The sequence below is a fragment of the Pseudozobellia sp. WGM2 genome, from assembly GCF_017810075.1.
In the GTDB taxonomy this organism is placed as follows: domain Bacteria; phylum Bacteroidota; class Bacteroidia; order Flavobacteriales; family Flavobacteriaceae; genus JADNYK01.
The window spans coordinates 57,672-115,342 of sequence record NZ_JADNYK010000001.1 but is presented as its reverse complement, the minus strand read 5'-3'; the positions used below and the strand labels follow the sequence as shown (position 1 = coordinate 115,342).

Genomic DNA, 57,671 nt, shown 5'->3' with positions numbered 1-57,671 from the left:
TGGGCTACATTAGGGTATTTGGTATATCGAACATTATAACCCATACTTTTTAGCTTACTAACCATTTCGTTGGATTCAGAGATAGGAATGGACTCATCTTTCTCACCATGAAAAACCCAAATGGCCATTTTTTTATCTAACCATGAAGCATAGGGCACTGGTGTCATGCCACAAACCACGGCCAGAGCAGCGAATTTTTCAGGATACTGAACCGCCATTTCCCAGGCCGCTCCTCCACCCCTGCTCAAACCTGTTAAATACAACCTATCTTTATCTACACGGTTATTTTCTACAATGGTATCTAGAAGTTGAACAAGAGCCCTCGTATTCCACCATTTCTTTTTGTGAGGATTTTGTGGAGCTAAAATGAGAAAAGGAAATTTCTTTCCCCGGGCTATTAACTTCGGGGGGCCATTTCTTTTTACGGTCACAAGACTATCGCCCGATTCTCCACCGCCATGTAAGAATAATAATAGAGGATATTTTTTATCACCTTCGGCATCATAGTCTTCGGGATAGTATAGGTAATAGTTAAAGTTTTCTCTGGTAACGGTTTCCTGTTCTGCATCGACCAAACGAGGTTTCGATTGTGATGCGCAGCTTTGAAAGGCTGCGATTAAAACCATAAGTAGGTATTTGGGCATATTCGTAGTGAATCTCATTATGGAAAAATACGAATAAAAGAAAGTAGACCAAAAAGAAACGGATGCTCAAATGAGCATCCGATTTATATTATTAAAAAGAAAGTTTACATTTTTTAGCGATATAGGGTAAAATGCCCTACATAACGTATGTCTCTATCATCATTTTGATTTACAACGTACCAATAATCACCTGTTGGAAGTTCTTTACCCTCATACGTTCCATCCCATTTGCTCACCTGATCCAGCTCTGCCACTACCCTACCATAACGGTCGTAAATAATGACTTCAATATTGGGGAAGAAATCTCTATTGCCAGGAGCCCAATAGTCATTCTCATTATCACCGTTAGGAGAGAAGAAATTTGGTATTTCAAGCATTCCGGTAAATTCGAAAGGTATAGCTGCTACAGCTTCACAACCGTTTTGGTCTACTACACGAATCTCCACCGTTCCACTATCTGTAGTAGTGTAAATACCTTCGCTGCCAAAAGACGTGCCGTCAAAGAAAAATTCATAACCTCCATAACCTCCTTCTGCGGTGGCCGTTATTTCATTCGGTCCGGTCTTTTCGGCAATCAAGGTCAATGGATCATAACCATCGATACTAAACTCGACCATATTGGTACAACCATTTTCATGATAGATATACACATCATAATCACCAGCTGGCAAATCGCCCCAAGTATTTTCTGTTGTCGCCATTGATGTAATTGCGTCGGTTGGGTCAATAGGGTTTAAGGCGAACATTAATTGTGGCATCAAACTTGAATCTTGCATTTCGACCCGAGCTGTACTGTTCGGGAAAATACCTTCACAACCATATTGTACAATGGGCTCTGCCGTTAAGTCTACTCCAATTTCTATCGGTATCAGAACGTCGGTATCACAAAGATTCGCATCTTGTATGAAAACAAAGTAGGTTTCACCTCCCACTAGGTTATCAAAATATAAATTATCGTTTCTGACAAAAACTTCCGTACCATCTGAATTAGGGCCTACCAGCCTTGTTTCATAGTACGTTGCTGACGTTACCGTGTCTATAAAGGGAGTTCCTCCGGTTATAGTTAGCTGTGCAGTACCGTCGGCAAAACCGATACAGGTTTCAGGGGATGTCACCACTTCGGTCACTTCCAACTCTAACGGTTCAGTAACTACGATTTCAAAAGTTTGCGGACAACCTTCTGCATCTTGGGCCAATACCGTGTATGTCGGATTACTTGGAGTATTTGCAGCTAAGCCTGTAAAGGTATAGGTCAGTGGATCGTCAGGGTCTGAGAAAAATTCGCTTAAATTTGGTTCAATGGCAAATTTCACCAAACCAGAAGCACCGCCGGTAACTTCCATGGTAATGGTTCCATCAGACTCCCCAAAACAAGATACAGGTGTACTACTATCATCAATGGTAACCGGTGCAGGTTCAGCAATCGTAAACGGACCTTGTACTACCCCACAATTTGCACGGCTGATAACGGATATCCAATAGTTCCCAGACTCCAAATTCTCGAAAGTACCGAAATCTTGCATAGGTAGATTATTGTAGGTCGGTAGCGTTTCTGCAACAAATGCATCTGTGCCGGGATCAGCATTGTAAATTCTAAATTCATAAATACCTGTTCCGCCATTGGCAACAGCTTCTATTCTACCATCGACTTCATATGCACAAGAAACGTCATAAGTTGGTGAAGCAGGATCCAAACTCAATGGCTCGGCGTCTGTTATCGTAATTCCGTTTGTATTACGAGCCAAACATGAACTTAAGCCACCAACTTTTCGCACCTCGAATCGGTATGAATCTCCAATAACACCTGGAATATTTGTTTTTACAGGCAAACCATTTGCATCGACTTCATCAACAGGAAACCAAGGTCCGCCAGAATTATAAACACTATACTCATAAGTTCCACCCTGTGGGTTATTCACCCGAATCATCATTGTAGCTGCATTGCCACACGCCGGTACAGATGTCTGAATCAATGCAGGATTGATCGGCGGTGGTGGAATCACTTGAATAGGCGCCGAAACTACCCCACAATTTAATGTAGATACAACCTCAACAGCATACCAACCACCTGGTATAACCCCTGTTGTACCCGTAAACTCAGGACTACTCTGAAAACCGGTCATAGATGCTATATCTGTATTATCATTGCCATTTAAGTGCAATAATCGGTATTGATAACCACCGCCCGGCACGCCGCCAACGGCCCCCGGTGTAGAGGTTCCCGGTTCAACGGCAACAATAACCGCATCGTTACCTTGAGGACATTCAAGTTCCCTAGTTATACTAGCTTCCGCTTCTATTTGAGGTACAGGTAACAGTTCTATATCTTCAAAATGTATACAGCCTTCGATATCTCTTACATATACCCGGTAATTACCACTTGAAAGGCCCTCGAAGCGATCATTATCACCATTCGCCGCAAAAGTTGCATATGAAGCATTACTATGTGCTGCGAAACCACTGCCTACTGGGTTTTCGTATTCTAATCTATATTCATACGGTGAGTTATCCCAGCCACCAACAGTATTGGCTACAATCTCTCCTAAATCATTGCTACAACCCACCCTTCCTACTTCATCAAGTGAAGTTATACGCAACTGTTCACCAGGTCGTTCAATAGTACTTACATTACTGAACACCTCACAAGACGTCACAGTCTTACCATTTTCACGAATAACAACACGCAGGTTACCACTTGCAATACCTGTTATCATAGTGGGGTTACCATCAAGGGAGACATCCAAAGTACCTGTTGAATTTCCGCCAACTGGGGTACCAAAAGAACCACCGGAGAAACCGGGATCCGATGCATTATAGACCCAATAATCATAAACGCCGGAAAAGTTGGTCATACTTGGTAAATTGGTTATTTCGATGTTTAAAATTCCATCGGTTGCACCAAAACAACCAATCGGTTGATTTTGGCTAATTGAGACCGTGGGCAGTACCGGTGTATCAACCACGTATGCGGTTATAGGGTAGGTACAACCATTTTGATCGTTTACCTGTAGATTGTATTCGCCAGCTACCATGGGTAGATCGAACTCCACGAAGCTTCCACTTGGTTGTGACACATCTGCCACTGGCGCTACCGAGAACCCCTGGTCTTCAATAATGAAGTTGGTAGTGCCCGATACATCGATACGAATTCGCTCAGGATTTTCGCAATCCATTGGAGATAGTTGAGTAATCGTTGCCGTGACCGTATTAGGGGGAAGAACAGTTACAGAATCATTGAATTCACAACCATTAGCGTCGATAGCATAAACAGTAATCGTTTGATCAAAACCTGTATCTACTATTTCGAACGTTGGACTTGTTTGGTAACTATCGGCCAAATCAATTTTGTAACCGTAAGGTCCTCCGTTTCCGATATTCGCCCCAACAATATTTGCAGTTACATTTGTAGTGCTATATTGATTAGCTGCAGGGTTACAAACCAAAGTACCTGACGTAACATCGATCTCAAATGGTGGTGGCTCATTTATAATTACTTCCTCCCTATCAAAACAACTTCTATCGGTCACTACCTCTATCACATAAGTACCCGGAGTTAAGTTTGAAAATGCCCCAGAAAGATTGTCATCAATTCTACTAGAATTATCTAGACCACTAGGCATTGCTGCCAATGTACTGGAATACAAATTATATTCTCTTATTCCGTCAATATCCGTACCTCCTTGCACAGAGACAGCAATACTTCCATCTCCCAACCCGTTACAACTCACATCAGTAGCGCCGGTATCATCAATAACTGGAGATGTAGGTGCTGTTCGAAGGATATTATCAACGGTAACCGAACAATTAGTACCTGAGCCATCAACAACCTGATTGTCCGTAACTTCAACCTGATAGTCACCAGGGGGAATATCTGGAAAAATCCCGTCATTATTAGAATCAGTGATATCAAGGGCTGGACCAGAAATTGGTAGACCCGTCAATCGATACGTAAAATCACCACTACCACCATCGGCAGTAATTGTTACAATACCATCATCATTCTCACAATTCGGTTCTGTACTAAAGCCTCCAGATGCCGAAAGCACTTGAAATACCTCAGCAATGCCTACTACACTACATCCATTTGCATCAATAATTTCGAAAGGGTAGTTACCAACATTATTGACCGTAAAGGTCACAGTGGTAGGTGTACCTGCAGATCCTGAGTTAGCCACGGTTTGACTTACACCGTTTAAGGTAAATGTAGGCGTATCAAAATCTCCGGGCAAACTAAGTTCTATATTAAATCCAGTGGCAGCTGTAGTAACCACATCACATGCGTTGTTCACCACAGGTGGAGTCAATGGTAAATCAGGATTTAACTGAATAACCGCCGCTGAAACGCGATAAGAGCAATTGTTCGCATCCCTTACCCAAATATCGTAATCGGTACCGGGTGCCGTTGACCCGGGAAGTGCCACTGTTGAGGCATCGGTGAAATCATCAGATGGGTCTGCAGGTGTTAGGGTACCGTCAGCATCAACTGGAGTACCAGCGGGAACGTAAGCATATAAGTATGGACTACCGGTCGCAAATGGTGTTCCACCACTACCCCTTACCGTTAATTGACCTAAAGCATTACAATTGGCATTTTGATTATCAATAATATCAACACGTGGGGTCAACAATATCGCTTCATCTTCCGCGCCATCTGAACAGTTAGTTGTAGTATCTTCTACCGAAATACCATAATGACCCGAAGGAACAGGAATTATATCATTGGTTATCAAAGAACCGGTCAAGTTCTGTACAATATCGCCTGTATCTAAATTGGTTATTACAACATTGTACGGTCCGGTGCCTGAAGTTATGGTATATTCCAAACCTACATCCCCGTTGTAACAATTGGCGTTATCTATTGTAAGACTAACGTTCAATCCCCCGTTGCCCGGTACTGTAATTACTTCTTCGTAAATACAACCCGTAGCCGTATCCCTAACTTCTACAGTATAAGAAACACCCCACAATAAATTACTGAAACAATGTCTCGTAGCTGTATTATTTGGAGCAGTCCACCCTACTAGTGGGTCTGGGTCTGCCAATCTGATTTCGTATGGACCCGTACCGTTCAAAATATCCACACAAACCGTAGTTCCCCCTGGACTACAGAAACCGGTAGGAGTTGGGTAGTCAGGAGCAATGTCCAGACCTGCCGTATCAATAGTCAAAGATTCTTGATCATTACAGCCTCTAGAATCGAGCACGATAACCTGATAATTTCCAGGAATAAGGCTGGGGTCTGTAATTGTTAGTGAAAAATCAGTATCGGCTATATCGTTTTGAGTATAAATAGCATTACCAAAATTATCCTCAATGATAACCGTATAGTTTTCTACTCCTGCTGTAGGAAGGTCAATTATTACTCCTCCTGATAAATCCCCTGTAGAACACGTGGCATCAATAGGTGTCACTGTTGCATCTGGAGCAGGATCAGGGTCGGGCACTACATTGACTGTAGTTACAGCAGTTATACAATTTCTAGAATCTTTAACCAAATATTCATAGGTGCCTACTGCTAGACCCGAGTAAATGGTCTGATCAGAAAAACTGTATGTCGATGATGGATCAGGATTGTTCGGATCAGGCACTAATGTACCTGCAGGTGCAAAAACGACTTCGAAAGGAGGTACCCCTGATGATACCGTTGGGATCACCTCAACGAAACCACTGTTGGCATCACCACAACTGGGGCCGACAATACGATCAGTAGAGGCAATATTGGTAGGCTGAGCAAAAGTTAACGCTTCAGAGGTATTAGAACAGGTATTGTTATCACTTATTTCAACAGTATAATCACCATGCTGACCGAATGGCACCGTATACGTAAACGGGTTTGAAGGAATTGGGTTTCCAGTGTGACCTGCTACCGCAGCACCGTCTAAAAATATTGTATATGAAGTAGATGCAAGGTTAGAAATATCACCTCCTGTAATGGTAATTTCCATTTCACCATCTCCCCCACAAGGTATTTCACTCACCATAGCCAAATTTGCCTGTATCTGTGGTGGAATCCTTACTGTCGAGGTTGAAGCTATACAATTGTTTCCATCAACGACTTCAATAGTATAATTACCCGGTACTAAATTATTAAAGGTATAAGTTCCCGGGGTTCCTGACACGTTCAATGGTCCTCCGTTAATTCTATACCTATGACTGGTTAATGGAGCCGAACCGGCTGTAGATGTCACCGTAATTTCCGAGCTATTGGTTGACGAATAACAAAAATCTGCACTGTCAAGTGCTATGCTCGGTGCCGAAACACTAGTAAGCGTAAATGTTGTTGAAGCCGTACAACCCTCTGTATCTATTACAGTTAAGGTATATGTACCCTCTTCCGTCAAATTACCAAACGTACGTCCCGTTTTTGGGCCCTGCGTTCTACCGTCCGTAGCCGGCCATTCTAATTCATACCTATAGCCGCCGAAGCCACCGGTCGCATCGGCCCTTACTCTACCAATATTGTTGTTCTGGCAACTCATATCGGTTACAGTTGGAGTGATACTCAATGGGGTAGCTGCTTCCTCCACATCGAAAGAAGCGGTAGAAGTACAATTGGTATCATTATCGGTTACCGTGATTTCATAAGTACCAGCTCCCAAGCCCGAAATAGGAATATTTAAACTAGTGCTGTTGGTACCACTTGTAACCACAGCTGCTGAAGGTGCAGTTCTATTCACTACATAATCATAATCGGTCGCGTAACCATCAACTAAGAAACCTCCGTTGCCATCAGTGGCTCCGGGACATACCCGCAAGTCACCTCCAGCTTGAATGCGGGCTCTGATAGTACTAAAACCACCGGTCGTAAAACTGGACGTATAGGTACACCCATCAGTATCGGTTATTTCGAACTGATAAGAAGTATCTAAACTAAGCCCGTTAAACACATTGCTTGCTTGGGCAGGTGGTAAGGTCGTAGTTGGATTGGATGAAATAATTTCATACTGAGCTACGGGGAAACCTGATGGCTGTACGTCAACGGTTACCCGGCTCGTTCCTGATGCGCAATCTAAATTATCTTGGGCAAAATCAATCGAAGTCGGGGGTACCGGTTCAGAAACCGTGATGGGGCCCAGTGCCTGATAGCAACCTGCATCATCCCGTACATAAGGTATATATGTACCGGGAGCTAAACCTGTGAAAGTGGTGCCAGATTGATAATTCGTATTATCTACGCTATATTCATAACCTGACCCAGAACCTCCACTTGCAGATGTAAAATCAATTGTAGCACCTCCGTTGGCACAGGTATAATCTTGCGTCAAACCAGCAGAACTGCTCAAGCCGCCGGCAGAAGTAACGGTTACAGATGGGAGTGACAAGACACAGCTAAATGCACCCTGTGAGTAACGTACTTCAACAATACTATAAGTACCATCGGCCACAGGAATAGTAGAAGATGTAGTAAACGGGTCCCCGGCATTATTGGTGGCTCTATATTCTAAATTGAAACCTCTTGGGTCATTTATGGTAAAATCAACCTTTCCGCCCCCATTTGTACAGGTTCCGACTATATCCGATGCCGTAATATCCGGCGGGTCTAGTTCAGCAACATATTCCGATTTTTCGGCGGTACAACCTTGGTCATCCGTAATGAAAAAGGTGTAAGTACCTGGGCTGGTTACCGTATAAGAGCTGGTTCCGGTGAACGTTCCTCCTGAATTGCCACCATCACTTACCGTATAACTATAAGTACCAGAACCCCCGGAAGGAGTTACGTCAATATCAACACTTGTGATGTCAGAACAACCAAAGCTCATACCATTAGTATCGGTAACCACTGAAATAGGACTTAAACCTACCCCCACAGTGATCGGGTCACCATTGGTATCGGTGTATTGAATAGGAGCAGGAATTCCGTTTGGTATATCTTCCTTACAATCATTGGTTTCAACCTTAACGGCATAAGTGCCTTCACTTACTGCACCAAAAGTGTAGGTATTGCTCGAAATGGTCGAAGTAAATTCTATTTCTGCTCCGTTCTCGTCCAATAAAGTATAGACATATGGACCGGGCACTTCAGGATTAACAGTAACATCGATACTTCCGGTTTCTCCGCTACAAACCGGATTGGTAAAAGTTACATCAATCTCAATATCTACTTGCTCAATTTCAATTACTTCATATAAGTATTCACAAACTTGGCCAGAAATATTCAATCGGGCCTGAACCTGGTATGAACCTGGATCAAGATTATCGAAAATAGAAGAGGATTGGTAAGGCCCAAAAGCATTTGCCCCTTCACGAATTCTAAACTGATAACTATTAGGTAGACCGGTAACTTCAATACGTCCTGGATTGTTACAAACAAAATCTTTTTTAGTATACGTCTGGGTTATCGTACTCTTGACTACTTCAATATAATAATATTGCCCCCCATTCACCTGAACCCTAAATTCCGCACCGTTAGCAGCTGAAATGCTGCTTGCATCAAGGTTAAAGGTAGGAGTATCTGCAACCTCGGTATAAGTTGATGTGTAATCAGGACATTCTAAATTTGTGTTGGGAGTGGCACCCGTTAACTGCTGCCAAGAGACACCACTGGTTGGTGAACCTGATAAAGAGATAGTTCGATCGTCAGAATCACCACAAAGAATGAATCGAGCAATCGTGGCGCCATCATTTGTACAGTTGACCGTCTCGTCGGCTCCTTGAACAATAGTCATGAACATAGGGGCAATAGCCACTTTATTCTTCTGGCTATTTTTGAATGTATTCTTCAGAAAAACCGAGTTGCTCTTTGCAGTTTCCACTTTCTCTATTGAGACAGCGTCTTTTACCGCTTCGGCAACCTCACTTATAAAAGTGTGTACTTTAGCATTAGCTATTGATGTTGCGCATACTACTGAGAAACATAAGAACAGTAGGGCAACAAGAACATGCCGCATTTTTTTTGGGAACATAGGTTAAGTCTTAGTTGATAAGAATAGATGCGATTTGGGAGCATTTTATTCTTAAGTGTAATTATTTAAACTTATAAATTCTCTTTATATTTATCCGCTAGGCATACATTAATATTACTTTTAACGTGAAACCATGAAAAATAGTGTACTTCTTGTCTTTTTAACCATTGGCATTTTCAATTCGTCTTGCGCTCAAGATGCTGAAAACCAAGTAAAAGACCCTAAAAACACCCCCTTTACCCAACAGCTTATAATCGATGAAATGCAGATTCCGTGGGGAATGGCTTTTTTACCAGATGGAAGTATGCTCGTAACAGAAAAATCGGGAGAGATAATCCATTTCAAAGAAGGAGTTAAGACAAAAATCTCAAACGTTCCAGAAGTATATACGAGAGGTCAGGGTGGATTATTGGATATCGAGGTACATCCCGATTACGAAAACAATGGATGGATCTATATTTCTTACGCTTCTGAAGAAGGGGAAGAAAAAGGTGGGCATACAGCATTGATGCGTGCTAAATTAAAAGACAACTCACTAACTGATAACGAGTTACTATACAAAGCCACACCCAACACTACCAAAGGTCAACACTTTGGCTCTCGAATAGTATTTGATAATGATGGCTACTTATTCTTATCGATAGGAGAACGTGGTGCACGTGATGAAAACCCACAAGATATTACACGAGACGGAGGTAAAATCTATCGATTTCATGAGGATGGTAAAATACCCGATGACAATCCTTTCGTTGGGCAAGATGGTGCAAAGACCGCAATTTACAGTTACGGACACAGAAACCCTCAAGGCCTAGCCAAGCATCCGGAAACAGGCGAAATATGGGATAACGAACACGGACCAAGAGGTGGCGATGAAATAAATGTTATCAAACCCGGAGCAAATTACGGGTGGCCCGTAATCACTTACGGCATTAATTACAGTGGAACAATCATTACTGACGAAACAGAAAAAGAAGGTATGGAACAACCCCTACACTATTGGGTGCCTAGTATAGCCCCAAGTGGTATGGCTTTTATTTCTTCTGATAAGTATGGCGATTGGCAAGGTAGCGTTTTAGTAGGTTCCTTAAAATTTCAATATTTGGAGCGTCTAGAACTTGAGGGCAACAAAGTAGTAAACCGAGAAAAGCTTATGGCCGATATAGGTCGTGTACGCGATGTAAAAGAAGGTCCTGATGGTTTAATTTATGTTGCGGTAGAAGGCAAAGGAATTTATAAGTTAGTTCCGAAAAGTTAAATCTTACTACGAAAATTACGTTCCCCTAAATTATTATTTATGAAGTTTTTACTCGTTTTGGTCTTTTTAGCTACCACCACGAATTCCTTATATGCACAAGAGGCGGATTTGGAGGAAAGTATGTTAAGGGGAAAAGAAATTTACATGGATTTCTGCGTTACCTGTCATATGGAAAATGGCGAAGGGGTGCCCAACACCTTTCCCCCACTAGCACAGTCTGACTATCTTGCCAAAAACAGGGAAGCTAGTATCAAGGGTGTCAAATACGGTCAACAGGGGGAAATAGTAGTCAATGGTGTAATTTATAACAATACAATGGCCCCTATGGGTCTTGAACCCGAAGAAATTGCCGATGTTATGAACTATATTATGAATTCTTGGGGCAACTGGTCAGATAAATTAGTTACGACCGATGAAGTTGATGCCATCACCAAATAAGAGTTAAATATCTGCACCCGCGTCAATAGCCGCCTTTACTGAACCGTATTTTTTCAACAGCTTTTCAGCGTCATTGTATGGTATTCCCAAGCCTTCGGCCACGTAGCGCGCTCCCCTATCAACTAGCTTGACGTTACTCAACTGCATATTAACCATCTTGTTACCTTTTACCCTGCCTATTTTAATCATTAAAGCGGTTGAAATCATGTTCAATGCCAATTTTTGTGAAGTGCCACTTTTCATTCGGGTACTACCAGTAACAAACTCTGGCCCAACATTCATTTCTATAGGTATATCGGCTGTCGTAGCCAAGGGAGAGCCAGGGTTATTTGTGACTCCAGCAGTCAAAAGTCCATTTTTCTTTGCTTGGTCTATTCCTCCCAGAACATAAGGGGTCGTACCCGAGGCGGCTATACCAACAACAACGTCCAATTCATTAATATCGTGAAGCATCATATCTTTCCAGGCCTGTTCAGTATCATCTTCGGCGTTTTCTACCGATTTTCTAATAGCCTTATCTCCACCTGCGATAATACCGATTACACGAGTGTGAGGTAAACCATAGGTCGGCGGTATTTCAGAAGCGTCCAAAACTCCTAATCGACCACTGGTGCCCGCACCAATATAAAAGAGCCTGCCTCCTTTTTCAAATCTTTCCGCCAAAGCATCGACCAGTTTTGTAATATTAGGTATAGCATCGGCAACAGCTTGGGCAACTTTCTGGTCTTCTTCATTCATCTTTTGAAGAATAGAAACCGTATCAAGTGACTCAAGATTATCGTGGTTTGAAGGTTTTTCGGTTATTTTGGTATAGTCCATAGTAATTATAAAATTCTGATATCGTGGTTTCTGAATGAATTTAAAAGTTCGTTTTCCGGATCAAGTTCCGTAATCATGGTATTTATGGCATTGATATCACATGTTTTGTATCGATGCTGAGAGTTCAGTTTTTCTGAAATTGATAAAAGTACCGTTTTTTTCGAGCATTTTATGACTGCTTTTTTCACCTGTACAATATCCCAATCGAACTCGGTAAGCCCATAGAACGAATCTACATACCCCGTACCGATAAAACTATAATCAACCTTTATTTCTGAAAGATTATGTATAGCATTGGCACCAATTGTGGTCTGAGATTCACTGGAGACCTGACCTCCAACGATTATAACGTTAACATTCGGTTTGGTCAATAATTCAGAAGCCACTGGCAAGCTATGTGTGAAACAAGTAATATCTAGATTTTGGGGTATCAGGCGGGCCAGTTCGGAGCAAGTAGTTCCTCCATCGATAAAAATAACAGAACCAGGTTTTAATAAAGTCAGCGCTTTCTCCGCTATTTTGTTTTTCTCCTCTAACTTGTAAATATTTTGATTTCTGGTGCTATTCATGGTAAAACCTAATGAAACGGCACCTCCGTGAACTTTTCTCAACTTATTTTCTGCATCGAGTTCCTTTACATCACGACGTATGGTATCTATCGAAACATCGAGGGTCTCGGCAATATCGGTCAGTAAAATACGATTGTGAAGCTCTACTTCGCTTAAAATCGTTTGTTGTCGTTCTTCCTTTAGCATGGTATCAACTAATTCATAAATATCCGGCAGCAAATATAGCCAATATTATCGAATGCTGTTTTTTACTGCTTTAAAGTTAAGAAATCTTTAAAAAAGCAAAAAACAGCATAATTAAAAGCAAAAAACAGCATTTAAAACCAATCCTTGCCTATATTTGCATGATTCTAAACCTCTACCTAAAGAACAAAATTGAAATGAAAACAATCTTAGAAAGAAACGGTTCAAACATTGAGTACAGACCTGTAGGACAATTCGAAGAAACAAGATTCGAGAAAATACATAATGTGATTTTTTCCGACTCTAATGAAGCTTCCATTAAGGTGGCCGAAGAAATTGCTGGTCTTATCAGAAAAAAACAAGAAGCCAACAAAACATGTGTTCTTGGTCTGGCCACGGGGTCTTCACCTATTAAAGTATATGAAGAGCTGGTTCGCATGCACCAAGAAGATGGGTTGAGCTTCTACAATGTAATTACGTTCAATCTTGACGAATACCTACCGATGGAGAAAGATAACCGTCAGAGTTACTGGTATTTCATGCACGAACATTTGTTCAATCATATTGATATTCCTGAAGAGAATATCCACATTCCCGATGGCACTATTTTAGGTGGAAATGTTATTGACTACTGTTTGGCTTACGAAAAGGAAATAAAAAAGGCCGGAGGATTAGATTTTCAATTATTGGGTATTGGTAGAACTGGCCATATCGGTTTCAACGAACCTGGATCTCATTACAATTCAGGAACTCGTGTAATTACCTTAGACCATATTACCCGTGTAGATGCTGCTCCGTCTTTCTTAGGTATAGACAATGTACCAAGAAAAGCGATTACGATGGGTATAGCAACAGTTAGAAGTGCGAAAAGAATAGTGCTACTCGGTTGGGGTCAAAACAAGGCGGATATCATAAAAAAAACGGTAGAAGGTGAAGTTTCACCACAAGTACCAGCTACCTATTTACAGCAACACGGCAACTGTACATTTGTTCTAGATACTGGTGCAGGTAGTGAGCTTACCAGAAATAAAACACCATGGTTGGTCGATGAATCGTTGGACTGGACGGAAAGCTTGACTGCGAAGGCTATCGTATGGCTCTGCGACAAGACCGATAAATCAATTCTTAGCCTTACCGATAAAGATTACAATGACAATGGAATGTCAGGTTTATTGACTACACAAGATTCTTATGACCTGAACATTCAAATGTTCAATAAACTTCAGCATACAATTACAGGTTGGCCAGGTGGCAAACCTAATGCCGATGATACCAACAGACCGGAGAGAGCCGAGCCGGCAAAGAAAAGAGTAATTATATTCAGCCCTCACCCTGATGATGATGTTATTTCTATGGGGGGTACTTTCGACCGATTGGTAGAGCAGGGTCATGAAGTGCATATAGTTTATCAAACCTCTGGTAATATTGCAGTGTCCGATGCCGATGCCCTGCGCTATGCCGGTATTGCCAAGAGAATTAAACCCTCAGATGAGGCACAACAGCTTATAGATGATATCAAAGCTAAAAAAGAAAGCAGCTTCGATACTCTAAATGTTAGAAAACTTAAAGGAAATATAAGACGTGGAGAATCATATGCTGCTACACGTTATTTGGGTTTATCTGATGAAAATGTTCATTTTTTAGATTTGCCATTTTATGAGACTGGTGCTATCAAGAAAAATAATCTTTCTGATGCCGATATTGAGATTATGATGAATATCATCACAGAAATAAAACCACATCAAATTTATGCCGCAGGTGACCTTGCAGATCCGCACGGCACTCATAAAGTTTGTTTAGATGCTGTTTTCGAGTCTATGAAACGTTTGAAGTCTGAGCCTTTTATGGAAGACTGCTGGTTGTGGCTTTACAGAGGCGCGTGGCACGAGTGGGATATTCATGAAATCGAAATGGCCGTACCTATGAGTCCGGATCAGGTGTTGAAAAAGCGCTATGCCATATTCTGTCACCAATCGCAGAAAGATGGGGTTATGTTTCAAGGTGATGATGCTAGGGAATTCTGGATGCGGGCCGAGGAACGCAACAGAGGTACCGCCCAAAAATACAGGGCATTGGGCTTGTCAGACTATGCTGCAATTGAAGCGTTTGTTCGTTATAAATTCGATTAATTTTTAATGGATTATTTTAAAGGCCTATTATTTTCAATGATAGGCCTTCTTTTGTTCATGACTAAAAACTTACTTTTCATATTTGTATTGCTCTTTAGTTTAAATTCTTGCTCGGTATTTCAACCGGTGCCTGAACCTAGAAGAGAGTTCCGTGGCTTTTGGATGGCAACAGTCGTAAATATTGACTGGCCCAAAAGCGGTCATGATTCCATAGCAAAGCAAAAAGCGGACTACCTCAAAATACTTGATTTTTATCAAAACCTAAATTTTAACGCCGCTATAGTTCAAGTGCGCACTGCGGGCGATGCATTTTACGACTCAAATTATGCACCTTGGTCACGATATTTAACGGGTGAAGAAGGAAAAGCTCCTGATTCAACTCAATCAAACCACAAGACAGGAATGTTGGGTTGGATGATTGATGAAGCTCACAATCGTGGTATGGAGTTTCATGCATGGTTAAATCCATATCGTGCTACTTTTGACCTGAAAACAGAGACTTTAAGTACCAATCATGATTACCATAGACATCCCGATTGGATGGTGAAATATGGGAAGAAATATTATTACAATCCAGGTTTGCCGGCTGTTCAAGACCACATGGTTTCAATTATTAAAGAACTCATCAATAACTACCCTATAGATGCCATACATTATGATGATTATTTCTACCCCTACACGATAAAAGGCGAAACATTTAAAGATTCCACTACCTTCAACAACTATAGACTTGCCAATCAGAATCTGGAAGATTGGCGAAGAAGCAATATGGATTCACTTATTAAAAAAAGTTACCATGCCATTCAAGAAGTTAGACCCTCGGTTCAATTTGGGGTAAGCCCGTTCGGTGTATGGAAAAACAAAAGCACCGACCCGAAAGGATCTGATACCCGGGCAGGTCAGACTACTTTCGAAAATTTATATGCCGACCCCTTACTGTGGATGCAAGAAGGTTGGCTCGACTATATAGTTCCTCAAATTTATTGGAGTATGGATTTAGAGGTAGCTTCTCACAGAAAATTACTGGATTGGTGGGCAGATAACACTCAAACAACCAATCTCTATATTGGTAATGGTCCATACAAAATCAAGAATAATAGTGACAAAGCATGGAATAAAAACCGAGAGCTACCTGACCAACTCACATATGCTCGAAAAAATAAAACCGTTAACGGCAATGTCTTTTTTAGTGCTAAAAGTCTTATGCAGCAGAAGAAAGGTTATATCAAACGATTAAAGAAAAAATTTTATAAAAACCCTGCTTTGCCACCATTAGTAAATGTGGGCGACTTTATCCCCTTTAAAATTCCGACTCTAATAAAAGTTGAGAAAAGTAGCGGTAAAGTAATCTTGCATTTTGATAATCTTCAAGATGTACAACAAATAATTTTTTATTCCTCCGGAAATGAGGCCCAACTCTACTATCAAAATAAAAGAATTCTTTCCAAAATTTTTGTCGAAGAAGAGAATATGATTGTATTTCAGTCCGACGATGTAATTAACAAAAAAAATATAGCATATACATTTATCGACAAGTATGGTAAGGAAAGTGAGCCTAAAATCATACATTTAAAGCAAACCGAACTTTATGATTAAAAAAGATAAACGGGCGTGGGCTTGGGTTCCCCCGCTTTATTTTGCAGAAGGCCTACCCAATGTAATCATCGCTTCGGTCTCGGTAATCATGTACAAGAAATTGGGTATCAGCAATACCGATATTACCCTTTACACCGGCCTATTGTATTTGCCGTGGGTACTAAAACCTATCTGGAGCCCTATTGTAGACCTTAAAAGCACCAAAAGAAATTGGTTCTTGATCATGCAACTTTTAATATCGGTCATGTTTTTGGCCGTTGGCCTTACCTTACCCACACAAATGTTTTTTGTGACTACCTTGGCCTGTTTTTGGGTAGCGGCATTCGCTTCGGCGACCAATGATATTGCTTCAGATGGATATTATATGATTGGGCTTTCCGAAAAAAAACAATCTTTTTTTGTAGGTATTAGAAGCACCTTTTATAGGCTCGCCATGGTTACTGGTAGTGGTCTCATAGTTGTTTTCGGTGGATATCTCGAAAGAATCTACGGAGACAATACAAAAGCTTGGAGCATAACCATGATAGCCACGGGCGCGTTAATGCTGTTACTTACCATCATAAACTTCTTTACAACTCCCAAATTCGAAAGCTCTTTGGCTATTAAAACACAAAGGCCGAAAGCATTTTTAGAAGTGTTTACATCCTTTTTTAAAAAGCCGAACATCGCCGTAGCATTGGCCTTCATTTTGACGTATCGGCTTGGTGAATCTCAACTGGCTAAAGTTGCTCAATTATTCATGCTCGACGAACGTACCAAAGGGGGGCTGGCCATTTCAACTGAAAACGTCGGTATTATTTACGGAGTGGTCGGTCTGATCACGCTTTCTGCTGGTGGTATTTTAGGCGGAATTTTAATTTCGAGGGATGGACTAAAAAAATGGATGCTACCCATGATGTTGTTTCTTAACGTACCCAACGTACTTTATGCAATTCTGGCAGTATCAAAAACTTCAAATTTGGCATTTGTTATTGGCACTGTAGCTTTCGAACAATTTGGCTATGGTTTTGGTTTTGCAGCCTTCCTCATGTACCTCATCTACATAGCCGAAGGGCAATCAAAAACATCTCATTACGCCATAGCCACCGGTTTTATGGCCTTGGGGGCCATGCTTCCGGGAATGATAAGCGGAGCTGTTCAAAAATGGTTGGGTTACGATGGATTTTTCATTTGGGTCGTTATATCGGCCCTACCCGCATTCTTTCTATTAAAATTTTTAAAATACCCCCCGGAATTCGGAAAAAAATCGGCACAGACAGATGCTTAAAGTAAACACCTACACTATGCAGAGTGATAAATTGAACCTTGCGGAAAAAGTCGGACAACTCTTTATGCCAGCTGCTTTTATCAATGATTCAGAAGAGGAAATTAAACAGCTCGAACAATTGATAAGGAAACACCATGTCGGTGGTATATGCTTTTTTCATAGTCGAGCCAGTGCGGCCACTAATTTTGAGGGCAAAAAGCTGGTTGTCAAAAATGAGAATAGTTATGATACCCTAAAGAATTTAATCCAACGTTACCAAAATGCGGCAAAATACCCTTTATTGGTGGCGATTGATGCAGAGTGGGGTTTGGCCATGCGTATCGAAAACACGCCGCAATACCCTTATGCCATTACTTTGGGTGCGCTTCAAGATAATAACGAACTTATTTTTCAGGTAGGGAAAAATATTGCCCAAGATTGTATTTCCGCAGGTATTCATTGGAATCTTTCTCCAGTGGTCGATATTAACAATAATGCGCACAACCCCGTTATCGGGTATAGATCTTTTGGGGAAGATAGAGATTTGGTGACCGAAAAGGCTCTACATTACATCAAGGGTACACTAAGCGAAGGTGTATTGACCAGCATCAAGCATTTTCCGGGTCATGGTGACACGGCCACAGATTCCCATTTAGGACTACCCGTAATCGAAAAATCGAAAGACGAACTTATAGAAAATGAACTTTATCCTTTTAAAAAACTGATTGCCGAAGGTGTTGAAGCGGTTATGGTCGGGCACCTATCCGTTCCGGCATTGGCAAAAGGAAAAAATACACCTTCAAGTATATCTAAAGATATTATCAAAGGTATTTTAAGAAAAGATATGCAATTTGATGGGGTCGTTATTTCCGACGCTCTAAATATGCATGCAGTCTCTAAGAATTACCCCGAAAAAGGTGAATTGGAATGGTCCGCTTTCGACGCTGGAAACGATATTTTATGCTTTGCAGAAAATACCTCTGAAGGGATTCAAAAAATTATCGAAAATGCTTCGGAAGGACAAATTGAAGAAAGCTTCAAAAGAGTATGGCGATTAAAAGAAAAGGTCTATCGGCAAGTTGAAAAAGAAACCACCCTTTCTAATGCTTCCAATTTAAATAAAAAAATTGCGCAGAAAAGCATTACCCTTTTAAAGGGAGATGAGAAAACGATAGCTAATTTTAGAAACCAAAATTTTACTGCTGTTAGCAACAACCTAGAAAAAGGGAAGTCTTTCTTGAATAGTCTCAAAAGTAATGCCTTCATTAACCTAGAAGAGGCTGAAGATTTAAATAAGACGAACCTTGTTTTAGCCTTATTTCCACCACAAATTAAACCGAACAATAATTTCGGACTCCCCTTAGGGCAACTGGAATCTATAAGTCGAATAATTAAAAATAATCGAGTAGTTCTTTATCTGTTCGGTAATCCTTATGTTCTAAACCATCTGAATATTGATACAGCTGAGGCGGTCATCGTTGCTTATCAAGATTTTGAAGAATTTCAACATGTAGCACAGCAGCATTTTTTAGGCAAACAAGAGGCGGTTGGCAAACTGCCTGTAACTATTGAAAAGAGATGAAAAGTCAAAATATTATCGGTTTAATGTCCGGCACTTCGTTAGACGGTCTAGATTTGGCCTACTGCAAAATAGATCAGCAAGACGGTAACTACAATTTCGAAATTGCGCAGACGAAAAGTGTTTCCTATTCCGAAGAAATGAAAAACCGCCTTAAAAATTCCATCTATTTGGCTGCGGACGAATTGCTTATATTTCATAATTCATACGGAACTTGGCTGGGCGAACAGGTAAGAGATTTTGTCACCGAGCATAACTTGAAAGTCGATAGTATTGCAAGCCACGGTCATACCACACATCATCAGCCCGAGAACGGGCTCACCTTTCAAATAGGTTCTGGCCAACATATAGCCAATGCCTGTGGTCAAAAAGTTATTTGTGATTTTCGCACCAATGATGTTGCGCTGCATGGGCAAGGAGCCCCCCTTGTACCCATCGGTGATAGACTTTTCTTTAACCAATATGACTTCTGCTTGAATTTGGGCGGTATCAGTAATGTATCATTTGAGAAAAATGGAAAGCGATTGGCTTATGATATAGGGTTGGCCAATATGATTCTGAACCATATCACGCAAAAAGAAGGCCTAGCATATGATAAAGGCGGCCAATTGGCACGAAGTGGAGAGGTAAATGTTGATATGCTACAAAAACTTAATGCCTTGAAGTTTTATAAGCTCCCCTTTCCAAAATCAATTGGTTTTGAATGGTTTGTAGACAAAGTAGCCCCCATAGTCGATGGCACCAATGACCATATGAACAATCTATTGTGCACCAGTATTCATCATATATGTGAACAAGTAGCCATACAAATAAAGAACAATGCTCAAACTGATAGTCAAAGTCTCTTTGTTACAGGTGGGGGAGCTCTAAATGATTTTTTGGTGGAAACACTTCAAGACAAACTTGGTGATTCGGTTAAAGTTGTCGTGCCAGAAAAAAAGCTTATCGAATTTAAAGAAGCTTTGGTTTTTGCGCTAATGGGAGTTTTACGATTGCAAGAAAAAACCAACGTTCTTTGCTCGGTTACCGGTGCAAAATCAGATTCATCGAGCGGTATCATTTATTTACCAAATTAAATCTGCAACAAATTGTTATATTAGTAAATTCAACAACTTAAATTTAAAATCCACCATGTCCGAAAAGCAAGAAAAAGCCAGTGCTTACTGGAAAGAAAACGTCAGATACTTGTTCATTCTTCTTGCCATATGGTTTGCGGTATCGTATGGTGCCGGAATTTTATTTAGGGATGCGTTGAACCAAATCAGAATCGGAGGTTTTGAACTAGGCTTTTGGTTCGCCCAACAAGGTTCTATTTATGTATTTGTAATCCTCATATTCGTTTATGTACGGTTGATGAATACCTTGGATAAAAAATACGGCTACAACGAATAAACCCAATACCAACCAACAATTTCCCTGTTCTGGGAATAACCAAAATCAAAACCTATGGATGTTCAAACGTGGACGTATCTTTTAGTCGGAATTACTTTTACGCTCTATATCGGCATTGCCATTTGGTCGAGGGCCGGATCTACCAACGATTTTTACGTGGCCGGTGGTGGCGTTTCTCCGCTCGCAAATGGCATGGCTACGGCCGCCGATTGGATGTCCGCCGCCTCTTTTATCTCTATGGCGGGCATAATTTCCTTTGCAGGATACGACGGCTCGGTCTACCTTATGGGGTGGACAGGTGGTTATGTGCTGCTAGCCCTACTCTTGGCGCCCTATCTTAGAAAATTCGGAAAGTTCACCGTACCCGATTTCATAGGCGATAGGTACTATTCAAAAACAGCTCGTATCGTAGCCGTAATTTGTGCCCTAATTGTCTCCTTTACCTATGTGGCAGGTCAAATGCGCGGTGTGGGCGTAGTTTTCTCCCGTTTTCTTGAGGTTGACATCAATACTGGCGTTATTATCGGTATGGTCATTGTTCTTTTCTATGCCGTTTTAGGGGGCATGAAAGGCATCACCTATACCCAGGTGGCCCAATACTGTGTACTTATTTTTGCCTTTATGGTCCCGGCTATCTTTATTTCCATACAAATGACCGGAAATCCTATTCCGCAGTTGGGTATGGGGTCACAACTAAACGATGGCTCTGGAGTATATTTGCTGGACAAACTCAACGGACTCTCTACTGAGCTTGGTTTTGCCGAATATACCGACGGTAAAAAATCTACCATTGATGTCTTCATGATAACGTTGGCACTTATGGTGGGTACTGCGGGTCTACCGCATGTAATCGTTCGTTTCTTTACGGTAAAGCGTGTAAAAGATGCTAGAAAATCAGCGGGCTTGGCTCTTTTATTAATAGCCATATTGTATACTACGGCACCAGCGGTATCGGTTTTCGCCCGCACCAATATGATCAATACGGTGAGTAATAAAGAATATAGCACAATGCCCGAATGGTTCAAAAACTGGGAAACTACGGGCTTATTGATTTTTGACGATAAAAATAAAGATGGTAAAATTCAATATGTTGCCGATACCTCTAAGAACGAGTTAACGGTAGACCGTGATATTATGGTATTGGCGAATCCTGAGATTGCAGACCTTCCAGCTTGGGTAATCGCTCTTGTGGCTGCAGGTAGTTTAGCGGCCGCTTTATCTACCGCTGCCGGTCTTCTTTTAGTAATTTCTGCTTCGGTCTCTCACGATTTAATCAAAAAAATATTGGCCCCGGGCATTTCAGAGAAAGGAGAGCTCTGGGCAGCCCGTGGTGCCGCCACCGTAGCAGTCGTTATTGCCGGGTATTTTGGAATAAACCCGCCAGGCTTTGTCGCTGCAGTTGTGGCATTGGCTTTTGGTCTCGCAGCCGCTTCTTTTTTCCCCGCAATCGTTTTAGGCATTTTTTATAAAAAAATGAATAAAGAGGGTGCCATTGCCGGAATGGTCATCGGTATATCGTTGATGCTCTTTTATATGTTGAAATTCAAGTTCGGAATTTTTGATGGTGGTAAAGAGGCAGTGCCAACTTTGGAAAAAGATTGGTGGTTCGGCATATCACCCGAAGGGTTCGGCAGTGTAGCGATGATTGTCAACTTTCTTGTATCGATAGTCATTATGAAATTCACTCCCCCGCCTCCTGAAGACGTACAAGAAATCGTAGAAGATATTAGAATCCCCAGTGGTGCCGGAGAGGCCACTGGACATTAATAATTTTTTTAACTTTAAAGAAACACAGTACACTAATGAGCAATTACCACATTAAGCATTTAGAAGAATATTTTCAAGTCTATAGAAAGTCAGTTCGCAATCCCGAAGCGTTTTGGGAAGAGATTGCCGAAGAGCATTTCGTATGGCGAAAAAAATGGGACAATGTTCTAAGTTGGGATTTCTCAAAACCGGAAATAAAGTGGTTCGAAGGAGCCAAATTGAATATTACCGAAAATTGTATCGATAGGCATTTACCTACACGTGGAGATAAGACAGCAATTTTATTCGAGCCCAATGACCCCAATGAAGAAGCACAACACATAACGTACCGCGACCTTCATGAAAAAGTGTGTCGCATGGCGAACGTTTTGCTTGATCAGGGTGTGAAAAAGGGGGATCGGGTATGCATCTATCTACCTATGATTCCTGAGTTGGCCGTATCGGTTCTCGCATGTGCTCGAATCGGTGCCATTCATTCCGTGGTTTTTGCAGGTTTCTCTTCCAGTGCCTTGGCCGCCAGAGTTAATGATTCCGATTGTAAATTGGTAATTACTTCCGATGGTTCATATCGAGGAGCAAAAACCATTGACCTGAAGAGTATTGTTGATAAGGCGCTTGAAAGTTGCCCTGGGGTTAAAAATGTTTTGGTGGCCAAGCGAATCAATACTGATATCGATATGAAAGAGGGTAGAGATAAATGGCTACAACCTCTTTTAGACGAGGCTTATGCCGATTGTGTCGCTGAAATCATGGATGCCGAAGACCCTTTATTTATTCTTTATACCTCAGGTTCTACAGGTAAGCCTAAGGGCATGGTACATACAATTGGTGGCTACATGGTCTATACGGCATATACCTTTAAAAATGTATTTCAGTACCGCGAAGAAGATGTCTACTGGTGTACCGCCGATATCGGTTGGATTACCGGACACTCTTACATTGTGTACGGACCGTTGGCCAATGGTGCCACGACCGTAATGTTCGAAGGCGTTCCCTCTTACCCAGATTATGGGCGTTTCTGGGAAATTGTTGAAAAGCACAAAGTAAATCAATTCTATACCGCACCAACAGCTATTCGTGCCTTGGCAAAAGAAAATTTAGAATTCTTAGATAAACATGACCTTTCTTCTTTAAAAGTACTTGGTTCGGTTGGTGAACCTATCAATGAAGAAGCATGGCATTGGTACAATAACAATGTGGGCAAAAAGAATAGCCCAATCGTAGATACGTGGTGGCAAACCGAAACCGGGGGTATTATGATTACCCCAATACCTTATGTCACCCCCACCACTCCCACTTATGCTACTTTGCCATTTATTGGTATTCAACCCGCTCTGATAGATGAAGAGGGAAAAGAAATTAAGGGGAAACAGGTTTCTGGAAGGTTGTGTATCAAATTTCCGTGGCCAGCGATTGCCCGAACCATTTGGGGAAATCATGATAGATACAGAGACACCTACTTTTCCGCATTTAAAGACATGTATTTTTCAGGTGATGGTGCGCTTAGAGATGCCGTGGGGTACTATCGCATCACCGGCCGTGTAGATGATGTGGTTATCGTATCTGGTCACAATCTGGGAACAGCACCCATCGAAGATTCTATAAACGAACATCCAGCGGTAGCTGAAAGTGCCATTGTTGGCTTCCCACATGATATCAAAGGAAATGCGCTCTACGGATTCGTAATTCTCAAGGAGTTTGGAGAGACCCGAAACCGTGAGAATCTGGCAAAGGAAATCAACCAACAGATTACGGAACATATCGGGCCCATTGCAAAACTCGATAAGATTCAGTTTGTTTCCGGATTGCCAAAAACAAGAAGTGGTAAAATAATGCGACGAATACTACGAAAAATCGCATCTAACGATACGAGCAATATGGGTGATACCTCTACCCTACTGAACCCTGAAATAGTCAAAGAGATTATGGATAAATCATTGTAAAAAACAACGCCGGGAACATTTAACATGTTCCCGGCGTTGTTTTTATCTCTTACTCAGGTAGTCAATTTATTAAGCCCTGGCCAAGGCATGTTTCTTTCTTACCATAAGCATTATGCCTAAAGAAAGTAATCCGCAAATGGCTAAACCTACGAACATGGGCCAAACCGTGTCCGTAACGAAGCCACCGATATAACTTGCAATAGGCACTGCAATTACGGTAGAAACGAATCCGTTTATAGCAGCGCCGATACCGGCAATATGACCTATGGGTTCCATAGCAATAGAACGAAAATTTCCCCATAGAAAGCCCAAACAGAAAAATTGAACCGATAGAAAACCGACCAAAACGATTACGCTTGGGTTGGGTTGGTTCCAGAAAAGCAAAACGTATAGTAAAGCAATACTACAAAATGCGGTCAATGCCATCAAAGCCAGTCTTCGCATACCAAAACGCATGACCAAGGTACCGTTCAACAAGGTTGACAATCCGATAGAAACTGCCAGACCGGCAAAAATATAGGGGAACGAATCTACCAAACCATATTGGTCTTCAAAAACATGCTGCGAGGCACTAAGGTACACAAGAAAAGCTCCCGTTATGAACCCAGAAGTAAATGTGAAGGCCACAGATTCCCTGTGTTTTAAAAATTCTTTAAGGCCACTCATAAAAACACCCATTGAAAAAGGTACTTTATATTGGGGCTTAAGAGTTTCTTGTTGACGTTTCCAAAACCAAATACCAACGACCAGAGCAAAAAAGAGCTGCACGTAGAATATAGCTTGCCAACTAAAGGCATCCATTATCCATTTTCCGGTGGCTGGTGCAATAACAGGTATCAAAATAAAAAATGCCGTTACGAAAGACATCATTCTTGCCATATAATCTCCGCTGTAGGTGTCTCGAATAATAGAAATCGCTATGCTTCGAGGTGCGGAAAGGCCGACCCCTTGAAGCATTCTACCGGCAACCATTATTTCTAATGAATTGGCCATTAGGCATATGGCGCTACCCACCCCAAAAGTCAGAAAACCGGCATAAACCATGGGCTTTCTGCCGTAACTATCCGACAAGGGGCCGAAAAACAATTGACCGATACCCAGACCCAAAAAAATCATGGTAATCATCATTTGATTGGCCGTGGGGTCAAAGCTGTTGACCGCCTCCCCGATATGTGAAAGTGCAGGCAACAGTGCATCTAAAGCCAAGGCGACGATTGACATCAGGGAGGCCATCAAAGCTATAAATTCAAAATTCGGCTTTACATTTTCATTTTGCATTGTGCAAAATTAGGCATATAAGCTGTAAGCCTTGTTATCAAAACTTCATTTTACCGATATACTGGGTATTGCATTGCAAATATGTATTTTTGTCAAAAATTTATCAGGAATGTTGATTATAGGGATTGCCGGTGGAACAGGCTGCGGAAAAACGACAGTTGTGAATCAGATTATTGATGAACTTCCGGAAGGTGAAGTAGGTGTAATTTCTCAAGACTCGTACTACAACGACCTCTCTCATCTTCCTTTAGAACAGCGAAGAAAAACCAATTTTGATCATCCACAGTCCATTGATTTTCAGCTTTTAGAAGAACATCTTATAACATTAAAAGAAGGGCATTCCATCAAACAACCGGTCTATTCATTTTTAGAGTGTAACCGTACTGATAAGACTCTTCCCGTTCACCCAACCAAAGTATTGATAGTTGAGGGAATACTGATATTGACCAACTCTAGACTTCGCAATATGATGGACATTAAGATTTTCGTTCATGCAGATTCAGACGAACGCCTGATACGAAGACTCAAACGTGATGTTAATGAACGTGGATGGAATTTGGACGAAACTTTAGAAAAGTACCAATCGAACATCAAACCGATGCATTTGCAGTTTATAGAACCCAGTAAAGAATATGCAGATATCATTATACCCAACAATAAATACAACACTGTTGCAGTTGATATTGTGAAGACGATCATCAACGAAAAATTGACATAGGCACGATGGGGTTAAAAGACTTGCGAAAGAAAAAATGGTTCAGTGTGCTTACCAATGTATATATTTTGGTACTTACTGTGTTTGTTATTTGGATGCTCTTCTTCGACACCAACTCATTATTGATTCATTTAGAACTAAAAAAAGAAATCAATAAACTTGAGAAACAACAAGAATTTTTAAAAGAGGAAATAGCCAACGATAAGATAATTCTAGAAAGGCTTTCCGATCCTGAAGAGTTGGAAAAATTTGCCCGCGAAAAGTACTACCTTAAGAAGAAGAATGAAGAAATTTATCTAATCGAGTACGAAGACAGCTTAAAGCTCAAACCCAAAGATTAGTTCACTTACCGATTTGCCTATAGTTATTGCTGCTGATAAACGATTTTAATTTACTGTTAACCAACTTTAACGCAAAACACCATAGTTATTCACCTTGTGTTAACAAAATGGTTTCAATAGCATCATAAATAATCGTATTTTTACCCCCTAACACAGACGGATAATGGGCAAGATAATTGCTATTGCGAACCAGAAGGGAGGGGTAGGAAAAACTACTACTACCGTAAATTTAGCGGCCTCTTTAGGGGTTTTGGAAAAGAAGGTATTATTAATCGATGCCGACCCGCAGGCAAATGCTACTTCTGGCTTGGGTATTGAAGTCGAAAACGTCGAACTCGGCACCTATCAATTACTAGAACTGACGACAGATGCCAAGGAAACGATTGTTGAGACCGACTCACCGAACGTAGATTTAATTCCCGCACATATAGATTTGGTCGCCATCGAAATTGAATTGGTCGACAAAGATGAACGGGAGTATATGATGAAGAAAGCCATATCTGATTTGCGAGATACTTACGATTACATCTTAATCGACTGCGCACCTTCGTTAGGGTTATTGACATTGAATGCCTTAACAGCGGCAGATTCCGTAATTATCCCTATTCAATGTGAATATTTTGCTTTGGAGGGTCTTGGTAAATTATTGAACACTATCAAGAGTGTTCAAAAAGTGCATAACCCGAACCTTGATATCGAAGGTATGCTATTGACCATGTACGATTCTCGTTTACGCCTTTCAAATCAGGTAGTGGAAGAAGTTCGTAAGCATTTTGCCGATATGGTTTTCGATACCATCATTCAACGTAATGTGCGCTTGAGTGAAGCACCAAGTTATGGGGAGAGCATTATTAAATATGATGCAAGCAGCAAAGGAGCCACCAATTATTTGAATTTGGCAAACGAGGTGGTGAAGAAAAATAAAGAAATAGCTTAATGGCGAAAGCAACTAAAAAACAGGCTTTAGGGCGTGGACTTTCAGCTCTATTGAAAGACCCGGAAAACGATATACAAACTGCAAGTGACAAAAATGCCGATAAGGTAGTCGGTAGTATTGTTGAGTTAGATATTGATTCCATCGAGGTCAACCCTTTTCAGCCACGTTCGAACTTTAATGATGATGCTTTAAAAGAATTGGCAACTTCCATTAGAGAACTAGGTGTTATTCAACCTATTACCGTCAGAAAGCTGGAGTTCAACAAATTTCAATTGGTTTCGGGCGAGCGCCGTTATAGAGCTTCAAAACTAATCGGTCTCGAAACCATACCGGCATACATTCGAATTGCCAACGACCAAGAATCTTTGGAAATGGCTTTGGTCGAAAACATTCAACGCCAAGACCTTGACCCTATCGAAATTGCCCTTTCATACCAACGTTTGATGGATGAGATTGAACTCACCCAAGAGAAATTAAGTGAACGTGTGGGTAAAAAGCGATCGACCATTACCAATTATCTTCGGCTATTACGCTTGGATCCAATAATTCAAACAGGAATGCGCGATGGTTTTCTCAGTATGGGCCATGGCCGCGCTTTGGTCAATATCGAAAAGAAATCGGACCAGATTTCTTTGTATGAAAAAATAATTGGACAAAACCTGTCGGTACGAGATACCGAACGTGAAGTTAAAGCCTATCATGCAGGGCCAGACCAAGCTACAAGTAAAAAATCATCTACTGCGGTTCCTGACTTTGCCAAAAAAAATATCGATAAATTCACCGACCATCTATCAGTTAAAGTAGCTATTTCAGCTTCCGACAAGGGAAAAGGGAAAATTACCATTCCATTTCATTCCCAAGAAGAATTCAAGCGAATTAAAAAATTGATTCTAGGTGATTAAATACCTATTTACATTATTCTTTTTAGGCATATGTGTATTCGGTGTACAGGCCCAAGAAGATACTCCTAAGAATAATGAAGTCGACTCTCTTCAAACCGATTTGAAAGAAGAGGGTATCGTGGTGGTCGACACCTTAGTGAAAAAAAAGAAAGCCATCAATCCGTTAGCACCAAGTAAAGCCGCCTTTTATTCCGCTGTTTTTCCTGGTCTGGGCCAAATCTACAATAAACGTTATTGGAAGGTACCGATCGTCTACGGAGCTATTGGTGCGGCTATTTATGGCTACACATTTAACGACAAACAATACACCAGGGTTCGTACAGCATTTAAAAGAAGACAGGCTGGTTTTACAGATGATGAATTTTACGACTTGAACGGAGACGGTTCAGGGCCTGATTTGGGGGTAGATGATTTACAGAACGAACAAGAGCGTTATCAAAGAGATCGAGACTTGCTACTTTTAGTCTCTGTTGCACTTTATGCCTTAAATATTGTAGATGCCAATGTCGACGCTCATTTGAAACAGTTTAATGTAGATGACGACCTTAGTTTCGATATGCAACCCTATATGGATCTGGACCCTGTAGCGAATAGTCCGCATTACGGCATGTCCATGATTATCAAATTCTGATAGAACAAACCCATAACAATTCAAGCGGAAACGGTTATAAAAGTGGGTAATTCACCCTTAAACTCATCATCAAGCCTTATTTTTGGCAATATTTATTGAAAATTTAATCAAACAACTCGTGAACATAGCACTTTTCGGATACGGCAAGATGGGAAAAATGATAGAGCAAATCGCTCTAGACAGAGGTCATAAAATTGTGGCAAAGGTCGATGTAGATACAGAAAACATCGATTTTTCAAGTATGGACGTTGCCATAGACTTTAGTATGCCCAATGCTGCCTTTGACAATATAAGCTCATGCTTTAAAAATAATGTTCCTGTAATTTCAGGTACAACTGGCTGGTTGGATCGTTTCGATGAAGCCAAGAAAATTTGCAAAGAGAATAAAGGTGCTTTCATCTATGCCTCTAATTTTAGTTTGGGGGTGAATATTTTCTTTGAGCTGAACAAGTATTTGGCCAAGATGATGAGCAACTTAGAGCAATATAAGGTATCTATGGAAGAAATTCATCACACACAAAAACTAGATGCCCCTAGTGGAACCGCAATTACCTTGGCCGAAGGTGTTATTGAAAATAGCAATTACGAAGGCTGGAAATTGGAAAATGCCAGCGAAAACGAAATACAAATCGAAGCCAAACGAATAGGTAACACACCGGGGACCCATACCGTAGACTATGCCAGTAAAGTAGACTCGATAGAAATAAAGCATAATGCCCATAATAGAGAAGGTTTCGCCCTGGGCGCGGTAATTGCAGCAGAATGGATTGTTGGCAAAACCGGGGTCTTCACCATGAAAGATGTGTTAAACCTAGGTTAACCTATCTTCAATATTGAAGATAATAAACTTATTTGCATTGAACCAACCTCAATAAAATATATAGAATGAGCGCAACACAGTGGTTACTTTTTATTCTGATCGTTCAGGTAATCCATTTTTTAGGCACTTGGAAACTTTACGTAAAAGCAGGTAGACAGGCTTGGGAAGCAGCGGTACCGATTTATAACGCAATAGTTTTGATGAAAATCATCAATCGGCCAACCTGGTGGACCGTTCTCTTGTTCATACCCATCATCAATCTTTTGATGTTTCCTATTATATGGATAGAGACCATTCGAAGCTTTGGTCGAAATAGCCTAGGGGAAACTTGGCTGGTTATTTTAACACTGGGTTTTTACATCTATTATGTCAATTATGCTTTAGATGTAAAATATATCGAGAATCGTAGCCTCCACCCCACTACAGCGGCTGGTGAATGGGTAAGTTCAATTGCGTTTGCGGTAATTGCAGCCACCTTGGTACACACTTATTTTATTCAACCCTATGTGATTCCTACACCTTCCTTGGAACGTACCTTAAGGGTCGGTGACTTGCTCTTTGTCAGTAAATTTCATTACGGGGCAAGAACCCCGATGACGACAGTTGCGGCACCCATGGTTCATGATACTTTGCCATTGGTAAGAACGAAGTCTTACCTAAAAAAACCTCAACTCCCTTATTTTAGATTACCCGGTTTTACCAAGGTTGATCGTAACGACATAGTTGTATTTAGTTGGCCTGCAGATACGGTACGTCAATTTTACAAGGTCGAAGCCGGTGTAAAAAAACCCATCGACAAAAAATCGAACTATGTCAAACGATGTGTTGGTATACCAGGTGATTCACTTGAAATAATCGACGGCTACGTCTACATTGATGGCAAACAGTTAGAATTACCTGACAGGGCAAAACCGCAATACGATTATACCATCTATTCCAATAAAGGTGTATCCTCAAAACTGTTGAATGAAATTGGGGTAATGGATTTTCAAAGAAAATATATATCGGGTCAAATCAGTCAAGCCCAATTCGATGCTATCAGAAAGTATCTAATATATACGGAAAGGGTCGAAGGTAACAAAGTTGCCCTATACACCAAAGCAAGCGGAATACCTATCAACGTTATTAGAACTCAGCGTTTAGCATTGACCGAAGAAACTTCACGTGCTCGCATCGGTGCCCTGACAGACGAGATGGTAGCCCAGTTGAAAAAAGAAGCTTCTATTGATTCGGTCATACGTCAAGTAGATGAAAAAGGAGTGGCTGGGCGCAACAACTTTCCACAAAACCCAATGTACCCGTGGAACTATGACCAAATGGGCGCTATTTATATTCCAGAAGCGGGTGCGACTGTTCCTTTGAATTTAAAATCTTTGCCTCTCTATAAAAAAATCATAACCGAATATGAAGGCAATACTGTAAGTGTCTCGGGTAATCAAATCAAAGTCAATGGCGAAGTAGCCGATTCGTATACTTTCAAACAAGATTACTATTGGATGATGGGTGATAACCGTGATCATTCTGAAGATAGTCGTGCTTGGGGCTACGTTCCTGAGAACCACATCGTAGGTACTCCCATATTCATTTGGTTAAGTGTTGATAATTTTAATGAAGGTATTTTCAATTGGAAACCTCGATGGGACCGAATATTTACCACGGTAAATGGAGAAGGCGAACCTGTATCGTACTTTAAATATTTCTTGATTGCCCTGGTCGCCTATTTTGTAGGTAGCTGGTTATGGAAGAAAAAGAAAGCCAAAGAATAACGATCTTTTACCCTTTCAATTTTAATCGATGTAGTAGGATGATTGCTTTTGAAGAAGCTTATAAACTGGTAATGAAACATTCGCTCGAACTGGGCGATGAAAAAGTTACGCTACTAAAAAGCACCGGAAGAATTTTAGCCGAGGATATAAAGGCAGATAGAGACTTCCCTCCTTTCAATCGTTCAACAAAAGACGGAATAGCCATTCACTTTTCTGCGATAGAAAACGGACTTAAATCTTTTAAAATTGAGGGTGTTCTTGGTGCCGGAATGCCAAAAGGAACACTCTCCTCCTCAAGTAATTGCTTAGAAATTATGACCGGTGCCGTTTTGCCGGCCAATGCAGATACCATCATCATGTACGAGCAGGTGGAGCTAAAGAACGGCAGGGCAAAACTTCTAAAAGAACCGATTAAGGGACAAAACATTCATGGCCAAGGAAGCGATATTCAGGCGAAGGAAATCCTATTAAAAAAAGGAACCGTGATTACCACCGCTGTTATCGGTATTTTGGCCTCGGTCGGAAAAACTGAGGTTTTGGTCAAAAAACTACCCAAAGTCTGTGTGATTTCCACCGGAAACGAACTTGTGGAGATTTCCGAAACACCCCTGCCCCATCAAATCAGGAAATCTAACGTGCTTTCACTCTCCGCCGAACTTGAAAAAAAAGGCATTGAACACCATCTTCTACACTTGACCGATGAGAAGAAATTAATTGCGAAAGAACTTAAAAAAGCTCTCGAGACCCACGATGTGCTAATGCTAAGCGGTGGTGTATCTAAAGGTAAGTTCGATTACATACCCGAAGTTTTAGATGGCTTAGGAATTAAAAAGGTATTTCACCGCGTAGCTCAGCGCCCCGGCAAGCCTTTTTGGTTTGGTATTCAAGAAGAACTGAATAAAGTGGTGTTTTCTTTTCCTGGGAATCCAGTGTCCACTTTTGCCAATTACCATGTTTATTTTATGCCTTGGCTAGACCTGCTTTTAGGTTTAAGAACTAATACGAAAACCGTAATTCTTGATGAGCCTGTTCAACCCCATGTGTCGCTCACTTTATTCTTACAAGTTGCAACCTATTGGAAAAAAGGGCAACTACGAGCAAAATTAGTTCAAGGTAATGGTTCCGGAGACTTGGTAAGTCTTGCTCAAGCAGATGGTTTTATTCAAGTAGCAGCTGCTGAAGAACCTATTAAAAAAGGTTCAGTATTGTCTTTTATATCTGTCTCCTTAAAATCTTAGTTACTCTTATCGTATTTTCTGGAATAGCGCTGCCATAGTTCTGTTTGATGGGTTTGTAATGAAATTTCCCTTCCATCGATAAAAGCATGTAGTAATTGATTGCCCTGCATATCGAGAGCATCCCCTTCGGCGATAAACAAAGTTGCACTTTTACCGTTCTCCAAAGTTCCGTAAGCATCATCTATACCAAGTATTTGAGCTGTATTGCCCGTAATAAGCTGCAAAGCTTTTTCTTTATCAAGGCCTTGAGCAACCGTTTGACCTGCAAAAAATGGCAAGTTTCTGGTTTGAAAATTAGAAGTTTCGGAGTTCTGCAAACCAACGAGCAGTCCAGCATCCATAAGCATTTTAGGTAATTTATACGGCAAGTCGTAATCTTCATCATCGGTATAGGGCAGTTTATGGGTGTGCCTCACCAATACGGGCACATCTTTTTTCTTCAGAAACTCGGCAACCTTATCCGCTCGATATCCTCCAACTAAAACTACATACTTCGCTCCAAGTTGTTGGGTGATTCTAACCCCATCCAATATTTCCTTTTCTCCGTTCGCGTAGAGATACAATTTTTGCTCTCCATTGAAAACGCCCTGCATTGCAGCAAATTGAGGGTTCAACTCTTTAGCTTCCTCTTTGCCATAAGCTTCTGCATTCTTTAAAAAGCTTCTTATTTCTTCAAGCTGTTCACCATACTTCTTGTTCGGTTTACTCCCCTGAAAACTGTTGGGCCAATGTAAGTGAATACCGTCATCGGTCTTAACTGCAGCGTCTTCCCAATTCCAAGCGTCGAATTGAACAATGGATGATGTTCCGGGGATTCGCCCACCCTGCGGAGTTATCTGACCTAATAATACCCCATTGGGTCGCATGCTTTCCACCACCTTAGACTCCGAATTATAGGCTATTAAACTGCGGATATGCGGAATCATTTCCCCGATTTCATCTTGGTCTTTAGATGCCCGTACGGCATCTATTTCAATAAGCCCCAAAGAAGTACTCGGGGCTATAAACCCAGGATAGACATGCTTGCCCTGCCCCTTAATTTTCTTACCTCTTCGAGCGATTTTGGTCATTGCACTACCTACAAACGTCAATTTGCCCTGTTCGAACATAATCAACGAGTTTTCTATGACCTCACCGTTACCTAAGTGTGCCGTAGCGCCTTCGATAGTAATAGCTTCCGACTGTACAGGCGCAGGGGTTTGTTGAGCGTTCGCAATGAACGTTAGAAATAAGATCGTTATAAACAGTTTTATTTTCATAATCGATTTACTAGATATTCTATTTTACTATTCTGTTTTTCGCTGTAGCATTTAATTCAATTCTGCACCGGTATCACAGTGCATCAGCTCTTTTTTATTCTGCTTGGGCTCTTGAGACTTTTCACCTTGTTCTTTATTCAAGAGCATTTGATTAATGAGCCAGTTTCTTTCTCTCTTTACAGATTTGCGTAGCTGTGCATCTTTCTTAATGTCAAAGTATATGGCACCATCGATCATGGTTTTTTCGGCCTTGGTATATATCGATAACGGATTATCGCTCCAGAGTACCAAATCGGCATCTTTACCTTCTCTAATACTTCCGGTTCTTTCATCTAGGTGCAACAATTTAGCCGGGTTAATCGTCACCATTTTCCATGCTTCCAACTCCGTCATCCCTCCATATTTGATCGTTTTGGCAGCTTCTTGGTTGAGTCTACGAATCATTTCGGCATCATCGCTATTAATTGCAACCGTAACACCTTGGTCATGCATTATTGCCGCATTGTAAGGTATAGCATCGTTCACTTCAAATTTATAGGCCCACCAATCACTGAAAGTTCCACCCCCTACTCCATGCTTTTTCATTTTATCGGCAACTTTATAGCCTTCTAAGATATGCGTAAAGGTATTGACTCGAAATCCGAACTTCTCGGCTACCTTCATCATCATATTTATTTCGCTCTGAACATAACTGTGGCAACTGATAAATCGTTCACCGTTCAATATTTCTACCAGAGTTTCCATTTCTTCATCATAACGGTAAGGTTCACCACTATTCTTCTTCAACTCATATTCTTTAGCTCTTTGAAAATAATTCGAGAACACCTGTTCTACCCCCATTCGAGTCTGCGGAAAACGACTATAGCTACCCCAATTGCTTTGTTTTACATTTTCACCCAACGCGAACTTGATGAATTTAGGGGAATCATTATAAATCATATTTTCAGGACTTTCACCCCATTTCAATTTCATTATTGCTGATTGCCCACCTATCGGATTGGCAGAACCATGCAATAATTGTAAGGTAGTTACCCCACCCGCTAAGGCGTGATAAATGCCTTTATCTTCATAATCAACGACATCGGTCATTTTGACCTCAGCGGAAGAATTTTGGCCAGCTTCATTTATGGCCAATGCGGCAATATGACTGTGTTCATCGATTATACCTGCGGTAAGATGCTTTCCTGTGGCATCGACAACCTCTGCCCCACTCGCTCTTAAATCATTGCCTATTTTGGAAATCTTGCCGTTTTTCACCAATACATCGGTATTTTTTAAAATACCTGCATCTTCACTTGTCCAGACTGTGGCGTTTTTGAACAATGTAGTTTTAGCTTGAGGAATGGACTCATACCCATAACCGATATTGGGATACGTAACCGCAACCATTTCCGGAGGGGCAGTACCTTTCTCTTCGTTCTTGTCTTTTTCCTCTGTTTTCGCTCTTACCGCTTTAAATGTAGACTCACTTCCATCGGAAAGAACAACTATACCTTCAATATTATCGGAATCATCACCTACCAAGCCGTTCATTCGGTAGGTACTATCGCTTTTCTCATCTGCAAGTGAAAGTGTTAGCCAGTTATTTTTAAAAATCAATTTAGATTTTAACTTAACAGTATCTCTTTTTACTTCTGCCTTTAGTTTATTGGGCTCACCATTTACCGACAACTTGAATTTCTTTTCATTGATGGTCAAATCATAATCTCCTCGAATATCTTTTAAAGACATATCATGAACGACATGTTTTTTCCCTTGAACCCAATTTTCATAAAGAACAGTCTCCTTATCGAAAATATCTCCGGAGGTAATCAAAAAATTGGCATACCGACCCACCTGTAACGAGCCTACCTCTTCAGATTTACCTAGAATAGCAGCGGGAACCGACGTAAGTGCTTCTAAAGCCTTTGTTTTTGACAGTCCATATTGAATTGACTTTCTCAGTTTACCATTAAACTCATCTATTTTCTTCAAGTCATGCAGCGTGAACGCAAAAGATACTCCGTTCTCGGCTAACACTTTAGGATTAGATGGGGCTTGGTTCCAGTCTCGCATATCCGCCAAAGATATGTGAGCGGCAGCATACGGGTCGGAAACGTCAAAAGCATCAGGGAAATTAAGCGGCAATATTAATTTCGCATTGGTCGCTTTGATATCGGCCACTCGTTCATACTCGTCACCACCACCCAAAATAGCATACTGAATTCCGAATTTATCTCCAATACCATCGGCACGCAACACATTGCCCTTATCTTCAGCTGCGAATATTTGAACCTTGCCTTTATTATGGTTCAATGCTTCTAACGACCGGTCTTTTGTGTCGACATTGCCTTTGCCGTACCAATCGGCATCGTAATACATTTGTCTTAAAAGAGCCATGGCCCCCATTAACGATGTGGGGTAGGCCTGTCTTTTTTCAATGCTCTTTTTAAACGAAAAATATTGGGCCGAGCGATCGTCAAGTATACGAACCGCATCATTATCGTTCTCGTTCAATGCAACTAAAACCCCAGTACCACGGGCAATTCCGTCTTGCCTATGCGAGTTTACCAGGCCGAAGCCCAGCTCACGCAGCTTTTTTGCAGCTTCTTTATCATAGTCATATTGGGTAATAGCATCGTTTTCCGGCGTGACGTGGTCGTTCCAGTAATAACCCTCTCGAGAAGATTTATACTCGGCCGAACGGCCTTTGGCTTCCGCTTTCTTTGGTTTTTCGATTCCGAAATCTGAAAACACATCGATAAACGAAGGGTATATCGATTTATTTTTTACATCGACGACAATTGTGTTTTTGGGCACCGTTACCGATTTACCCACCTGAACAACTTTTCCCTCTTGCAGCAAGAGCGTTCCGCCATTAATTACCTGAGTGGGAGTAACATAAATTTTAGCGTTGGTAAATGCTGTATAATTTTGATTTTTCGCTTTTACCTGGTCGTTTACAGGAAAATACTCTTGGGCAGATAAAGCAGAGCAGCCCAAAATAAAAAGCAGCAAAAATGAGAACGATTTATTCATATTTAGATGGCTTGATAGAAGCCAATAAAATTAGACAAAGGATATCGGAAAACGAAATGTAATCAAACCGGCCATCTATTTTTAATCGGATGCTAATCGACAATATAGTTTAATACCGATTTGTTAATTAACGAAGAAACTTATACCATAATCATTAAAGTGGATGCTTTTCATGATACCCCACCATAAGCTCTACGATTTTACTATAACTCTTAATACCATCTTTTTGTTGGTTGGCCTTTAGAAAGGTACTAAATATAGACTTAAAAACAGGTTCAAACGGATTGGCGTACCTTAAGTTAAAATCATATAGTTCTTTATAATTTGCCCTGACACCGCCATTAATACGCTCATACAACTCAGTAAACTTCGCTTCATCATTTCTACGTACGGCGCCCAAGCAATGGCTGAGTGCATATGCTGCAGCCGAATACCGAAAATAAACATCATCATTTTGCATTGTAACCAAATACCCGATAAAATTAGTCTCATTCTCTTTCGAATACCCCACTTGATGCCCAACTTCATGGGCACTGACCACCGGAAAACGAAAAACCGGAGTCAACGCATTTACATGTGCTTCGTTCGTAAATGGATTGAGGTACCCCCCAATACCCAAGTAGCTGCATAAGGTACTAAACATCGATTTTTTAAGGTTCGGATGCCTATACTTTAAAAATGGCAACTGACCGGAAAGTTTATCGTACTCCGCAATGGTTCTATTGAAAATTTCAGTTCGGTTATAGGGCACTTGAACCATTGCCGTGCTATCACCGGTAATTTCATTTTGAAGCGTGTTTACCTTGATAATTAACCTTTCCGACAAGTTGATTACCTCTTGGCTGGTCACACTATCTCGAATCGCAAAGTTCTCCGCTATGGATATCCTATAATAATTCAGCCCCCAAACCAGATTGAACGTAAAATAAAAGACCGACAAAACGACGACCACATTTCTTAGAAAAATCAAAGGAGAGGTTCTTATTCGCTTCCATCTGGTAATAACATATCTAATTGCGGTAAAAATGAGAAGTGCGTAGATTATTTCCCCAACTGAAAAGGGAATCCATCCGAAGAGAATTCTAAAGAACTGACTAATTAAGGGGTAGATACCTTGACTGTAATATTTCTCAACGATTTCAGGGTTTGAGCCCAACCATGCCACCAAAATTATTTGTGGGAACAAACTAATGGCAATAATGTTTTTAAACGGGTTATTCAATCTGTAATCATTTTTCAGGTTTCCGACGTAGTATCGAACGGTGCATATTTCAAAATTAATCAAATATCGACCATGCCAATTTTTGAACCCCTATTTTTGCGACATAATTTCAGCATATGAACAAAGAAATAAGAGAATTAGAACCTAAAGCAATCTGGAACAAGTTTTCAGACCTTAACGCCGTACCGAGGCCGTCGAAAAAAGAAGAGAAGGTCATACAATTTATGATAGATTTTGGGCAATCGCTCAACTTAGAGACCTTTTCAGATGAAGTCGGAAACGTTATCATCAGAAAACCTGCGACCAAAGGGTTAGAAGACCGAAAAATAGTAACCTTACAATCGCATCTTGATATGGTGCATCAAAAAAATAATGATACCGATTTTGACTTTGACACCCAAGGTATTGAAATGTTCATCAACGAAGATTGGGTAAAAGCCAAAGGAACAACGCTAGGAGCCGACAATGGCATGGGAGTGGCAGCTATTATGGCGATTCTAGAAAGTACCGATATCGCACACCCTGCGATAGAGGCTCTTTTTACCATCGACGAAGAAACTGGAATGACCGGTGCGATGGGACTTAAAGGAGGAGTGTTAAAGGGACAAATTCTTTTAAACCTAGACACCGAAGAAGACGATGAACTCGATATTGGCTGTGCGGGGGGCATCGATGTGACGGCCCATAGAAAATATAATGGCAAACCCGTACCAAGAGCGACCATGGCCTATCAAATTACCGTAAACGGACTTCAAGGCGGCCACAGTGGCATCGATATTCATCGTGGTTTGGGCAATGCCAATAAAATCATGAACCGTATTCTGTATTATGGATCCACCCAATATATGATGCGTATTTCAGAAATTGAAGGTGGTAGCCTGAGAAATGCCATACCTAGGGAAAGCGTCGCTAAAATTGTTCTTTTAAAGAATCAATCTGAGGCATTTCAAACGGCCATATACGAATTGGCAGAAACGATCAAAACAGAGCTCAAGCATCAAGAACCTAATCTGAAAATCTCATTGGAAGAGATTAACTTACCCAAAATGGTGATGGGCCTTGGAGCCCAAGAAAGGCTGCTAAAAGGAATTTACGCTGCCCACAATGGTGTCTATGCCATGAGCGCGGCGATTCCTGATTTGGTAGAGACTTCGAACAACGTTGCTCAAGTAAGCGTGAAAGATGGGGAAATTGAAATTAAGTGCTTGACACGTTCATCGGTAGACTCGGCTAAAATGGATTTGGCAAATGCCCTAAAATCCGCTTTTGAACTAGCTCGATGTGAAGTCAGTTTTAGTGGCACCTACCCCGGTTGGTCTCCGAACCCAAATTCTGAAATACTTGATGTGGCTAAAAATAAATATGAACAGATGTTCAAAGAGAAACCTAAGGTAATCGCCTGTCATGCAGGTCTTGAATGTGGTATTTTAGGTCAAAATTACCCAGAGGTTGACATGATCAGTTTTGGACCTACTATACTAGGCGCGCACTCCCCAGATGAACGCGTTAGTATTTCATCGGTTCAGAAATTCTGGAAATTCTTATTGGAGATTTTAAAGGATATTCCAAAAGCATAAGCAAAAATAAGGGCCGATGATATCGGCCCTTATTTATACAATACATTAATTATACTTTTTGTAAGGAGGTTTCCTCTTCCGCTTTCGGGTTCGGACCATATTGGTTATCTAAATGATCACCTTCGGTACAAGCCAAATACAGGTTGTAAAAGGGAACAATTATAAACCAACCACTTTTACCTACATCGTGCATTCGTCTTATACCTACGGCTATACTCGGTATCAAAACTCCCAATGCATATAACACGTACACGAAAAATAAAATAGGAGTCTCGGTAACTACGGCTATAATCTGTAATCCGTAGGAAATAAGCATATTGAACAAAAAGAACATCCAATATTCTTTTCTTCTTGCTCTACCTTCAAAATTTGCATAATTCTGTAATACTTTCAAGTACCAGTTCATAACTAAAAGATTTAGGGTTAATAAGTAATAGAGTTAAAGAACGGCGTTTCCAGAAACGTATTATTTATTTTAGATGAACTGCACTTTTGAAGTGAAAAAATGAATTTTTAATCCTGTAATCTGTAATTATCTGACATAAAAAAACCCGTCAAAGACGGGTTCAAAGTTCAATATATTTTAATTTTCTACTCGGCGATACCGGTAATTTCAAGGTCAAAGACCAAGTCGGCGTTTGGTGGAATACCCCTAGTACCTTGTGGACCATAACCTAAGTGCGAAGGAATAAAAATTCGTTTCTTGTCACCGACCTTCATATTTAAAAGTCCTTCTTTAAAACCAGCGATAAGGCCCGCATCAGGACTATAATCCATCGGCATTGGATTATACATACCTGCCGCTTTTGCTCTCTCGTCGAATTTATTATACCTCTTTTTCACCTCTTCGTAGTTGCTGTCAAAAAGCGAACCGTCTTCTAAGTAACCCGCATAATGTACCAACACCTTTTGGCCCACCCTAGGTTTAGGGCCTTCACCTTCTTTGATCGTTTTTATTTTTAAACCTGAAGGCAACGCTTCCGCTTCTTGCTTATCACTTTCAAGAGAAGCAACAAAGTCACTCTTCATTTTTTCAAAAGCAGCAATTTTGGCCTCCTCTTCAGCAAAATAATCGCTCATTACCTGCACGGCATCGAATTTTTTGGCTTCCTTTCCATTTCTAACAATCTCCACTTTGTTCATGACTACATCGACTATGGGGCGGTCTTTTTTCATAGGTTCTTGAGAAGTCTCGACATTCGCGATAGAATCTACCACATCCATTCCTTCAACAACTTCACCAAATACGGCATGTCTTCCATTCAAGAATGGTGTAGCCTTATGAGTAATAAAGAACTGGCTGCCATTGGTAGCGGGCCCTGAATTGGCCATAGAAAGAATGCCCTTTTTATCATGAACCAACGAGTCGTTGATTTCATCTTTAAACTTGTATCCTGGGTTTCCTCTACCCGTTCCGGTAGGGTCTCCCCCTTGAATCATAAAGTCTTTGATTACCCTATGAAAAATAATACCGTCGTAATATCTCTTTCCTTTGATACTATCAGCCACAAAAGGGCTCTTACCCTCTGCTAACGAAACAAAATTTGCCACGGTCACCGGAGTTTTCTCGTATTCTAACTTCACTATAATATCACCTTCGGTAGTCTGTATATCGGCGAAAAGTCCATCGCCAAGTTCAGCGTATTGGCTTTTACAACCTGCCAACAATAATCCTAAGCTCAGTATTATTAAATATCCTTTTTTCATTCTATTAATTTAATATTTGGGTTTTACTATTGCTATTTGGGTACGCTATTCAACTGTGCCTTCGTTCCTTTCAATATTCAATAAAGTCAATCGTGCTTTTATTGGAACGTTGATTCCTATTTTATTATTATCGCCATGGTAACCATAGGCCAGGGAGGAAGGAAATAAAAAGATGGCTGTTTCGCCTTCTTTTAAGAGCTTAACACTGTTACGAAGCCCTGGAAATAATTCTTGCTTGTCTACTTTATATTTTAAAATTCCAATCTGCTCCTCAGAATAAAGGGTATCGTTATTAAAGTTTAGTAAGGCGTAGGTCATGGTCACCAAATCGTCGGGACGTGGCGTATAGGTGTCTTCATTGTTCTCAACCTCATAATGATACCAAGAGCCACTGGAACTATTGATGTAATCGTTCAGAGAATCTTTTTCAATAATTTCTTGAACATTCTTCTCTTCTTGAGCTAAAAGCTCTTTATTTCTTTTTACGGATTGCTTGAAGAAACTACCCGACTTCACTTCTACAGGCCTACGCGGCTCAGGTTCGCCACACGCGACAAATAGAAGTACAACAATACAAACGGAAATTAAGCTCTTCATGGTTTTAATTGTTCATGATAATTTTCAAGAAGTGATTCAAAATGGCTCGCTGTTTCTTCTAAAGATAATTCGCTTCTTCCCCCTGCTGCATTATTATGCCCTCCGCCATTAAAATGACTTCTAGCAAACTCGTTCACCGAAAAATCTCCTATAGAGCGTAACGAAATTTTGATAATACCCTCTTCTTTATTTTCAATAAAAATCACTGCAAAAATAATACCTTCTAAGGTTAAGCCATAATTCACGAAGCCCTCGGTATCGCCTTTTTGAAAATTATGCTCATCAAGCTCATCTTGGCTTAGTGTAATATAGGCCGTACGGTATTCTTCTCGTATAACCATATTTTTTAGCGCACAGCCCAAAAGACGTAACCTTTGCGGAGTGTTTGTATCGAATACTTTATGATGAATCTGTGTGTTTTCAGCACCCTTGTCAATCAAATCGGCCACTACCCTATGGGTTCTGCCCGTAGTAGACCTGAATTTAAAAGAACCAGTATCGGTCATAATGCCCGTATAAAGGCAACTGGCCATAGCAGAAGTAATATGCTCGACCCCTGCAACCGATTCTATGAAATTGTATACCATTTCACAGGTAGAGCTCATGTTCACATCTGAATACATGATTTTCGCATAATCGGAAGGAGCTTGATGATGGTCTATCATCACGAAAGAGGCTGAAGCTTCTTCTAAATAGCTCTGCATCTGGCCAACTCTACCCAAATGGTTAAAGTCTAAGGTGAAAATTATTGAGGCCTCTTCAATTTTGGCTTTTGCTTGGGTGTTTTCCCTTTCAAAATTAAGAATACTGTCACAACCGGGCATCCACTTCAAGAACTTCGGAAAATCGTTCGGCACAATAATTACCGATTCTTGCCCTCTATTTTCTAGAAAATGCCAAAGGGCAAGTGTTGAGCCAATGGCATCACCATCAGGGTTTTTGTGGGGTACGATCACTATTTTTTGCGGCTGTGAAAGCAATTCTTTAACCGCTTCGATTGTCTCAAAATTCATGCGCGCAAAGATACAATTTAATAACATAGTCATTGGCCGCAATACTTTATTTTTGCCACTGACCAATTCTATACTAAATATGACCAATCGATTTCTTTTCTACATCTGTTCCGTAGCATTTTTGATGGCCTGTAAAAGCCATGCTGACCTCAAAGAAACCAGTAGCGCTGTCATTCAACCCAAAAACTTCACATCTGATTTTAATCTGGCTTTTGGTTCTTGCAATAAACAAAATGAAACCAATCATTTGTGGGATGATATTCTAGAGATCCGACCCGATGTTTGGATCTGGGGCGGTGACAATATTTATGCCGATACCGATAACATGGCCAAACTTCGTAAAATGTACGGCCAACAGAGCAAAGTTAAGGGGTACGCAAAATTACTAAACCAAACCCCGATTATCGGTACTTGGGAGGACCATGATTACGGAGTTAACGATGGAGGGGTTGAATTCAAGTCTAAAAAAGAAAGTCAGCAGGAGTTTTTAAATTTTATGAAAGTTGCCGATGATAGCCCCAGACGGCAACAAGAAGGGGTTTATGCTATGCATGACTTTAATAGTTCAAAAGGAAAAATAAAAGTTCTAGTTCTCGATACCCGCTATTTTAGAACTGCCCTTACTGCCGACCATGAAACCGGTAAACGTACGAAGCCGAACAACTACGGCGAAGGCACTATTCTAGGTGAAACCCAATGGAATTGGTTAGAAAAAGAATTAGAATTTTCAGAAGCTGATTTCAATATAGTCGTTAGCAGTGTACAATTGCTTTCCGGTGAGCACGGTTTTGAAACTTGGGGCAACTTTCCACATGAGGTAGATCGATTTAAATCTTTAGTGACCAGATCAAAAGCCAAGGGAGTTATTGTGTTGTCGGGCGACAGACATATCTCTGAGTTTTCTAAAACCACTGTTGAGAATATGAATTACCCATTAATCGATTTTACCAGTAGCGGGCTGACCCATGCCTATCATAAATTTAGTGGTGAACCAAATAAATATAGAGTCGGCGAAGTGGTGGCCGTGGAAAGCTTCGGTCTTCTTCAATTCAATTTTGAGACCAATCAAGTGTTAATGCAAATAATAGGTAACAACCATAAACTTCTTGGTCAACTAGAACAGAAGTATTAATAGTTGTCTGTTGGCGAATAAAGCTTATTTTTGCACAAAATTTTCAAAATGACTACAAACAGAACGTTTACAATGATTAAGCCGGATGCCGTTGAAAACGGACACATAGGGGCTATTCTAGAAAAAATAACCTCTGCAGGCTTTAAGATTGTCGCTATGAAATATACGCAATTAAGCACTCGAGATGCACAAGAGTTCTACGCCATACACAAAGAACGTCCGTTTTTTGCAGATTTGGTCGAATTCATGACACGAGGCCCAATCGTTGCCGCCATTCTTGAAAAAGACAATGCCGTTGAAGATTTTAGAGCTTTGATCGGTGCCACCAATCCCGCTGATGCTGCTGAGGGCACAATCAGAAAATTGTTCGCCACAGATATTGCCGAAAATGCGGTACACGGTTCTGACAGCGATGAAAATGCTGCCATTGAAGGTGCATTTCACTTTTCAGGCCGCGAAGTTTACTAAACTTTTCCGAGAATTTTATAGAAAGACCATTATTCGAAATCTTTTCGGTAATGGTCTTTTATCTTAATACCAATTTCTTCACAAGATCTTTACCCAATTCTTCGTTGAGCATAGTCACAATCTTGGTTTTACCCAAGCTTAATTCTTCACGAAGAACGGAAGATGAAAGTGCCACGAAGAGGGTTTCCCCTCTAAGTTCTATTCCGGTAGTATAGTTATTTACCCCATTCCCCATAAGGTTCTGCCAAGCCTCACGCACATCTACTTTATCCATACCATGTTGCAAACAGTTTTCCTTAATGAATTCATTTAAGGCCTCACCCATACTCAGGTTATCATTTTTTCTCTTCGCCATCACTGTGGTATTGAAATCGGTTCAAAGCGTTTATAATCGTAACGTATACCTTCTTCGTTCGTTACCGAAAAAGTATTTTTTTGAAGGGTCTCTATAACTTCCGTCCATTCACTAAGATCTGTCTTATAGTGAATGGCAAATGAATCGTCGGTTTCAGCAACTACAAATGACTCAGCATCATCTGAAGTTCTGTAGGTGCCCGATAGATTGGGTTGCATTTTTTTTCTATATCCCTTTAAATCTTCGAGCATAATAAAATCGACACTTGTATTTACGTTATACTCTTTAATGTTTCCATCAGGAAAGGTCACCTTACTAATCTCCCAATAGCCATTTAAAAGACCCAAATCTTCCTTTGAGACTTTGCTGGAACATGCCCCCAAAAGGATTAACAAACCTAAAAAAATAATCCGCTGCATATTTGAAATCTACCGTTAATATTATTGAATTCGCTACAAGATCCACATTTCTCAACCCTTATCCCATTTTGAATATTTTATAGGATTGATGTATTTGTTTCACCACCTCTTCGGTTCGGTCGGCATGAGTATCGCTAATAAATATCTGTCCAAAATTCTCATTGTTCACCAACGCCACGATATGAGATACACGGTGCTCATCCAACTTATCGAATATATCATCCAATAACAAGATTGGTGTCGTATTTGATTGTTCTTTTATAAACTGAAATTGTGCAAATTTCAAAGCTATCAAAAACGATTTTTGTTGACCTTGACTACCAAATTTCTTTATAGGGTGCTCTTCTATCTGAAAACTTAGGTCATCTTTGTGAGTGCCTACCGAGGTGTACTGCAACGCCCTATCTTTATCAACATTATCTTCTAACAACCTAGACAAATCGTCATTCAACAATTTACTTTCATAAACTAAAGAAACCTTTTCATTGTTCCCGGTAATTATTTGATGCTGCTCTTGAAAAATAGGAATGAACGCTTCTAAAAATGCTACTCTTTTATTAAAAATATCCGTTCCGTAGCCATGTAATTGATCATTATAAACGGAAAGGGTGGTACTATCAAAGGTTCTGTTAACGGCAAAGTACTTCAACAATGAATTTCGTTGGGCAAGCACCTTATTATATTTGATCAAATCTTTCAAATACTTCTTATCAGATTGTGCAATGACGCCATCAATGAACTTTCTTCTGGTGTCACTGCCTTCAATAATCAAATCACGATCAGATGGTGAAATCATCACTAGGGGCAAAAGACCTATGTGATCGGACAACCTATCGTATGCCTTTCCATTTCGTTTGATTATTTTTTTTGTCCCTTTTTTAAGGCTACAAACTACTTTTTCTTCCCTATCCTCTTTCTCAAACTCGCCATCAATAACGAAAAACTCTTCCCCATGTTTAATGTTCTGTGTAGAGATGGGGTTGAAATAGCTTTTACCAAAAGAAAGATGGTACACGGCATCGAGTACATTGGTTTTTCCAATACCATTGGCACCTACAAAACAATTGATCTTATCGTCGAGCTCAAAATTCTTCGAATCAAAATTCTTGTAATTTATAAGGGACAATTTTTTTAAAATCATATGCGATATTGCCTATTTAACTCCTGTTGATTATGGAAACATCAAAAATAACGAATAAATACCCTTTAGTTTTTCGATAAAAACTTTATTTTTGCGCGACCTATAAAAAAACAAAATGGCTACATACAAGAAGCGCGGTTTTAAACCAAAGAACAAAGAAGAGGAGCAAGAAATTGTGGAGCAGGAAAGCGCAACGGCCGAGGTATTTAGCTCTTTAGATGAGAGCGCCTCGAAAACCGAGGAGTGGGTAGCTTCTAATCAAAACTACATTTTGGGCATAATCGGTGTGATAGCCGTAGGTGTTCTTGGCTATTTGGCGTATGTTCAATTTGTTGAAAAGCCCAAAGAAGCTAGTGCAACCAATGAAATGTACTATCCTCAACAGTATTTTGACCAAGCAATCAATAGCGCATCCGCTAAAGACTCCCTTTACAATTTAGCGTTGAACGGTGCCGAGGGTAAATACGGGTTTTTAGACATTATCGATGAGTACAGTGGCACTAAAGCTGCCAATCTCGCCAACTATTCTGCCGGTATGGCCTATTTGAACATGCAGAAATACCAAGAAGCCATTTCTCATTTAGAAGATTTTAATGCAGAAGACGACATATTGGGTGCCTTGGCAAAAGGTGGCCTAGGGGATGCATTCATGCAATTGGATCAACCCGAGGAAGCTTTAGACTTTTACGATAAAGCTTTAAAACATAGCGACAATAGTTTCACAGCCCCAAAATTTCTCTATAAAGCAGGTGTAACCGCACTAGATTTAGGTCAAAAAGAAAAAGCTTTACAGTACTTTCAGCAAATCAAAGACCAGTATGCTTCATCTGATGAAGCTAGCACCATCGATGCTTTCATCGGTATGGCGAAAAGCACCAAATAATGGCTACGGCAAACAAAAACTTATCGGTCTATGATAAGACAACTGTTCCTAACGCAAAGAATTTAAAATTTGGCGTTGTGGTTGCCGAATGGAACGAAGAAATTACCGAAGGTCTTTTTTCCGGGGCGCATGACGCTCTTATCGATTGTGGTGCTCTGGAGAATAATATTATCCGTTGGAACGTGCCCGGCAGTTTTGAGCTGACTTTTGGATGTAAAAAAATGATTGCTACCCAAGAACTCGATGCCGTTATTGCCATAGGAAGCGTTATTCAGGGTGAGACGAAACATTTTGACTTTGTTTGTAGCGCTACCGCGCAAGGAATAAAAGATTTGAACGTTCAATCTGACATACCGGTAATCTTTTGTGTTCTTACCGACAACAACATGCAACAAGCCCGCGAACGAAGTGGCGGTAAGCATGGCAACAAAGGTACTGAAGCCGCTATTGCAGCCATAAAGATGGCGATTCTCGGGCAATAGCCTCAAATTGCTTATTTCGATTTTTCCTATTCAAAGATTGTAGTGATGTCGAAAGGCCTGGTATTTGCCTACGTTTTAAACATTTCTATCAAAACCTCTTTTAACAAATTTTGGCCTTGCCCATGGGGCATATTTTTTGATTTTAAGTAACTTTGAAGATTATGGGAATGCTGAGTAAATTTACGAGACTTAAACGGAACAAGAAGTTCGAATATTCCCCGCGTTACTACGACGACAAGGGAAAAGGCAATCCGTTTAAAATTGAACCGAAATTTGACCAGTTCCGCAGCACCCTAAATTCACCAAGGGGCATTAAAGGCAAATTTGGCAATGCCATGGCCGATATGAGACGTGAAGGTGATAGAAATCTGAAAATTAGAATGTTGGTCATTGTAGGAATTTTAGTATTGATAGTCTTGTTTATACTAGATTTCGACCTCTCTATATTCTTTCCGAAATAATGGCGGATATCATAAAACTCTTACCGGACCACGTAGCCAACCAAATCGCGGCGGGCGAAGTGGTACAGCGGCCTGCTTCTGTAGTTAAAGAATTATTGGAAAACGCTCTGGATGCCGGCGCTAGCGTCATAAAACTGATTGTAAAAGATGGAGGAAAGGCCCTTATTCAAGTAGTTGATGACGGTTCAGGTATGAGCACTACCGATGCACGCTTGAGTTTTGAAAGACACGCCACCTCAAAAATACAGAAGGCGGAAGACCTCTTTAATTTGAATACTAAAGGGTTTAGAGGTGAAGCACTGGCATCAATTGCAGCAATCGCACATGTAGAAATGCAGACCAAGCCCGAATCGGATGAAGTGGGCACCCATTTGAAAATAGAGGGTAGCGAGGTGGTTTCTCAAGAAGTGACCGTAACCCCAAAAGGAACTTCGATGGCGGTGAAAAATTTGTTTTTCAATATACCGGCACGTCGTAATTTTTTGAAATCGAACCAAGTTGAACTCCGCCATATTACCGATGAATTTCATCGAGTAGCTTTGGCACACCCCAGCGTTGCTTTTCATTTCTATAATAATGGCAGTGAACTCTTTAATCTGCCCTCAGATAATTATCGCAAAAGAATCGTAAATATTTTTGGATCACGCACCAATGAGAAGTTAGTGCCGGTCGAAGAGGAAACCCCTATTGTCAAGATTAAAGGTTTTATCACAAAACCCGAATTTGCGAAGAAAAGCCGTGGGGAACAGTTTTTCTTTGTCAACAATCGCTTTATTAAAAGTCCGTACTTGCACCATGCAGTAGTAGCGGCTTTTGAAGGACTCATTAAAGCGGATTCTTTTCCTGGCTACTTTTTGTATTTAGAGGTAGATCCTGCATCCATAGACATTAATATACACCCCACCAAAACGGAAGTAAAATTTGACGACGAACATACGCTATATGCTATTTTGCGCTCAACAATAAAACATAGTCTTGGGCAATTCAATGTAGCACCGGCCCTTGATTTCGACCATGACCCCAATCTTCAAACTCCTTATGAGTTTAAAAATAAATCGGTCGTTCAGCCGAAAGTAACGGTTGATGCCGACTTTAATCCGTTTCAAGAAATTCAGAGCAAGGGCAACCAAATGACACCCTCCTATAACAAGCAGCCTGCAAAAAGTTGGGAAAGTCTTTATGTAGGTATGGAGTCAAGAATGGGTAGTAACGATGCTGCCAATAGCATTAGTTTTGAATCGGAAGCTATTACGGGCTCCATCTTCGACGATGAAAAAGAAGTACAGGAAGCCCTGGCGACCACTTTTCAAATCAGAAGAAAATATATAGTTACCACCATCAAGTCGGGTATGGTCGTGATCGATCAGAGCAGGGCCCATCAAAGAGTGCTGTATGAAAAGTTTTTAAAGAATAGTACGGTTAAAGAAGCGGTAAGCCAACAGCTATTGTTTCCACTTCAATTGACATTTACACCATCAGAAATAAACACGCTAAAAGAAATTGAGAGTATTTTGGTTTCCATTGGCTTCATATTTGATAATATTAAAGATGAATCCTTTACGGTTACCGGAATACCCTTGCTCGTAACGGAAAGTGAAGTTAGTATGATATTGGACCAATTGATTTCTGACTATCAACAGGAAATTAATGGTGAAAGTTTTTCGCAGACCGATATTTTATCTAAAACTTTGGCAAAGACGCTAGCCGTGAAAACGGGCGAAGTGTTGGACAGCAAATCGCAATTAGCGCTTGTAAATGACTTATTTGCCTGTACAGATGCAACACTGAGTCCGTTCAACAAACCGGTATACATTACCATCACAGAGAGTGATATCGATAAAAAATTCATTTAAATGGGAAGACTGACGGAAGCGGTAAAACACCTGCTAATAATTAATATTCTATTTTTCGTGGCCGCACAGCTTTACGGAGAACAGATGTATGCCTGGTTTTCTTTATGGTACCCAGAGAACCCCAATTTTCAGTGGTGGCAAATTGTTACACATATGTTTATGCATGGCAGTTTCATGCATATATTGTTTAACATGTATGCTTTATATGCTTTTGGAACTCCCTTGGAAAGAATTTGGGGCCGAAATAAATTCTTGTTTTTTTATTTCTCGGCAGGTTTAGGAGCCGCCTTGTTGCATTCCTGCGTCAATTACTTTATGTTTAATGATGGGCTACAAGCACTTGTAGATAGCGGAATTGATAAGAACCAAATTTTGGATATTATTTCCGGCGGACAATATAGTCTTGCTTGGGAAAACGTAATTGGTGCCGATAAGGTCGATAGCTTTTTAAGCGCATTCAACACCCCTGCCGTGGGAGCTTCAGGAGCTATTTACGGTGTTTTGGTAGCATTCGCATTCACCTATTCAGAAGCCGAGTTAATGCTTATATTTCTACCCATACCCATTAAAGCCAAATATTTTGTGCCGCTTTTGATTGTAGGTGATTTATTCTTTGGCTTCACCGGTACGGCAACAGGCATCGCACATTTCGCCCATATTGGCGGCGCCCTCTTCGGATTTTTAATGATGTGGTATTGGAAAAAGAATCAGTTTAACAACAACCGGTGGAATTAATATGACGAACGGAGGATTAAGATATCAATATGCTAGATTGAGTGTATCAGAAAAACTGATTGCAATCAATGTACTTGTGTTCATCATCATGGGCCTAATCACAGCATTGATCAGCCCTACTGTTGAAGATTGGTTCGCACTACCCAAAGACTTTTTCGATTTCTTGATGCAACCTTGGTCATTGATTACCTACTCTTTCTTGCATGGTGGTATTTTTCACATTTTATGGAATATGTACATTCTTTATGTGGCCGGTCGCATCGTTTTAAACCTTTTTGACGGTAAACGTTTTTTGAATATTTATTTTTTAGGAGTCATTCTAGGAGGTCTATTATTTCTTTTGAGCTACAATATCTTCCCTACCTTGGTCGGCATCAACGCATCTCTTATCGGAGCATCGGCAGGTGTTATGGCAGTTTTAATTTTTGTTTGCACCTATATACCCAATCAAGAGGTTCGTCTTATCTTTTTCAACGTAAAACTATGGCAAATCGGACTCTTCGTAGTTTTAATGGATTTGGTGCAGATACCGCTGGGAGGCAATGTTGGAGGTCGTATCGCCCATTTAGGAGGTGCTCTCTTGGGCTATGTTTACGCTAGACAGCTCTATAAAGGAACTGATATTGGTGAAGGGTTCTCAAAGTTTATTGACGGTCTAGCCAACTTATTCAAAAAAAGTGAAAAAAAATCTCCCCTGAAAACGGTTTACAAAAAACAAAGGCCTTCTACAAGTACTTCAGCGAAATACGATAAGCAAACCCAACAAAAGAAAATTGATGCTATTTTAGACAAAATCAGTAAATCGGGCTACGAGAGTTTGTCTAAGGCCGAAAAAGACTTTTTGTTCAAGGCAGGAAAAGAGGATTAGGCAATGAAGGGACTTTCGCTTTTCAACAAAATAGTCTTCGCACTAAATGTGATTGTATTTTCATTGCTATTGCTAGCTTGTGCCATTCCCTACCTAACCGATGAGTTTTTCTCTTTTCTTTCTTTCTTGAGCCTCTCTGTACCACTTCTGGTTATAATTAACCTTGTGTTTTTTCTCTATTGGCTGCTACAGCTCAAAAGACAGATGCTATTGTCCTTATTCATACTAATTTTAGGCTATTTTGTATTGGACACCTTTTTTAAATTCGGAAACAATCCCGAAATGATAGAAGACCAAAATTTAAAGGTTATGAGTTTCAATGTACACGGTTTTAAGGTATATGGAGATTCTGATCGTTTAGGACTCTATGAAAAAATTAAAGATTTTGTTAAAAAAGAAAGTCCTGACATAATTGGCTTTCAAGAAGTAGGGTACAGAATGGATGAAACCTTTCTTGATTACCCCTATGGTTTTGTCAAAAGAATTCAATCGGGAGATAAAGTACACCTTGGTATTTTTTCAAAATACCCTATTATTAAAGCCGAAATTATTCATTTTCCTAACAGCATAAACAATGGTTCGTATGCAGACATTTTATATAAAAATGATACGATTAGATTTTATAACGTACATATGCAATCATTAGGAATTACTCCGGGTTCCGGCAATGTTAGATCTAAGTCACCGGAACAACTTTATGAAAAATTGAGCACACGTTTTAAAAGACAGTTAAAACAAGCAAAGATGATTGAAGACCACAAGGCAAAATGTCCTCACCCAATTATACTTTGTGCCGATATGAACAACACTCAATTCTCTAATGTTTATCAAGCGCTCAAGGGAGAAAGTCAGGATTCATTTATTGAAAAAGGTATAGGTTTCGGACGAACCTACAATCTCTTCCAGTTTCCCCTTCGAATCGATTATATACTAGCAGACCATAATTTCAAGGTTATTTCCCATAAAAACTATGACGAGAAACTTTCAGATCACTTTCCCGTGATGGCCTCATTTAGATTGAAGCAGTAAAGAACAGTCCGCCCAATCGGCTAATATATGTATAATAAGGGCTAGCCCGTAAACTCTTGTTTTTCTAAACGAGAGTAGTAAGAAGTAAATTCCTATTGCCCAATAACTATGTAAGGGGTGAAAACCAATACTACACCTCTCCGGGTCAAAAACGGGATTGGCCCATAAATGATCGATATCAATAACTATACCTGCCAATAGAATCAGAATGACCTTTAGCTGATTTTTCTTATAAAAGGTAAGACCTATAACTATGGGTACCAGAAAGTGAATACCATAGTGAATTAAAAATCTAAGCATTAATGTCCCGTATTTATCCGCTTCAAATAACTGGTAACGTTGGTTCCTTCATTGAACAATAAATCGAGAATACTGAGATTAGCAATAAAACCATGACGTTCACCGAAAACTTGATCGTACGATTCCGTCTCTACGTGAATTGAACGTTTGGCATTTACCAACTCTCTTGCATCGATTACTTCATTTGGGTTCAACTCAAATATATTCGTCCGTTGGTCTGATATATTCAATTGAAGCGCATCACCTACCGTTTCTATGGTCTTTAAATTAAAATCTAGTAAATGCTTGTATTCTTTATTAAAAAGAGGAGCTATATCGTCTTCATAGAATTCAAAAAAAGGTGAAGTTCGGTAAGCTGTTTGTAAGGTTCTCCAATGTTGACGTTGCCATGGGTAAGAATTATCGAGCAAAACATCTTTATATTTTTGTCGTCCTTGTTCGCCCCCCACATGTTGGATCGGAATACTCAGCATATGCCTACCTTGATCCGTAGATATATAACAACGGTTTCTATAGGTTTGCTTCTGGTAATTATCTTCAGCCTCCCATATAATATCATGTTGCGCAATAATTGCGAATGTCGCTATGTTCGGAAAGTAGGCCGGATGAAGTAAAATTTTCAATGTTTTGATAAATTTGAGGGAAGATAAACTTCCTGATCAGTAAAAAATAAGGATTAAAACAATTCAGGAATGTATTTGATCAGAATTCTAATTCCTACGACGAGCACGAGCAAAGCGGTAACTCTTTTTATTTCGTTGGGTGTAAACCTCTTTAAACTCAGTCTAATTCCCAACTGCCCTCCGATCAAAACCGAAATCACCAAGGCAATTGTTTCTTTCCAAGGCAAATTTAACATATCTCCTTGAACTAATCCGACCAAACCTGAAATGGAGTTCACCAAAATAAAAAAACTGGCCAAAGCGGCAATTTTTATTGATTTATCCCATCTTAAATGATTCAGTATAGGTGCTAAAAAAATTCCACCGCCGATACCGACCAAACCGGAAAGCAAGCCTATAACCCCACCTAATAGGTAATTCATATATTTAGGATAAGTTTTGAACTGCTCATCACTTCTAGATATAGAGAACGTCTGCCAAGCCAAAAAAATAGCTGACACTACTAACGAGACACCTAGCAGAATAAAAAAAACATGCTCTTGCAATCGAAAAGAAGCTCCAATAAATGCTAAGGGAATACTTGCTGCTATAAAAGGCAGAAAATCTTTAAATTTTGCATGACCATTCTTAAAGTACAGGTAGCTGCTGCCCGAGACCACTACCAGATTACAAATCAGTGCTATGGAGCGAATGGCAAAAAAACCGGTCAGAAACAGTGCTAAAAGAGCTAAATAGCTAGACCCTCCACCAAAGCCTACCGAAGAATAAAGCGTTGCCACCACAAAGAAACCTGAGCAAAGTAGAATCAGGTTTTCAATACTTAGGAGCATGCTTTGGCATTTGATTCATTCCGCCGGCAACATTAATCAAATTAACATCCGGCATTAAAGACTGTAACTTAGCTATTGCCTTTTTACTTCGTACCCCAGATTGACAGATACAATAAATGGAAGTAGTAATGTCAATCTCTTTAAAGCGCTCTTCCAATTCATTTAATGGAATATTCTTGGCGAAAGGCAGGTGCTTTTTGTTAAACTCTTTCTCTGTACGAACATCGATGAGCTGAAGCTGATGTTCAACAGACATTTCTAAAAAATCTGCAGGGTCGACGTCTCTCACAGCCACTGAACAGTCCAGTTCATAATTGTTAGTCAGCACAACCATCTTCTGATTTTCAGGTCGAGCTCCAAATTTTATCTTTTGAAATGAATTGCTCAAACCATTAAATAATAATAATTTACCGGACAGCACCTCGCCCACTTCGGTAAGTACCTTTATTGCTTCTAGCGCCTGCAAATTTCCAATAATGCCAGGTAAGATACCCAAAACTCCATTTTCGTTACAATTGGGAACTTCATCATTTTTGGGCATATTCGGAAAAAGGCATCTATACGTCGGCCCTTCATTATAATTAAAAACACTCACCTGCCCTTCAAAACCATGTAAGGCTCCGTAAACAAAAGGCTTTCCTAGAATTACACAAGCGTCATTAACTAAATACCTTGTTGGAAAATTATCGGACGCATCGACTATTAAATCATATGCCGAAATCATCTCTATAGCATTCTCTTTGACTAGAAAAGTCGAGTGCTCGATTATATTCGTTGTCGAATTTTGCTTGCGTAGCTTTTCACTCAACACCTCAACTTTAGGTCTACCCACATCACTTTCCGAAAACAAGACCTGACGGTGTAAATTCGACTCAGAAACCACATCATTGTCCACAATACCTATAGTACCTACTCCCATGGCATTAAGGTACATCAGCACGGGAATACCCAAACCTCCACCACCAATAACTAATACCTTAGAATTTATCAGTTTGTTCTGTGCCTCGGCACCAAAATCGGATAAAATTACTTGACGTTGATAGCGCTCTAGCATAACTATTCCAAAGATAATTTAATGATAGCCTCTTTGTATTCTTCTTCAGAATTGGCATTCAGCAAAACGTTGGGATTTGTCGGAAAAACCAATTTAACCTCATTATTGATTAAAAATTTTCGAGGGCAGGTACCGTTGCCCGCATTTAGGTAGTCTATAGAACTTTTAAAAGCCTTGGGTTCCCAAATTGCACATAAAGGCTCTGGTAGCGGGTTTTCTTTTTGTGCAAAAGTTGTAGCCAAAACATTAGGATCGCGAGCAGCAATCAATTCTTGTAGTGATTGCAAATTTATTATGGGAAGATCACATGCCAATACAAGCCAAGCCGCCTCTGAATGCTTTTTAAATGCGGATAAAAGTCCATTGTACGGACCTCTAAATTCGTTTTCATCTACAATGGTTTCAAAATCATCAGAAATTCCATCTTTTTGATCTGAACGTACACTTACATAGGTTTTTTCGCAAACCCTGCTCAGCAAATGATACAAGTAATCTCGTTGGGGCATACCGTGATAGGGTATCATACCTTTGTCTTTCCCCATTCGGGTACTTTTGCCCCCCGCCAACACTAATCCGTTTAATTTAGGACCTATAATCATTCTTGCCTCCCGTTTTTTCTTTCAACATTATTTTATCGATTACAATGTCGTGCGACAATGCCTTACACATGTCATAAATCGTCAAGGCACTAACTGACACACCGGTCAAGGCCTCCATTTCAACTCCCGTTCGTTCGCTGCATTTTACGGTACACACGATTTCGAGACTGTTGTTTTGCGGCGTAATGTCAATGTTTACTTTAGATAGATTGATTTGATGACATAAAGGTATCAAATCAGAAGTTTTTTTCACTGCCTGAATTCCCGCGATTACGGCGGTCTGTATTATGCTTCCCTTCTTGCCCAAAAAATCTTGTTGGGCCAATGTTTCAAACACCGATGGCGGAAACAAGACCCGCCCAGAGGCAACGGCCAATCGAGCCGTAATTTTCTTTTCAGACACATCGACCATTGTCGCATTGCCTGAATCATCAATATGTGAAAGCTTGTTCATTCTTTATTTTATTTGGATTTTTCTCAGGATGTTCAACATCCCATTACTAAACTTACCCACCAATCGAAGTCATTGAGTTATCGAAAACCCCCTGATATTTTTGTTGCGCTTCAAACCCTGTTTTCGCCCTGCTTCCTATGGCCTTTAAAATTTGCTCTATAACCTTTACTTCTGAATCGTTACTTCGTAAAATATCACGGATGTTCATACTAGGTTTAGCATACAAACAAGTGATTACGTCTCCGGTGGCCGAAATTCGAAGCCTGTTGCAAGTACCGCAGAAAGTTCGGCTAAATGAAGGGATGACGCCAAACGTACCTTTAAACCCAGGAATTTTATAATTCATAGATGTCGAAGTTTTGGGCGATTCAAGCTTGTAATAATCTGGATGTTTCTCTTTTATGTAGTCAAGAATACGTTTATAATCCCAAGTGATAGACTGAAACTTTTTGCTTCCTCCATTAAATGGCATTTCCTCTAAAAATCGAACAGAAACATTAT

50 protein-coding genes (2 of these 50 cut by a window edge) are annotated in these 57,671 nt (G+C 40.4%); 28 read left to right on the top strand and 22 right to left on the bottom strand.

Features of this window, described 5'->3' with window-relative positions; translation table 11 throughout:
* Positions 1–626, bottom strand: partial view of a prolyl oligopeptidase family serine peptidase gene (locus tag IV512_RS00495; RefSeq protein ID WP_245224635.1) — the 5' portion only. Its footprint begins 85 nt before the window's first position; the window shows 626 of its 711 coding nt (coding positions 1–626); its start codon is at positions 624–626; its stop codon lies beyond the left edge, outside the window.
* Positions 627–757: 131 nt separating this feature from the next.
* Positions 758–9,547: a T9SS type B sorting domain-containing protein gene (locus IV512_RS00490; RefSeq protein WP_209399634.1), complete on the bottom strand. Its 8,790-nt coding sequence runs from the start codon at positions 9,545–9,547 to the stop codon at positions 758–760.
* A gap of 133 nt (positions 9,548–9,680) precedes the next feature.
* Between IV512_RS00490 and IV512_RS00485 the strand changes: the two genes are divergently transcribed.
* Both IV512_RS00485 and IV512_RS00480 read left to right on the top strand, forming a co-directional pair.
* Complete coding sequence (locus tag IV512_RS00485) at positions 9,681–10,802, top strand: PQQ-dependent sugar dehydrogenase (RefSeq protein WP_209399632.1); 1,122 nt, start codon at positions 9,681–9,683, stop codon at positions 10,800–10,802.
* 39 nt (positions 10,803–10,841) lie between these two features.
* A complete protein-coding gene (locus tag IV512_RS00480) occupies positions 10,842–11,240 on the top strand; it encodes a cytochrome c (protein WP_209399630.1) in 399 nt (132 codons plus the stop codon).
* A gap of 3 nt (positions 11,241–11,243) precedes the next feature.
* Here the strand turns inward: IV512_RS00480 and murQ are convergent, their stop codons facing one another.
* Positions 11,244–12,059 carry an N-acetylmuramic acid 6-phosphate etherase gene (gene murQ / locus IV512_RS00475; protein WP_209399628.1) on the bottom strand — a complete coding sequence of 272 codons (816 nt, stop codon included), beginning with the start codon at positions 12,057–12,059 and terminating at the stop codon, positions 11,244–11,246.
* A gap of 5 nt (positions 12,060–12,064) precedes the next feature.
* Positions 12,065–12,814, bottom strand: coding sequence for a DeoR/GlpR family DNA-binding transcription regulator (locus IV512_RS00470; protein ID WP_209400672.1), 750 nt, complete (start codon positions 12,812–12,814; stop codon positions 12,065–12,067).
* A gap of 194 nt (positions 12,815–13,008) precedes the next feature.
* Here IV512_RS00470 and nagB point away from each other — a divergent pair, with 194 nt between their 5' ends.
* From nagB to acs, 8 genes are read left to right on the top strand one after another with little or no spacing between them, the layout of a single operon-like run.
* The gene (gene nagB, locus IV512_RS00465; protein ID WP_209399626.1) at positions 13,009–14,940 is read left to right on the top strand and encodes a glucosamine-6-phosphate deaminase; all 1,932 of its coding nucleotides are present in this window, start codon (positions 13,009–13,011) and stop codon (positions 14,938–14,940) included.
* A 36-nt stretch (positions 14,941–14,976) separates the two neighbouring features.
* On the top strand, positions 14,977–16,536 hold the full coding sequence (locus tag IV512_RS00460) for a glycoside hydrolase family 10 protein (RefSeq protein ID WP_245224634.1): 1,560 nt from the start codon (positions 14,977–14,979) through the stop codon (positions 16,534–16,536).
* Positions 16,529–17,803, top strand: a complete 1,275-nt coding sequence (locus tag IV512_RS00455; protein ID WP_209399624.1) for an MFS transporter — start codon at positions 16,529–16,531, stop codon at positions 17,801–17,803. The genes IV512_RS00460 and IV512_RS00455 overlap by 8 nt, the downstream gene beginning before the upstream one ends.
* Before the next feature lie 16 nt (positions 17,804–17,819).
* Positions 17,820–19,364, top strand: a complete 1,545-nt coding sequence (locus IV512_RS00450; RefSeq protein ID WP_245224633.1) for a glycoside hydrolase family 3 protein — start codon at positions 17,820–17,822, stop codon at positions 19,362–19,364.
* Positions 19,361–20,437 (top strand): anhydro-N-acetylmuramic acid kinase, encoded by a 1,077-nt coding sequence (locus IV512_RS00445; RefSeq protein ID WP_209399620.1) that lies wholly within the window; start codon positions 19,361–19,363, stop codon positions 20,435–20,437. The genes IV512_RS00450 and IV512_RS00445 overlap by 4 nt, the downstream gene beginning before the upstream one ends.
* Positions 20,438–20,492: 55 nt before the next feature.
* The gene (locus IV512_RS00440; RefSeq protein ID WP_209399619.1) at positions 20,493–20,753 is read left to right on the top strand and encodes a DUF4212 domain-containing protein; all 261 of its coding nucleotides are present in this window, start codon (positions 20,493–20,495) and stop codon (positions 20,751–20,753) included.
* A 54-nt stretch (positions 20,754–20,807) separates the two neighbouring features.
* Positions 20,808–22,520 (top strand): sodium:solute symporter family protein, encoded by a 1,713-nt coding sequence (locus IV512_RS00435; protein ID WP_209399618.1) that lies wholly within the window; start codon positions 20,808–20,810, stop codon positions 22,518–22,520.
* 35 nt (positions 22,521–22,555) lie between these two features.
* Positions 22,556–24,463 carry an acetate--CoA ligase gene (gene acs / locus IV512_RS00430; RefSeq protein ID WP_209399617.1) on the top strand — a complete coding sequence of 636 codons (1,908 nt, stop codon included), beginning with the start codon at positions 22,556–22,558 and terminating at the stop codon, positions 24,461–24,463.
* Positions 24,464–24,532: 69 nt separating this feature from the next.
* On the opposite strand, the gene IV512_RS00425 is transcribed toward acs, so the two are convergent.
* Complete coding sequence (locus IV512_RS00425; protein ID WP_209399616.1) at positions 24,533–25,741, bottom strand: multidrug effflux MFS transporter; 1,209 nt, start codon at positions 25,739–25,741, stop codon at positions 24,533–24,535.
* A gap of 109 nt (positions 25,742–25,850) precedes the next feature.
* Here IV512_RS00425 and udk point away from each other — a divergent pair, with 109 nt between their 5' ends.
* The 8 genes from udk to IV512_RS00385 all read left to right on the top strand — a co-directional run bounded on the left by udk (position 25,851) and on the right by IV512_RS00385 (position 33,091).
* Positions 25,851–26,459, top strand: a complete 609-nt coding sequence (gene udk / locus IV512_RS00420) for a uridine kinase (RefSeq protein ID WP_209399615.1) — start codon at positions 25,851–25,853, stop codon at positions 26,457–26,459.
* A 5-nt stretch (positions 26,460–26,464) separates the two neighbouring features.
* Positions 26,465–26,797, top strand: coding sequence for a septum formation initiator family protein (locus IV512_RS00415; RefSeq protein WP_100869024.1), 333 nt, complete (start codon positions 26,465–26,467; stop codon positions 26,795–26,797).
* A 163-nt stretch (positions 26,798–26,960) separates the two neighbouring features.
* The gene (locus IV512_RS00410; protein ID WP_100869025.1) at positions 26,961–27,734 is read left to right on the top strand and encodes a ParA family protein; all 774 of its coding nucleotides are present in this window, start codon (positions 26,961–26,963) and stop codon (positions 27,732–27,734) included.
* Entirely contained in the window at positions 27,734–28,636 is a 903-nt protein-coding gene (locus tag IV512_RS00405) for a ParB/RepB/Spo0J family partition protein (protein WP_209399614.1), read from the top strand. Before IV512_RS00410 ends, IV512_RS00405 begins: the two co-directional genes overlap by 1 nt.
* Positions 28,629–29,267, top strand: coding sequence for a DUF5683 domain-containing protein (locus IV512_RS00400; protein WP_371743237.1), 639 nt, complete (start codon positions 28,629–28,631; stop codon positions 29,265–29,267). Before IV512_RS00405 ends, IV512_RS00400 begins: the two co-directional genes overlap by 8 nt.
* 118 nt (positions 29,268–29,385) lie before the next feature.
* The gene (gene dapB / locus IV512_RS00395) at positions 29,386–30,087 is read left to right on the top strand and encodes a 4-hydroxy-tetrahydrodipicolinate reductase (RefSeq protein WP_209399612.1); all 702 of its coding nucleotides are present in this window, start codon (positions 29,386–29,388) and stop codon (positions 30,085–30,087) included.
* A 65-nt stretch (positions 30,088–30,152) separates the two neighbouring features.
* Positions 30,153–31,853 (top strand): signal peptidase I, encoded by a 1,701-nt coding sequence (gene lepB / locus IV512_RS00390; RefSeq protein ID WP_209399610.1) that lies wholly within the window; start codon positions 30,153–30,155, stop codon positions 31,851–31,853.
* 38 nt (positions 31,854–31,891) lie between these two features.
* Positions 31,892–33,091 (top strand): molybdopterin molybdotransferase MoeA, encoded by a 1,200-nt coding sequence (locus IV512_RS00385; protein ID WP_209399608.1) that lies wholly within the window; start codon positions 31,892–31,894, stop codon positions 33,089–33,091.
* On the opposite strand, the gene IV512_RS00380 is transcribed toward IV512_RS00385, so the two are convergent.
* From IV512_RS00380 to IV512_RS00370, 3 genes are all read right to left on the bottom strand, one after another.
* A complete protein-coding gene (locus tag IV512_RS00380) occupies positions 33,088–34,350 on the bottom strand; it encodes an amidohydrolase family protein (protein ID WP_209399605.1) in 1,263 nt (420 codons plus the stop codon). The two genes, IV512_RS00385 and IV512_RS00380, sit on opposite strands and share 4 nt — an antisense overlap.
* Before the next feature lie 51 nt (positions 34,351–34,401).
* Complete coding sequence (locus IV512_RS00375; RefSeq protein ID WP_209399603.1) at positions 34,402–37,368, bottom strand: amidohydrolase family protein; 2,967 nt, start codon at positions 37,366–37,368, stop codon at positions 34,402–34,404.
* 154 nt (positions 37,369–37,522) lie between these two features.
* Positions 37,523–38,590, bottom strand: a complete 1,068-nt coding sequence (locus IV512_RS00370) for a DUF3810 domain-containing protein (RefSeq protein ID WP_209399601.1) — start codon at positions 38,588–38,590, stop codon at positions 37,523–37,525.
* 116 nt (positions 38,591–38,706) lie between these two features.
* Here IV512_RS00370 and IV512_RS00365 point away from each other — a divergent pair, with 116 nt between their 5' ends.
* The gene (locus IV512_RS00365; RefSeq protein ID WP_209399599.1) at positions 38,707–40,167 is read left to right on the top strand and encodes an aminoacyl-histidine dipeptidase; all 1,461 of its coding nucleotides are present in this window, start codon (positions 38,707–38,709) and stop codon (positions 40,165–40,167) included.
* Positions 40,168–40,216: 49 nt separating this feature from the next.
* Here IV512_RS00365 and IV512_RS00360 read toward each other — a convergent pair whose 3' ends face one another.
* The 4 genes from IV512_RS00360 to IV512_RS00345 all read right to left on the bottom strand — a co-directional run bounded on the left by IV512_RS00360 (position 40,217) and on the right by IV512_RS00345 (position 43,484).
* Positions 40,217–40,573: a DUF805 domain-containing protein gene (locus IV512_RS00360; protein ID WP_209399597.1), complete on the bottom strand. Its 357-nt coding sequence runs from the start codon at positions 40,571–40,573 to the stop codon at positions 40,217–40,219.
* 185 nt (positions 40,574–40,758) lie between these two features.
* Positions 40,759–41,874: a peptidylprolyl isomerase gene (locus IV512_RS00355; RefSeq protein WP_209399595.1), complete on the bottom strand. Its 1,116-nt coding sequence runs from the start codon at positions 41,872–41,874 to the stop codon at positions 40,759–40,761.
* Positions 41,875–41,919: 45 nt separating this feature from the next.
* Positions 41,920–42,471 (bottom strand): gliding motility-associated peptidyl-prolyl isomerase GldI, encoded by a 552-nt coding sequence (gldI, locus tag IV512_RS00350; RefSeq protein ID WP_209399593.1) that lies wholly within the window; start codon positions 42,469–42,471, stop codon positions 41,920–41,922.
* Entirely contained in the window at positions 42,468–43,484 is a 1,017-nt protein-coding gene (locus IV512_RS00345; protein WP_209399590.1) for a bifunctional oligoribonuclease/PAP phosphatase NrnA, read from the bottom strand. Before IV512_RS00345 ends, gldI begins: the two co-directional genes overlap by 4 nt.
* Here IV512_RS00345 and IV512_RS00340 point away from each other — a divergent pair.
* Positions 43,483–44,616 (top strand): alkaline phosphatase D family protein, encoded by a 1,134-nt coding sequence (locus IV512_RS00340; protein ID WP_245224631.1) that lies wholly within the window; start codon positions 43,483–43,485, stop codon positions 44,614–44,616. The genes IV512_RS00345 and IV512_RS00340 overlap by 2 nt on opposite strands.
* A 48-nt stretch (positions 44,617–44,664) precedes the next feature.
* The gene (locus IV512_RS00335; RefSeq protein ID WP_209399589.1) at positions 44,665–45,084 is read left to right on the top strand and encodes a nucleoside-diphosphate kinase; all 420 of its coding nucleotides are present in this window, start codon (positions 44,665–44,667) and stop codon (positions 45,082–45,084) included.
* A gap of 58 nt (positions 45,085–45,142) precedes the next feature.
* On the opposite strand, the gene IV512_RS00330 is transcribed toward IV512_RS00335, so the two are convergent.
* The 3 genes from IV512_RS00330 to IV512_RS00320 are packed head-to-tail and all read right to left on the bottom strand — an operon-like array spanning position 45,143 to position 46,999.
* A complete protein-coding gene (locus IV512_RS00330; RefSeq protein ID WP_209399587.1) occupies positions 45,143–45,439 on the bottom strand; it encodes a DUF721 domain-containing protein in 297 nt (98 codons plus the stop codon).
* Positions 45,439–45,858: a hypothetical protein gene (locus IV512_RS00325; RefSeq protein ID WP_209399585.1), complete on the bottom strand. Its 420-nt coding sequence runs from the start codon at positions 45,856–45,858 to the stop codon at positions 45,439–45,441. The genes IV512_RS00330 and IV512_RS00325 overlap by 1 nt, the downstream gene beginning before the upstream one ends.
* Positions 45,859–45,916: 58 nt before the next feature.
* Positions 45,917–46,999, bottom strand: a complete 1,083-nt coding sequence (locus IV512_RS00320; protein WP_209399583.1) for a DNA replication/repair protein RecF — start codon at positions 46,997–46,999, stop codon at positions 45,917–45,919.
* A 115-nt stretch (positions 47,000–47,114) separates the two neighbouring features.
* Between IV512_RS00320 and IV512_RS00315 the strand changes: the two genes are divergently transcribed.
* The 7 genes from IV512_RS00315 to IV512_RS00285 all read left to right on the top strand — a co-directional run bounded on the left by IV512_RS00315 (position 47,115) and on the right by IV512_RS00285 (position 53,310).
* Positions 47,115–47,882, top strand: coding sequence for a tol-pal system YbgF family protein (locus tag IV512_RS00315; protein ID WP_209399581.1), 768 nt, complete (start codon positions 47,115–47,117; stop codon positions 47,880–47,882).
* Positions 47,882–48,364: a 6,7-dimethyl-8-ribityllumazine synthase gene (ribH, locus tag IV512_RS00310; RefSeq protein ID WP_209399579.1), complete on the top strand. Its 483-nt coding sequence runs from the start codon at positions 47,882–47,884 to the stop codon at positions 48,362–48,364. The genes IV512_RS00315 and ribH overlap by 1 nt, the downstream gene beginning before the upstream one ends.
* Before the next feature lie 161 nt (positions 48,365–48,525).
* A complete protein-coding gene (locus IV512_RS00305) occupies positions 48,526–48,825 on the top strand; it encodes a riboflavin synthase subunit beta (RefSeq protein WP_209399577.1) in 300 nt (99 codons plus the stop codon).
* Positions 48,825–50,678, top strand: a complete 1,854-nt coding sequence (gene mutL, locus IV512_RS00300) for a DNA mismatch repair endonuclease MutL (RefSeq protein WP_209399575.1) — start codon at positions 48,825–48,827, stop codon at positions 50,676–50,678. The genes IV512_RS00305 and mutL overlap by 1 nt, the downstream gene beginning before the upstream one ends.
* Positions 50,679–51,413 carry a rhomboid family intramembrane serine protease gene (locus tag IV512_RS00295; protein ID WP_209399573.1) on the top strand — a complete coding sequence of 245 codons (735 nt, stop codon included), beginning with the start codon at positions 50,679–50,681 and terminating at the stop codon, positions 51,411–51,413.
* 1 nt (position 51,414) lies between these two features.
* A complete protein-coding gene (locus tag IV512_RS00290; RefSeq protein ID WP_209399571.1) occupies positions 51,415–52,281 on the top strand; it encodes a rhomboid family intramembrane serine protease in 867 nt (288 codons plus the stop codon).
* A 3-nt stretch (positions 52,282–52,284) separates the two neighbouring features.
* Positions 52,285–53,310: an endonuclease/exonuclease/phosphatase family protein gene (locus IV512_RS00285; protein WP_209399569.1), complete on the top strand. Its 1,026-nt coding sequence runs from the start codon at positions 52,285–52,287 to the stop codon at positions 53,308–53,310.
* Here the strand turns inward: IV512_RS00285 and IV512_RS00280 are convergent.
* The 7 genes in view from IV512_RS00280 to moaA are tightly spaced (at most 53 nt apart) and all read right to left on the bottom strand, a layout consistent with a single transcriptional unit that may run on beyond the window.
* Positions 53,290–53,610: a DUF6122 family protein gene (locus IV512_RS00280; protein ID WP_209399567.1), complete on the bottom strand. Its 321-nt coding sequence runs from the start codon at positions 53,608–53,610 to the stop codon at positions 53,290–53,292. The two genes, IV512_RS00285 and IV512_RS00280, sit on opposite strands and share 21 nt — an antisense overlap.
* Positions 53,610–54,233 carry a WbqC family protein gene (locus IV512_RS00275; protein WP_209399565.1) on the bottom strand — a complete coding sequence of 208 codons (624 nt, stop codon included), beginning with the start codon at positions 54,231–54,233 and terminating at the stop codon, positions 53,610–53,612. Before IV512_RS00275 ends, IV512_RS00280 begins: the two co-directional genes overlap by 1 nt.
* A 53-nt stretch (positions 54,234–54,286) precedes the next feature.
* Positions 54,287–55,063: a sulfite exporter TauE/SafE family protein gene (locus IV512_RS00270; RefSeq protein WP_209399562.1), complete on the bottom strand. Its 777-nt coding sequence runs from the start codon at positions 55,061–55,063 to the stop codon at positions 54,287–54,289.
* Complete coding sequence (locus tag IV512_RS00265) at positions 55,047–56,117, bottom strand: HesA/MoeB/ThiF family protein (RefSeq protein WP_209399560.1); 1,071 nt, start codon at positions 56,115–56,117, stop codon at positions 55,047–55,049. The genes IV512_RS00270 and IV512_RS00265 overlap by 17 nt, the downstream gene beginning before the upstream one ends.
* Positions 56,118–56,119: 2 nt before the next feature.
* Complete coding sequence (locus IV512_RS00260; protein WP_209399558.1) at positions 56,120–56,716, bottom strand: NTP transferase domain-containing protein; 597 nt, start codon at positions 56,714–56,716, stop codon at positions 56,120–56,122.
* Positions 56,700–57,170, bottom strand: coding sequence for a cyclic pyranopterin monophosphate synthase MoaC (moaC, locus tag IV512_RS00255; RefSeq protein ID WP_209399556.1), 471 nt, complete (start codon positions 57,168–57,170; stop codon positions 56,700–56,702). The genes IV512_RS00260 and moaC overlap by 17 nt, the downstream gene beginning before the upstream one ends.
* 52 nt (positions 57,171–57,222) lie before the next feature.
* A protein-coding gene (gene moaA, locus IV512_RS00250) for a GTP 3',8-cyclase MoaA (RefSeq protein WP_209399554.1) crosses the window boundary here: on the bottom strand, positions 57,223–57,671 show its 3' portion. Its footprint extends 535 nt past the window's final position; the window shows 449 of its 984 coding nt (coding positions 536–984); its start codon lies beyond the right edge, outside the window; its stop codon occupies positions 57,223–57,225.

What these genes read in the sequence shown, in the direction of transcription:
- IV512_RS00490 (WP_209399634.1), bottom strand. Translation starts at nt 9,547, where the DNA reads ATGTTCCCAAAAAAAATGCGGCATGTTCTTGTTGCCCTACTGTTCTTA.
- IV512_RS00485 (WP_209399632.1), top strand. Translation starts at nt 9,681, where the DNA reads ATGAAAAATAGTGTACTTCTTGTCTTTTTAACCATTGGCATTTTCAAT.
- IV512_RS00480 (WP_209399630.1), top strand. Translation starts at nt 10,842, where the DNA reads ATGAAGTTTTTACTCGTTTTGGTCTTTTTAGCTACCACCACGAATTCC.
- murQ (WP_209399628.1), bottom strand. Translation starts at nt 12,059, where the DNA reads ATGGACTATACCAAAATAACCGAAAAACCTTCAAACCACGATAATCTT.
- IV512_RS00470 (WP_209400672.1), bottom strand. Translation starts at nt 12,814, where the DNA reads ATGCTAAAGGAAGAACGACAACAAACGATTTTAAGCGAAGTAGAGCTT.
- nagB (WP_209399626.1), top strand. Translation starts at nt 13,009, where the DNA reads ATGAAAACAATCTTAGAAAGAAACGGTTCAAACATTGAGTACAGACCT.
- IV512_RS00460 (WP_245224634.1), top strand. Translation starts at nt 14,977, where the DNA reads ATGATAGGCCTTCTTTTGTTCATGACTAAAAACTTACTTTTCATATTT.
- IV512_RS00455 (WP_209399624.1), top strand. Translation starts at nt 16,529, where the DNA reads ATGATTAAAAAAGATAAACGGGCGTGGGCTTGGGTTCCCCCGCTTTAT.
- IV512_RS00450 (WP_245224633.1), top strand. Translation starts at nt 17,820, where the DNA reads ATGCAGAGTGATAAATTGAACCTTGCGGAAAAAGTCGGACAACTCTTT.
- IV512_RS00445 (WP_209399620.1), top strand. Translation starts at nt 19,361, where the DNA reads ATGAAAAGTCAAAATATTATCGGTTTAATGTCCGGCACTTCGTTAGAC.
- IV512_RS00440 (WP_209399619.1), top strand. Translation starts at nt 20,493, where the DNA reads ATGTCCGAAAAGCAAGAAAAAGCCAGTGCTTACTGGAAAGAAAACGTC.
- IV512_RS00435 (WP_209399618.1), top strand. Translation starts at nt 20,808, where the DNA reads ATGGATGTTCAAACGTGGACGTATCTTTTAGTCGGAATTACTTTTACG.
- acs (WP_209399617.1), top strand. Translation starts at nt 22,556, where the DNA reads ATGAGCAATTACCACATTAAGCATTTAGAAGAATATTTTCAAGTCTAT.
- IV512_RS00425 (WP_209399616.1), bottom strand. Translation starts at nt 25,741, where the DNA reads ATGCAAAATGAAAATGTAAAGCCGAATTTTGAATTTATAGCTTTGATG.
- udk (WP_209399615.1), top strand. Translation starts at nt 25,851, where the DNA reads ATGTTGATTATAGGGATTGCCGGTGGAACAGGCTGCGGAAAAACGACA.
- IV512_RS00415 (WP_100869024.1), top strand. Translation starts at nt 26,465, where the DNA reads ATGGGGTTAAAAGACTTGCGAAAGAAAAAATGGTTCAGTGTGCTTACC.
- IV512_RS00410 (WP_100869025.1), top strand. Translation starts at nt 26,961, where the DNA reads ATGGGCAAGATAATTGCTATTGCGAACCAGAAGGGAGGGGTAGGAAAA.
- IV512_RS00405 (WP_209399614.1), top strand. Translation starts at nt 27,734, where the DNA reads ATGGCGAAAGCAACTAAAAAACAGGCTTTAGGGCGTGGACTTTCAGCT.
- lepB (WP_209399610.1), top strand. Translation starts at nt 30,153, where the DNA reads ATGAGCGCAACACAGTGGTTACTTTTTATTCTGATCGTTCAGGTAATC.
- IV512_RS00385 (WP_209399608.1), top strand. Translation starts at nt 31,892, where the DNA reads ATGATTGCTTTTGAAGAAGCTTATAAACTGGTAATGAAACATTCGCTC.
- IV512_RS00380 (WP_209399605.1), bottom strand. Translation starts at nt 34,350, where the DNA reads ATGAAAATAAAACTGTTTATAACGATCTTATTTCTAACGTTCATTGCG.
- IV512_RS00375 (WP_209399603.1), bottom strand. Translation starts at nt 37,368, where the DNA reads ATGAATAAATCGTTCTCATTTTTGCTGCTTTTTATTTTGGGCTGCTCT.
- IV512_RS00365 (WP_209399599.1), top strand. Translation starts at nt 38,707, where the DNA reads ATGAACAAAGAAATAAGAGAATTAGAACCTAAAGCAATCTGGAACAAG.
- IV512_RS00360 (WP_209399597.1), bottom strand. Translation starts at nt 40,573, where the DNA reads ATGAACTGGTACTTGAAAGTATTACAGAATTATGCAAATTTTGAAGGT.
- IV512_RS00355 (WP_209399595.1), bottom strand. Translation starts at nt 41,874, where the DNA reads ATGAAAAAAGGATATTTAATAATACTGAGCTTAGGATTATTGTTGGCA.
- gldI (WP_209399593.1), bottom strand. Translation starts at nt 42,471, where the DNA reads ATGAAGAGCTTAATTTCCGTTTGTATTGTTGTACTTCTATTTGTCGCG.
- IV512_RS00340 (WP_245224631.1), top strand. Translation starts at nt 43,483, where the DNA reads ATGCGCGCAAAGATACAATTTAATAACATAGTCATTGGCCGCAATACT.
- IV512_RS00345 (WP_209399590.1), bottom strand. Translation starts at nt 43,484, where the DNA reads ATGAATTTTGAGACAATCGAAGCGGTTAAAGAATTGCTTTCACAGCCG.
- IV512_RS00335 (WP_209399589.1), top strand. Translation starts at nt 44,665, where the DNA reads ATGACTACAAACAGAACGTTTACAATGATTAAGCCGGATGCCGTTGAA.
- IV512_RS00330 (WP_209399587.1), bottom strand. Translation starts at nt 45,439, where the DNA reads ATGGCGAAGAGAAAAAATGATAACCTGAGTATGGGTGAGGCCTTAAAT.
- IV512_RS00325 (WP_209399585.1), bottom strand. Translation starts at nt 45,858, where the DNA reads ATGCAGCGGATTATTTTTTTAGGTTTGTTAATCCTTTTGGGGGCATGT.
- IV512_RS00320 (WP_209399583.1), bottom strand. Translation starts at nt 46,999, where the DNA reads ATGATTTTAAAAAAATTGTCCCTTATAAATTACAAGAATTTTGATTCG.
- IV512_RS00315 (WP_209399581.1), top strand. Translation starts at nt 47,115, where the DNA reads ATGGCTACATACAAGAAGCGCGGTTTTAAACCAAAGAACAAAGAAGAG.
- ribH (WP_209399579.1), top strand. Translation starts at nt 47,882, where the DNA reads ATGGCTACGGCAAACAAAAACTTATCGGTCTATGATAAGACAACTGTT.
- IV512_RS00305 (WP_209399577.1), top strand. Translation starts at nt 48,526, where the DNA reads ATGGGAATGCTGAGTAAATTTACGAGACTTAAACGGAACAAGAAGTTC.
- mutL (WP_209399575.1), top strand. Translation starts at nt 48,825, where the DNA reads ATGGCGGATATCATAAAACTCTTACCGGACCACGTAGCCAACCAAATC.
- IV512_RS00295 (WP_209399573.1), top strand. Translation starts at nt 50,679, where the DNA reads ATGGGAAGACTGACGGAAGCGGTAAAACACCTGCTAATAATTAATATT.
- IV512_RS00290 (WP_209399571.1), top strand. Translation starts at nt 51,415, where the DNA reads ATGACGAACGGAGGATTAAGATATCAATATGCTAGATTGAGTGTATCA.
- IV512_RS00285 (WP_209399569.1), top strand. Translation starts at nt 52,285, where the DNA reads ATGAAGGGACTTTCGCTTTTCAACAAAATAGTCTTCGCACTAAATGTG.
- IV512_RS00280 (WP_209399567.1), bottom strand. Translation starts at nt 53,610, where the DNA reads ATGCTTAGATTTTTAATTCACTATGGTATTCACTTTCTGGTACCCATA.
- IV512_RS00270 (WP_209399562.1), bottom strand. Translation starts at nt 55,063, where the DNA reads ATGCTCCTAAGTATTGAAAACCTGATTCTACTTTGCTCAGGTTTCTTT.
- IV512_RS00265 (WP_209399560.1), bottom strand. Translation starts at nt 56,117, where the DNA reads ATGCTAGAGCGCTATCAACGTCAAGTAATTTTATCCGATTTTGGTGCC.
- IV512_RS00260 (WP_209399558.1), bottom strand. Translation starts at nt 56,716, where the DNA reads ATGATTATAGGTCCTAAATTAAACGGATTAGTGTTGGCGGGGGGCAAA.
- moaC (WP_209399556.1), bottom strand. Translation starts at nt 57,170, where the DNA reads ATGAACAAGCTTTCACATATTGATGATTCAGGCAATGCGACAATGGTC.